This window comes from Rhizobium sp. Root1203, assembly GCF_001424945.1.
GTDB lineage: Bacteria > Pseudomonadota > Alphaproteobacteria > Rhizobiales > Rhizobiaceae > Rhizobium.
This window is the reverse complement of record NZ_LMCW01000001.1, coordinates 558,155-613,484: the sequence shown is the minus strand read 5'-3', so window position 1 is coordinate 613,484 and position 55,330 is coordinate 558,155. Positions and strand designations below refer to the sequence as shown.

At 62.7% G+C, this 55,330-nt stretch carries 56 protein-coding genes (2 of these 56 cut by a window edge); 27 read left to right on the top strand and 29 right to left on the bottom strand.

Features of this window, described 5'->3' with window-relative positions:
• Positions 1-20, bottom strand: the 5' portion of a protein-coding gene (locus ASC97_RS03015) for a ribbon-helix-helix domain-containing protein (RefSeq protein ID WP_057466845.1). The gene continues 238 nt to the left of window position 1, outside the view; 20 of the gene's 258 nt are visible here — the first part of the coding sequence; it begins with the start codon at positions 18-20; the stop codon falls past the left edge of the window.
• A gap of 94 nt (positions 21-114) precedes the next feature.
• Here ASC97_RS03015 and ASC97_RS03010 point away from each other — a divergent pair, with 94 nt between their 5' ends.
• From ASC97_RS03010 to ASC97_RS03000, 3 genes are all read left to right on the top strand, one after another.
• Entirely contained in the window at positions 115-1,620 is a 1,506-nt protein-coding gene (locus ASC97_RS03010; protein ID WP_057466844.1) for a protein adenylyltransferase SelO, read from the top strand.
• A 427-nt stretch (positions 1,621-2,047) separates the two neighbouring features.
• Positions 2,048-4,384: a glucose/quinate/shikimate family membrane-bound PQQ-dependent dehydrogenase gene (locus ASC97_RS03005; RefSeq protein WP_057466843.1), complete on the top strand. Its 2,337-nt coding sequence runs from the start codon at positions 2,048-2,050 to the stop codon at positions 4,382-4,384.
• Between the two features lie 130 nt (positions 4,385-4,514).
• Positions 4,515-4,967: a hypothetical protein gene (locus ASC97_RS03000; RefSeq protein ID WP_057466842.1), complete on the top strand. Its 453-nt coding sequence runs from the start codon at positions 4,515-4,517 to the stop codon at positions 4,965-4,967.
• Between the two features lie 229 nt (positions 4,968-5,196).
• On the opposite strand, the gene ASC97_RS02995 is transcribed toward ASC97_RS03000, so the two are convergent.
• The 4 genes from ASC97_RS02995 to dmeR form a co-directional block, all read right to left on the bottom strand.
• Complete coding sequence (locus tag ASC97_RS02995) at positions 5,197-5,412, bottom strand: hypothetical protein (RefSeq protein WP_057466841.1); 216 nt, start codon at positions 5,410-5,412, stop codon at positions 5,197-5,199.
• 63 nt (positions 5,413-5,475) lie between these two features.
• Complete coding sequence (bla, locus tag ASC97_RS02990) at positions 5,476-6,363, bottom strand: class A beta-lactamase (protein ID WP_057466840.1); 888 nt, start codon at positions 6,361-6,363, stop codon at positions 5,476-5,478.
• A gap of 67 nt (positions 6,364-6,430) precedes the next feature.
• Positions 6,431-7,417: a CDF family Co(II)/Ni(II) efflux transporter DmeF gene (gene dmeF, locus ASC97_RS02985; protein ID WP_057466839.1), complete on the bottom strand. Its 987-nt coding sequence runs from the start codon at positions 7,415-7,417 to the stop codon at positions 6,431-6,433.
• 24 nt (positions 7,418-7,441) lie between these two features.
• The gene (gene dmeR / locus ASC97_RS02980) at positions 7,442-7,714 is read right to left on the bottom strand and encodes a Ni(II)/Co(II)-sensing transcriptional repressor DmeR (RefSeq protein WP_057466838.1); all 273 of its coding nucleotides are present in this window, start codon (positions 7,712-7,714) and stop codon (positions 7,442-7,444) included.
• 273 nt (positions 7,715-7,987) lie between these two features.
• On the opposite strand from dmeR, the gene ASC97_RS02975 reads away from it, so the two are divergent.
• On the top strand, positions 7,988-8,482 hold the full coding sequence (locus ASC97_RS02975; RefSeq protein ID WP_057466837.1) for a GNAT family N-acetyltransferase: 495 nt from the start codon (positions 7,988-7,990) through the stop codon (positions 8,480-8,482).
• Positions 8,483-8,522: 40 nt separating this feature from the next.
• On the top strand, positions 8,523-9,101 hold the full coding sequence (locus ASC97_RS02970) for a type 1 glutamine amidotransferase family protein (protein ID WP_057466836.1): 579 nt from the start codon (positions 8,523-8,525) through the stop codon (positions 9,099-9,101).
• A gap of 10 nt (positions 9,102-9,111) precedes the next feature.
• On the opposite strand, the gene ASC97_RS02965 is transcribed toward ASC97_RS02970, so the two are convergent.
• From ASC97_RS02965 to ASC97_RS02950, 4 genes are all read right to left on the bottom strand, one after another.
• Positions 9,112-10,077, bottom strand: a complete 966-nt coding sequence (locus ASC97_RS02965; protein ID WP_057466999.1) for a hypothetical protein — start codon at positions 10,075-10,077, stop codon at positions 9,112-9,114.
• A gap of 125 nt (positions 10,078-10,202) precedes the next feature.
• Positions 10,203-11,117: a c-type cytochrome gene (locus tag ASC97_RS02960; protein WP_057466835.1), complete on the bottom strand. Its 915-nt coding sequence runs from the start codon at positions 11,115-11,117 to the stop codon at positions 10,203-10,205.
• A 96-nt stretch (positions 11,118-11,213) separates the two neighbouring features.
• The gene (locus ASC97_RS02955; RefSeq protein ID WP_057466834.1) at positions 11,214-11,666 is read right to left on the bottom strand and encodes a c-type cytochrome; all 453 of its coding nucleotides are present in this window, start codon (positions 11,664-11,666) and stop codon (positions 11,214-11,216) included.
• A 149-nt stretch (positions 11,667-11,815) separates the two neighbouring features.
• Positions 11,816-12,454, bottom strand: a complete 639-nt coding sequence (locus ASC97_RS02950) for a LysE family translocator (RefSeq protein ID WP_057466833.1) — start codon at positions 12,452-12,454, stop codon at positions 11,816-11,818.
• Between the two features lie 128 nt (positions 12,455-12,582).
• On the opposite strand from ASC97_RS02950, the gene ASC97_RS02945 reads away from it, so the two are divergent.
• Positions 12,583-13,287, top strand: a complete 705-nt coding sequence (locus ASC97_RS02945; protein WP_057466832.1) for a helix-turn-helix transcriptional regulator — start codon at positions 12,583-12,585, stop codon at positions 13,285-13,287.
• A 91-nt stretch (positions 13,288-13,378) separates the two neighbouring features.
• Here the strand turns inward: ASC97_RS02945 and ASC97_RS02940 are convergent, their stop codons facing one another.
• Positions 13,379-13,828, bottom strand: a complete 450-nt coding sequence (locus tag ASC97_RS02940; protein WP_057466831.1) for a winged helix-turn-helix transcriptional regulator — start codon at positions 13,826-13,828, stop codon at positions 13,379-13,381.
• A 90-nt stretch (positions 13,829-13,918) separates the two neighbouring features.
• Here ASC97_RS02940 and ASC97_RS02935 point away from each other — a divergent pair, with 90 nt between their 5' ends.
• Positions 13,919-14,734: an oxidoreductase gene (locus ASC97_RS02935; RefSeq protein WP_057466830.1), complete on the top strand. Its 816-nt coding sequence runs from the start codon at positions 13,919-13,921 to the stop codon at positions 14,732-14,734.
• A 58-nt stretch (positions 14,735-14,792) separates the two neighbouring features.
• Positions 14,793-15,794, top strand: coding sequence for an NADP-dependent oxidoreductase (locus ASC97_RS02930; RefSeq protein ID WP_057466829.1), 1,002 nt, complete (start codon positions 14,793-14,795; stop codon positions 15,792-15,794).
• 54 nt (positions 15,795-15,848) lie between these two features.
• On the opposite strand, the gene ASC97_RS02925 is transcribed toward ASC97_RS02930, so the two are convergent.
• Together ASC97_RS02925 and ASC97_RS02920 are read right to left on the bottom strand one after the other, a co-directional pair.
• Positions 15,849-16,703: a metallophosphoesterase gene (locus ASC97_RS02925; protein ID WP_057466828.1), complete on the bottom strand. Its 855-nt coding sequence runs from the start codon at positions 16,701-16,703 to the stop codon at positions 15,849-15,851.
• Positions 16,704-16,957: 254 nt separating this feature from the next.
• A complete protein-coding gene (locus ASC97_RS02920; RefSeq protein WP_057466827.1) occupies positions 16,958-17,560 on the bottom strand; it encodes a superoxide dismutase in 603 nt (200 codons plus the stop codon).
• A gap of 197 nt (positions 17,561-17,757) precedes the next feature.
• On the opposite strand from ASC97_RS02920, the gene ASC97_RS02915 reads away from it, so the two are divergent.
• Positions 17,758-18,102: a hypothetical protein gene (locus ASC97_RS02915; RefSeq protein ID WP_244481385.1), complete on the top strand. Its 345-nt coding sequence runs from the start codon at positions 17,758-17,760 to the stop codon at positions 18,100-18,102.
• A 263-nt stretch (positions 18,103-18,365) separates the two neighbouring features.
• Positions 18,366-19,871 (top strand): hypothetical protein, encoded by a 1,506-nt coding sequence (locus tag ASC97_RS02910; protein WP_057466826.1) that lies wholly within the window; start codon positions 18,366-18,368, stop codon positions 19,869-19,871.
• Positions 19,872-19,921: 50 nt separating this feature from the next.
• Here ASC97_RS02910 and ASC97_RS02905 read toward each other — a convergent pair whose 3' ends face one another.
• Positions 19,922-20,266 carry a nuclear transport factor 2 family protein gene (locus ASC97_RS02905; RefSeq protein WP_057466825.1) on the bottom strand — a complete coding sequence of 115 codons (345 nt, stop codon included), beginning with the start codon at positions 20,264-20,266 and terminating at the stop codon, positions 19,922-19,924.
• A 160-nt stretch (positions 20,267-20,426) separates the two neighbouring features.
• Between ASC97_RS02905 and ASC97_RS02900 the strand changes: the two genes are divergently transcribed.
• The 3 genes from ASC97_RS02900 (at position 20,427) to ASC97_RS02890 (ending at position 23,261) form a co-directional block, all read left to right on the top strand.
• Positions 20,427-21,266, top strand: a complete 840-nt coding sequence (locus ASC97_RS02900; protein WP_057466997.1) for a helix-turn-helix domain-containing protein — start codon at positions 20,427-20,429, stop codon at positions 21,264-21,266.
• An 88-nt stretch (positions 21,267-21,354) separates the two neighbouring features.
• Positions 21,355-22,032 (top strand): YbhB/YbcL family Raf kinase inhibitor-like protein, encoded by a 678-nt coding sequence (locus tag ASC97_RS02895; RefSeq protein WP_057466824.1) that lies wholly within the window; start codon positions 21,355-21,357, stop codon positions 22,030-22,032.
• The gene (locus tag ASC97_RS02890; protein ID WP_057466823.1) at positions 22,029-23,261 is read left to right on the top strand and encodes a multidrug efflux MFS transporter; all 1,233 of its coding nucleotides are present in this window, start codon (positions 22,029-22,031) and stop codon (positions 23,259-23,261) included. The genes ASC97_RS02895 and ASC97_RS02890 overlap by 4 nt, the downstream gene beginning before the upstream one ends.
• Positions 23,262-23,283: 22 nt before the next feature.
• Here ASC97_RS02890 and ASC97_RS02885 read toward each other — a convergent pair whose 3' ends face one another.
• Both ASC97_RS02885 and ASC97_RS02880 read right to left on the bottom strand, forming a co-directional pair.
• On the bottom strand, positions 23,284-25,380 hold the full coding sequence (locus ASC97_RS02885) for a catalase (RefSeq protein ID WP_057466822.1): 2,097 nt from the start codon (positions 25,378-25,380) through the stop codon (positions 23,284-23,286).
• A gap of 193 nt (positions 25,381-25,573) precedes the next feature.
• Entirely contained in the window at positions 25,574-26,461 is an 888-nt protein-coding gene (locus ASC97_RS02880; protein ID WP_057466821.1) for a branched-chain amino acid aminotransferase, read from the bottom strand.
• Between the two features lie 249 nt (positions 26,462-26,710).
• Here ASC97_RS02880 and ASC97_RS02875 point away from each other — a divergent pair, with 249 nt between their 5' ends.
• The 5 genes from ASC97_RS02875 to zwf all read left to right on the top strand — a co-directional run bounded on the left by ASC97_RS02875 (position 26,711) and on the right by zwf (position 32,785).
• Positions 26,711-27,751 (top strand): zinc-dependent alcohol dehydrogenase family protein, encoded by a 1,041-nt coding sequence (locus tag ASC97_RS02875; RefSeq protein ID WP_057466996.1) that lies wholly within the window; start codon positions 26,711-26,713, stop codon positions 27,749-27,751.
• Between the two features lie 220 nt (positions 27,752-27,971).
• On the top strand, positions 27,972-28,439 hold the full coding sequence (locus ASC97_RS02870; RefSeq protein WP_057466820.1) for a cupin domain-containing protein: 468 nt from the start codon (positions 27,972-27,974) through the stop codon (positions 28,437-28,439).
• 380 nt (positions 28,440-28,819) lie between these two features.
• Positions 28,820-30,379: a TerC family protein gene (locus ASC97_RS02865; protein WP_057466819.1), complete on the top strand. Its 1,560-nt coding sequence runs from the start codon at positions 28,820-28,822 to the stop codon at positions 30,377-30,379.
• Between the two features lie 15 nt (positions 30,380-30,394).
• The gene (tam, locus tag ASC97_RS02860) at positions 30,395-31,165 is read left to right on the top strand and encodes a trans-aconitate 2-methyltransferase (protein WP_057466818.1); all 771 of its coding nucleotides are present in this window, start codon (positions 30,395-30,397) and stop codon (positions 31,163-31,165) included.
• 96 nt (positions 31,166-31,261) lie between these two features.
• The gene (gene zwf, locus ASC97_RS02855; RefSeq protein ID WP_057466817.1) at positions 31,262-32,785 is read left to right on the top strand and encodes a glucose-6-phosphate dehydrogenase; all 1,524 of its coding nucleotides are present in this window, start codon (positions 31,262-31,264) and stop codon (positions 32,783-32,785) included.
• A gap of 306 nt (positions 32,786-33,091) precedes the next feature.
• Here the strand turns inward: zwf and ASC97_RS33745 are convergent, their stop codons facing one another.
• On the bottom strand, positions 33,092-33,352 hold the full coding sequence (locus ASC97_RS33745) for a hypothetical protein (RefSeq protein ID WP_156390304.1): 261 nt from the start codon (positions 33,350-33,352) through the stop codon (positions 33,092-33,094).
• A 111-nt stretch (positions 33,353-33,463) separates the two neighbouring features.
• Here ASC97_RS33745 and ASC97_RS02845 point away from each other — a divergent pair, with 111 nt between their 5' ends.
• Positions 33,464-33,925, top strand: coding sequence for a hypothetical protein (locus tag ASC97_RS02845; RefSeq protein ID WP_057466815.1), 462 nt, complete (start codon positions 33,464-33,466; stop codon positions 33,923-33,925).
• Positions 33,926-34,018: 93 nt separating this feature from the next.
• Here ASC97_RS02845 and ASC97_RS02840 read toward each other — a convergent pair whose 3' ends face one another.
• Positions 34,019-34,417 (bottom strand): hypothetical protein, encoded by a 399-nt coding sequence (locus ASC97_RS02840; protein WP_057466814.1) that lies wholly within the window; start codon positions 34,415-34,417, stop codon positions 34,019-34,021.
• Between the two features lie 230 nt (positions 34,418-34,647).
• Here ASC97_RS02840 and ASC97_RS02835 point away from each other — a divergent pair, with 230 nt between their 5' ends.
• The 3 genes from ASC97_RS02835 to ASC97_RS02825 all read left to right on the top strand — a co-directional run bounded on the left by ASC97_RS02835 (position 34,648) and on the right by ASC97_RS02825 (position 38,445).
• Positions 34,648-36,210 carry a helicase HerA-like C-terminal domain-containing protein gene (locus ASC97_RS02835; RefSeq protein WP_057466813.1) on the top strand — a complete coding sequence of 521 codons (1,563 nt, stop codon included), beginning with the start codon at positions 34,648-34,650 and terminating at the stop codon, positions 36,208-36,210.
• Positions 36,211-36,238: 28 nt separating this feature from the next.
• The gene (locus tag ASC97_RS02830; RefSeq protein ID WP_057466812.1) at positions 36,239-36,625 is read left to right on the top strand and encodes a DUF6984 family protein; all 387 of its coding nucleotides are present in this window, start codon (positions 36,239-36,241) and stop codon (positions 36,623-36,625) included.
• A 293-nt stretch (positions 36,626-36,918) separates the two neighbouring features.
• Positions 36,919-38,445 (top strand): ABC-F family ATP-binding cassette domain-containing protein, encoded by a 1,527-nt coding sequence (locus tag ASC97_RS02825; RefSeq protein WP_057466811.1) that lies wholly within the window; start codon positions 36,919-36,921, stop codon positions 38,443-38,445.
• 18 nt (positions 38,446-38,463) lie between these two features.
• Here ASC97_RS02825 and ASC97_RS02820 read toward each other — a convergent pair whose 3' ends face one another.
• On the bottom strand, positions 38,464-39,711 hold the full coding sequence (locus ASC97_RS02820) for an ABC transporter substrate-binding protein (protein ID WP_057466995.1): 1,248 nt from the start codon (positions 39,709-39,711) through the stop codon (positions 38,464-38,466).
• Positions 39,712-39,865: 154 nt separating this feature from the next.
• Positions 39,866-40,126: a hypothetical protein gene (locus tag ASC97_RS35015; protein WP_244481384.1), complete on the bottom strand. Its 261-nt coding sequence runs from the start codon at positions 40,124-40,126 to the stop codon at positions 39,866-39,868.
• 34 nt (positions 40,127-40,160) lie between these two features.
• Between ASC97_RS35015 and ASC97_RS02815 the strand changes: the two genes are divergently transcribed.
• Positions 40,161-40,916 (top strand): transglutaminase-like cysteine peptidase, encoded by a 756-nt coding sequence (locus ASC97_RS02815; RefSeq protein ID WP_244481383.1) that lies wholly within the window; start codon positions 40,161-40,163, stop codon positions 40,914-40,916.
• A gap of 45 nt (positions 40,917-40,961) precedes the next feature.
• Here the strand turns inward: ASC97_RS02815 and ASC97_RS02810 are convergent, their stop codons facing one another.
• Positions 40,962-41,228 carry a DUF2277 domain-containing protein gene (locus tag ASC97_RS02810; RefSeq protein ID WP_057466809.1) on the bottom strand — a complete coding sequence of 89 codons (267 nt, stop codon included), beginning with the start codon at positions 41,226-41,228 and terminating at the stop codon, positions 40,962-40,964.
• A 333-nt stretch (positions 41,229-41,561) separates the two neighbouring features.
• Here ASC97_RS02810 and ASC97_RS02805 point away from each other — a divergent pair, with 333 nt between their 5' ends.
• The gene (locus tag ASC97_RS02805) at positions 41,562-42,023 is read left to right on the top strand and encodes an alkyl sulfatase C-terminal domain-containing protein (RefSeq protein WP_057466808.1); all 462 of its coding nucleotides are present in this window, start codon (positions 41,562-41,564) and stop codon (positions 42,021-42,023) included.
• An 84-nt stretch (positions 42,024-42,107) separates the two neighbouring features.
• Here the strand turns inward: ASC97_RS02805 and ASC97_RS02800 are convergent, their stop codons facing one another.
• Positions 42,108-42,878 carry an SDR family NAD(P)-dependent oxidoreductase gene (locus ASC97_RS02800; protein ID WP_057466994.1) on the bottom strand — a complete coding sequence of 257 codons (771 nt, stop codon included), beginning with the start codon at positions 42,876-42,878 and terminating at the stop codon, positions 42,108-42,110.
• Positions 42,879-43,073: 195 nt separating this feature from the next.
• Between ASC97_RS02800 and ASC97_RS02795 the strand changes: the two genes are divergently transcribed.
• Positions 43,074-43,604 carry a dihydrofolate reductase family protein gene (locus ASC97_RS02795; protein WP_057466807.1) on the top strand — a complete coding sequence of 177 codons (531 nt, stop codon included), beginning with the start codon at positions 43,074-43,076 and terminating at the stop codon, positions 43,602-43,604.
• A gap of 12 nt (positions 43,605-43,616) precedes the next feature.
• On the opposite strand, the gene ASC97_RS02790 is transcribed toward ASC97_RS02795, so the two are convergent.
• From ASC97_RS02790 to ASC97_RS02775, 4 genes are all read right to left on the bottom strand, one after another.
• Positions 43,617-44,420, bottom strand: coding sequence for a hypothetical protein (locus ASC97_RS02790; protein ID WP_057466806.1), 804 nt, complete (start codon positions 44,418-44,420; stop codon positions 43,617-43,619).
• Positions 44,421-44,634: 214 nt separating this feature from the next.
• Complete coding sequence (locus tag ASC97_RS02785) at positions 44,635-45,681, bottom strand: DUF1254 domain-containing protein (protein ID WP_082529856.1); 1,047 nt, start codon at positions 45,679-45,681, stop codon at positions 44,635-44,637.
• Positions 45,682-45,890: 209 nt separating this feature from the next.
• A complete protein-coding gene (locus ASC97_RS02780) occupies positions 45,891-46,442 on the bottom strand; it encodes an alpha/beta fold hydrolase (RefSeq protein WP_057466805.1) in 552 nt (183 codons plus the stop codon).
• Positions 46,443-46,522: 80 nt separating this feature from the next.
• The gene (locus tag ASC97_RS02775; protein ID WP_057466804.1) at positions 46,523-47,929 is read right to left on the bottom strand and encodes a DUF1254 domain-containing protein; all 1,407 of its coding nucleotides are present in this window, start codon (positions 47,927-47,929) and stop codon (positions 46,523-46,525) included.
• A gap of 274 nt (positions 47,930-48,203) precedes the next feature.
• Between ASC97_RS02775 and ASC97_RS02770 the strand changes: the two genes are divergently transcribed.
• Positions 48,204-48,422 (top strand): hypothetical protein, encoded by a 219-nt coding sequence (locus tag ASC97_RS02770; protein WP_057466803.1) that lies wholly within the window; start codon positions 48,204-48,206, stop codon positions 48,420-48,422.
• Positions 48,423-48,616: 194 nt separating this feature from the next.
• Positions 48,617-50,053 carry a DUF1254 domain-containing protein gene (locus ASC97_RS02765; RefSeq protein ID WP_057466992.1) on the top strand — a complete coding sequence of 479 codons (1,437 nt, stop codon included), beginning with the start codon at positions 48,617-48,619 and terminating at the stop codon, positions 50,051-50,053.
• 85 nt (positions 50,054-50,138) lie between these two features.
• Here the strand turns inward: ASC97_RS02765 and ASC97_RS02760 are convergent, their stop codons facing one another.
• The 4 genes in view from ASC97_RS02760 to ASC97_RS02745 are tightly spaced (at most 19 nt apart) and all read right to left on the bottom strand, a layout consistent with a single transcriptional unit that may run on beyond the window.
• Entirely contained in the window at positions 50,139-50,798 is a 660-nt protein-coding gene (locus ASC97_RS02760) for a ribbon-helix-helix domain-containing protein (protein ID WP_057466802.1), read from the bottom strand.
• Between the two features lies 1 nt (position 50,799).
• A complete protein-coding gene (locus ASC97_RS02755) occupies positions 50,800-52,089 on the bottom strand; it encodes an HlyD family type I secretion periplasmic adaptor subunit (RefSeq protein WP_057466801.1) in 1,290 nt (429 codons plus the stop codon).
• Positions 52,086-54,248 carry a type I secretion system permease/ATPase gene (locus tag ASC97_RS02750; protein WP_057466800.1) on the bottom strand — a complete coding sequence of 721 codons (2,163 nt, stop codon included), beginning with the start codon at positions 54,246-54,248 and terminating at the stop codon, positions 52,086-52,088. The genes ASC97_RS02755 and ASC97_RS02750 overlap by 4 nt, the downstream gene beginning before the upstream one ends.
• A gap of 19 nt (positions 54,249-54,267) precedes the next feature.
• On the bottom strand, positions 54,268-55,330 hold the 3' portion of the coding sequence (locus ASC97_RS02745) for a TolC family outer membrane protein (protein ID WP_057466991.1). 299 nt of this gene lie beyond the right edge of the window; 1,063 of the gene's 1,362 nt are visible here — the last part of the coding sequence; the start codon falls outside the window, past its right edge; the stop codon is at positions 54,268-54,270.

Sequence of the window (55,330 nt, the reverse complement as noted above, 5' to 3'; positions counted from 1 at the left end):
GTGATGCTCAGCTTTTCCATCGGACGTCCTCGCTTTCGCAACAATGGGAGTAGGATAAAATCCTACCACGCCGGCCCGCTTGCAGCAATCGGCACCGGGCACTACCTATGGACCATGACCCAAGCCCTGCAGGATACCGCGCGCACCTCTGCGCATTTTGCCTTCGACAACAGCTATGCGCGGCTGCCGCAGCACTTTTTTGCACGGCAAACACCGTCGCAGGCGTCCGAGCCGTGGCTGATCAAGCTGAACGAGCCGCTTGCCGCCGAGCTCGGCCTCGATATCGAAGCGCTGAAACGCGACGGCGCAGCGATCTTTTCCGGCAACCTCGTTCCGGAAGGTGCCGATCCGCTGGCGATGGCCTATGCGGGGCATCAGTTCGGCGGCTTCGTGCCGCAGCTCGGCGACGGACGGGCGATCCTGCTCGGCGAGGTGATCGACCGAGACGGCCAGCGCCGCGACATCCAGCTCAAGGGCGCCGGACAGACGCCGTTTTCCCGCAATGGCGACGGTCGCGCGGCGCTCGGGCCGGTTCTTCGGGAGTATATCGTCAGCGAGGCCATGCATGCGCTCGGCGTGCCGGCGACACGGGCGCTGGCCGCCGTTTCCACGGGCCAGCCTGTCTATCGCGAGGACGTGCTGCCCGGTGCCGTGTTCACGCGCGTTGCCGCAAGCCATATCCGCGTCGGCACATTCCAGTTCTTTGCCGCGCGCGACGATGCCGACGGTGTCAAGGCGCTCGCGGACTATGTCATCGACCGGCACTATCCTGACCTGAAAGAGGCGGCGAACCCCTATCTCGGCCTGTTCGAGGCGGTCTGCGACAGGCAGGCGGCGCTGATCGCCAGATGGCTGCACGTCGGCTTCATCCATGGCGTCATGAACACCGACAACATGACGATATCGGGCGAGACGATCGATTTCGGCCCCTGCGCCTTCATGGACACATACGATCCGGCGACGGTCTTTTCCTCGATAGACCAGCGCGGCCGCTATGCCTACGCCAACCAGCCGGGCATCGGGCAATGGAACCTCGCGCGGCTCGGCGAAACACTGCTGCCGCTGTTGGGCGACGATGCCGAGACAGCGCTCGAGGCTGCCAATACGGTGCTCAAGGATTACGGCGAGCGCTTCCAGATCCACTGGCTGCGCGGCATGCGGGAGAAAATCGGGCTGTCGTCCGTCGAGGACGGCGATCTCGATCTCGTCCAGTCGCTGCTGGCGCTGATGCAGGCGCAGCAGGCCGACTTCACACTGACCTTCCGACGCCTCTCCCACCTTGCTGCCGACGGCAGCGCCGAACCGGCTTTTCTGGGTACTTTCCGGGAGCCGGCTGCGGCGAGCGAATGGCTTGTGCGCTGGCGCGAACGGCTGTCGCTCGAGATGCCGTCCGCGGCAGAACGCGCCGCCGCCATGCTGGCCGTCAATCCGGCTTTCATCCCGCGCAACCACCGGATCGAACAGGTCATCGCGGCGGCGGTCGAGGATGCCGATTTCTCGCTCTTCGAAGCCCTGCTGACCGTTCTTTCCAGACCCTACGAAGAACAGCCGGCCTTTGCCGCCTACATGGAACCACCGAAGCCCGAAGAGCGCGTGCTGCAGACATTCTGCGGCACCTGAGGCGCCAAATCCAAGTTCCCTCATCCTGTGCTCGTCACAGGAATCCAGTCGATGCGCGTCTGCGCGGCGGGGAAATCTGCCGAGACGGCGTGGTCTCACGCGTCATGGACATGGCGCTGCTGGATCCCTGTGACGAGCACAGGATGAGGGAGTTCGCGTGGGGGGTCTTCTCCGGACTTGCGGCGGAGCAGCGCGATCGCGCGGGCAGGCCGGCCTGCTACAAACCACGCGGACACCGACTAGGGCCGTCCCGCCCTGCGGCAAATGTGGCGGTTGAAAGGCAGGAAACCTGCTCTATGTGGTTGAGAATGCTGGCGACAGCAACTGTTTGCCGTGTTTCGCGAGCTTTCACAATTCCTTCCCGAGTCCTCGGGAGCCTGCACGCGATCAGGTGTCCGAGTGCAGTTTTCAGCGGGAGAAATCCATAATGGCTGTTGTCATTACCTCGGTCGTTTTCATGCTCATCGGATTGGCGCTATGCGGCGGCGGGCTTTGGCTCGTGATGCTCGGCGGCAGCTTCTTCTATCTGTTCGCGGGCGCGATGTTCCTGCTGACGGCCGTCCTGCTGCTATTGCGAAAAGCCTCGGCCCTATGGGTCTACGCCGTGCTGGTTGTCGCCGCGCTTGGCTGGGCGATCTGGGAGGTCGAGTTCGACTGGTGGCAACTCGGGCCACGCGGCGGGCTGATCATTCTCCTCGGCCTGTGGATGCTGACACCCTGGATCCGCCGGCCTCTCGGCTTCCGGAGCCCGACCGGCACCGCCTACGGTGCAAACCCGTGGCCGCTTGCCATCCCGGTCCTGATCGCGATCGCGGTCGCCGGCTACTCCATGACAACCACCCAGCACGACCAGACCGGCAGCCTGCCGACCGAAATCACCGGCACGCCCACGTTCGGGGGAACGGTGACCGACGGCGAATGGCATCAATACGGCCGTACGCCCTTCGGCCAGCGCTATTCGCCGCTCGAACAGATCAACGTCAGCAACGTCAAGGACCTGAAGGAGGCATGGCGCTACCAGACCGGCGATGTGAAGAGGCCTGACGACGTCGGCGAGACCACCTACCAGGTCACCCCGCTGAAGATCGGCGATACGCTCTACCTCTGCACGCCGCACAACTGGGCGATTGCGCTCGACGCCACGAGCGGCAAGGAAAAATGGAAATACGATGCCAACTCCGGCATGAATCCGGATCGGCAGCACCAGACCTGCCGAGGCGTGACCTATTACCACGACACGGCGGCGGCGGGCGGGGCGCCTTGCGTCGACCGCATCTACCTCCCCACATCGGATGCCCGCCTGATCGCTCTCGACGCTCTGGACGGGAAGGTCTGCACGAGCTTTGCCGACCAGGGCGTGCTGCAGCTCGAAAAGGGCATGAAATACAATCCGGCCGGCTACTACTATTCGACCTCGCCGCCGGTCGCGGTGGCCGGCAAGCTGATCGTCGGCGGCGCCGTCAACGACAACTACTCGACGCAGGAACAGTCCGGCGTGATCCGCGCCTTCGACATCAATACGGGCGAGCTGATCTGGAACTGGGATTCGGGCAATCCCGATATCACCACACCGCTCCCCGAGGGCCAGACCTATACGACGAACTCGCCGAACAGCTGGTCCGTCCTCAGCGTCGATGACGGGCTCGGCATGGTCTACGTGCCGCTCGGCAACCAGGTGCCCGACCAACTCGGGATGGGCCGCAGCGAAAATGTCGAGACGTTCTCGTCGTCGATCGTCGCGCTCGACATCAACACCGGGCAGCTGAAATGGGTGCAGCAGTTCGTGCATCACGACCTCTGGGACATGGACGTCCCGGCCCAGCCGGTGCTGTTCGACATGAAGAAGGCAGACGGCACGGTCGTTCCCGCACTCGTCGGCGCCACCAAGCAGGGCGACGTCTACGTGCTCGACCGCCGCACCGGCCAGGCAATCATTCCCTTCAAGGAAATCCCCGCCCCCGGCGGTGCAATCCCCGAGGATCATACGTCGCCGACCCAGCCGATCTCCGACCTGACCTTCTCCCCGCCGCCGCTGCAGGAAAAGGACATGTGGGGCGTGTCGCTGTTCGACCAGCTCGCCTGCCGCATCCAGTTCCATCGCTACAAATACGAGGGCCGCTATACCCCGCCGTCGCTCGGCGGCTCTATCATCTATCCCGGCAACTTCGGCACCTTCAACTGGGGCAGCGTCGCCGTCGATCCCGAGCGGCAGATCATGTTCGCCATGCCGACCTACCTGGCCTTTACCTCACGCCTCGTGCCGGCGGCCGACATCCCGCCGAAGGGGCAGGACGAGAAGGGCAGCGAACAGGGCCTGAACCGCAACGACGGTGCACCCTACGGCGTCTTCATGGGACCCTTCCTCGGGCCGCTGAACATTCCCTGCCAGGCACCGCCATGGGGCTATGTCGCCGGCGTCGATCTGCTCACCGGCAAGATCGCCTACAAGCTCAAGAACGGCACAGTGCGCGACATGACGCCCCTGCCCCTGCCTTTCAAGGTCGGCGTGCCCGGTATCGGCGGCCCGATGCTGACCAAAGGCGGCGTCGCATTCCTCGGTGCTGCGGTCGACAACTATCTGCGCGCCTACGATGTGACCAACGGCAACCAGCTCTGGCAGGCGCGACTGCCGGCCGGCGGCCAGGCGACGCCGATGACCTACACGACGAGCGACAAGAAGCAGTATGTGGTGATGGTCGCGGGAGGGCATGGCTCGATCGGCACCAAGCCGGGCGACTATGTGATCGCCTACGCCCTGCCCTGAACACCTTTGCGGAAACGACAGAATGGCCGCCGACGCGCGGCCATTCTGTCGACCTGTTTCACCGCCGGGCACAAGGTTGGCACAGGCTCGCGGCGCAATTCTCCCGCGCATTGTCCAGGGAGATATTTCCATGAAGATCGGTGACAGCATTTCCAGCGCATACGGACTCACCGGCGTGTTCGGCCAGTCCGGCCAGCGAAACAGGCAACAGGCTCTCGACGGTCAAAGCGGCGTCCGTCAAAGCGGCGCAGCACTTGAGCCCAGCACGACCCCGCCCTCCATCTCGGGTACCATGTGGGCCCTGCAAAGCAGCAGCCTGTCGGTCAACGGCGGCGACGACAGTGCCAAGGCACGGTACAATGCCATAGTCAGCGAGTTCACTGACCTTGCAAACATGACGCCTGCGGAGCGCATCCGCGCCCAGATACTGGAGCGGCTGGGCCTGACCGAAGACGACCTGAAGGGCATGGCCAAAGAAGAACGCCAGGCGATCGAAAAGCAGATCGCCGACGAGATCAAGAAGCAGCTGACCGGGGTCGACGACAAGGGCGCCGACGACGAAGCAGGCGTCATTACGGCCTGAACGACTTCAGAGATTGATTCATCTCGATGCGGCGGAGATTCACGTTTCCGCCGTATGCCGTTGAATGTGAACGTTTATATTCCAGTTTAGCGACCCTCATTTCTGTGCTTGTCACAGAAATCCAGCCACGGCGCGTCCGCGCCTTGAGAAAGGTCTCTTGCGTTCACAGACGAACACTGCATTCCCGCCACAAGGGCGAGAATGAGGGGCGAGAATGGTCCGCCGCTGTTCAATCCTCGTAGAGACTGTCGATAAACGCCCTCTCGGCAGCGTCACTCCAGGTTTGGCAGCCGCGCCCACGGAGTGCCCGGCCAAAAGCAAGGGCCCGCGGTACTGCCGATCCCGCGCTCTGCTCGAGTTCTGGCGGGCGATTTTCGATTGCCGCTTCGGGCTTGTCTCGCGCCGTCGGCTTTTTGCCGCCGTGGTCATTCCGGTAGAGCGGCATTTCACATCCCCTAGATGCCGTTGCAATAGTCGAGCGGGAACTCGTTCGCCAATGCTCCCCGCTTTACACCATTTCCGTGACGATCCGGCCGACTTCGGCGAAGATCGGGTTGATCTCGGAAACAGGCACCTGCGCTTCGGCGACATAGGTCGTGATCAGCACCGGACCGTGCCCGGGGGGCCAGGCGATGGCGATGTCGGCGGCCGTTCCGTTGTTGCCGGTACCGGTCTTGTCGCCGATTTTCCAGCTGTCCGGAAGACCGGCGCGCAGGCGCGCAGCGCCTGTGGTGTTTGCGACCATCCATTCGACCAGGGTATTCTGCGAGGGTTCCGAGAGCACCGAGCCGAGCGCAAGATTGCCGAGCGTGTCGAGCATGGCATCGGGCGTCGTCGTATCGCGCCGATCGTCTTTCTTCGCCTCGTTGAGATCGGTCTCCCAGCGGTCGAGCCGGGTGGAACCGTCGCCGAGCGTGCGCAGCCAGTTCGTCAGCTCCTTCGGGCCGCCGACGCTCTCCAGCAGCAGATTGCCGGCGGTGTTGTCGCTGAGCGTGATGGCAGCCTTGCAGAGCTCGCCGACGCTCATGCCTTCGCCGCCGACATGCTGTTCGGTTTCCGGCGAATAGGTCACCAGCTTGTCCTTGTCGTAGACGATGCGGCGCTCGAGGTTCTCCTGGCCCTTGTCGACGCGCGAGAGCACCATGCCTGCGGCCAGGACCTTGAATGTGCTGCACATGGGAAAGCTCTCGGTCTCGCGATAGCCGAACGAGACGTTGGTCTGGGTATCGATCGCCGAAACACCGATACGGCCGCCGATCCGCTTTTCCAGTTCGCCGATGCGACGGTCGATCTCGTCGTCGCTTTCGGCGGCGCGCGCGGCGCCCGACAGGAACAACGCAGGATAAAGCAATGCGGAACCAAGGAGCGTCCGACGACGGATCGAAAAGCGATGCATGAAAAGCCCTCTGCCAGAATCAACGGAGACAGAGCTAGAGGGAGATTGTGGCTCGCTTGCGTCGCATTCAGCCCGCGGCTTTGGTTACCTCGACCGTCACGTGCGAGAGGCGTGCCAGCGCCGAGAGCTTGCTCTTGTAGAACGACGGGCCGTGCGGTTCGCTGGTGGCAACGGCCACGATTGCCGCGTGGTGACCGGGGCCGACCTGCCAGACGTGCAGGTCGGTGATACGCGCGCGGTCGGTCTCGATCGCCGCGCGGATCTCGCCCGGAAGATCGCCGCTGTCGGGCACCGTGTCGAGGAGGACGGCGCCGGCCGACCTCATCAGGCTCCAGGACCATTGGGCGATGATGAGACCACCGACAATTCCCATCAGCGGATCGAGCCACAGCCAGCCGTAGAGGCTACCGAGTACCAGGGCCGCGATTGCCAGCACCGACGTCAGCGCGTCGGCGACGACGTGCACATAGGCCGCGCGCATGTTGTTGTCCGGGGCGTGATGGGCGTGGTGACCTGCGTGATTGTGAGACTGATCGTCACCTTGGCCGTGGCTGTGGTCATGCCCGTGCTCATGCCGATGTCGGTGGCCATGGCCATGGTGCTCGCTCTTCAGCAGCCATGCGCTCGCAAGGTTGACCAGCAGCCCGGCGACGGCGACGCCGATTGCCTGCGAAAAGCCGATCTGCACCGGGTGGGCAAGGCGCAGCACGCTCTCCCAGGCCATCAGCAGTGCAATCAACGCCAGGACGATGGCGCTTGCGAACCCGGCCAGATCGCCGAGCTTGCCGGTTCCGAAGGTGAAGCGCGGGTTGTGCGCCTGTCGGCGGGCATAGACGTAGGCGACTGCCGATATCAGCATGGCGCTCGCATGCGTCGACATGTGCCAGCCGTCGGCGACGAGCGCCATGGAGCCGTAGTAGGTGCCCGCCACGATTTCCGCCACCATCATCGCGCCGGTCAGCGCAATCACCAGCCATACACGACGCGCATGGCGATCGTGATCGGCCCCGAGGAACACGTGGTCGTGTTCCAGTCTTTCGGTCTGCGCGCTCATGGCACACTCCTTCTCAGCAACGCCTCAGCGGATGTAGGTTCGCAGCACTTCCGAGATTTCCTCGACAGCTTCGCTGCGAGCGTTCTCGTCGGCCGCGTGGAGGACGTGCTCATGCAGATGATCGTCCAGCACCTCGCCCGTCAGGCCGTTCAGCGCGCCCCGGATCGAGGCCAGCAGCTGCAGGACTTCGCCGCAGGGGCGCCCTGTATCCAGCGCCCGCTCGACCGCCTCCATCTGACCCTTCAGGCGATTGACCCGCGCGATCAGCTTCTTCTTATGGTGGGTGGTATGCGACATCGATCTCTCTCAATTAGTATAGGGGGGTATAGTATTTTTATATCAGGATGGAAAGTGGCCTTCCGGAAGGCCGGAGCAAGCCGCTTGACAAGTGTTCGATTTGCGACGAAGTATTCGCTCATGATCAAGCACGCGCCCATCACCAGCACGTATTTTTGGCTGTACCTCTAGAGGGCGGCTGGACAGATCATATTGTCAACAAGCCGCCGTCAGGCGGCTTTGTTGTATCGGCAGCGTCCTGACAGCGGAATACCAGATAAGGACGCCAAGACCGTGATTGAAATCGACGACACCGAAGTCTCATTGATCCGCCCGCCTGTCATCAACATCCGCGCCGCCAAGCCGCGCGACCTGCCGGAACTCAACGAGATGATTGCGCTGCTGGCCAGGCACCACGGCGACGCGGCAGCCTCCACGCCGGAGCAGCTGGAGCGCGACCTGTTCGGTTCCCTGCCCTGGATATCGGCACTTGTCGCCGAGACGGACGAAGGCCTGATCGGCTACGCCATCCTGGTACCGCTCTACAGGGCGCAGGACGGCGCGCGCGGCATGGACCTGCATCACCTTTTCGTCCGCGACGGCCATCGCGGCCACGGCGTCGGGCAGCATCTCGTCAGCCGGGCGCGCGATACCGCCCGCAACGCAGGCTGCGGCTACCTGTCGGTGAGCGCCGCCACGGGTAACGTCCAGGCGCACCGTTTCTACGAGAACATGGACTTCGTCCCTCGTCCGGTCACCGGCATGCGCTATATGCAGGCTTTGGCGTAAGAGCTCGCCTGACGTTCACATTTCGGCCAGGGAGAGAACAATGACGCGACTTGCTATCGTGCTCACGGAAGGATTCGCCGATTGGGAGGTGGCGCCGCTGACGGCATCGGCGCGCACCTATTTCAACTTCGACGTGGTGACGGCAACGCCGGAAGGCGCGGAGGTGCGTTCGATGGGCGGCCTGCGCGTTTCGCCGGATACGGCGCTGGAACACCTGCACGCGCACGCGTTCGACGCGCTCATCCTCTGCGGCGGCACCATCTGGGAAACGGAAAAGGCGCCGGATCTCGCGCCTGTCGTCGAAGACTTTCTTGCGCACGGCAAGATTGTCGGCGCAATCTGCGGCGCGACGCTGGCGCTTGCCAGGGCAGGAGCGCTGAACAAGGCGGCGCACACCAGCAATGCAGCCGATTTCATCGCCGGGGTGCCGGGCTATTCCGGCAAGGCGCACTACAAGGAAGGCCCCTATGCGGTGCGCGGCGGCAAGATCATTACCGCGGCCGGATCGGCACCGGTGACATTCGCTGCCGAGGTCTACCGGGCTCTGGGGCTCGGGGGCGACGAACTCGATCAATACGTGCTGATGTTCGGCGCGGAACACCAGCCGAAGGCCGCCTGATCGCGGCGTATCAGCCCAGCACCGGCTCCGCGTGGAAGCGACGACGGGACGGCTTGGAGACGCCGAAGCCGACTTCCATCATCAGGCGCGGCTTTTGCGTTGCGACGGTTCCCATGTGAAAGCCGAACGGGTCTTCGACAAATCCGGTGCCTGCCCTGCCGGTCAGCGTCAGGGGACTGTCCTTGCCATAGAATTCGTGAATCTCAGCGGCGGGATGGCCGACCAGCAGAGTCAGCTGATGCTTCATGCGCCGCTTGTTGTGGCTGCCCCTGACGTAGACATGCGGCCCGGTGCCGCTGTCGACATCGACCAGATAGAAGAAGAACTTCAGCATCCGCCAGTCGTCGAGATCAAAGTGATACTTGTCGAGCGATGCGAGGCTTCGGTCTGCCTCGCTCGCCCTGGTCGGAAAGCTCCACCAGGTGCGGGTGGTGATAAGGCGGGCCTGCGCACCCAGATATCTGCGCGCAATCTCCGACAGCAAGGGATCGCGCTGCACCGCCCGCACTGCCGGGCAGTCGAGCGCACGCTCGAAGTGATGCCCGCTCAAGATCGGCCGCCCGAGCCGCTCCTCGGTGGCGCGATGATCGGGAGCACGAAACTCGATCCCGCGGTCGAAGTTGCCGAAGCAGGGCGTGTCGCTGGCAAATGCGGCGATCTCCTCGGTGACCGGTGCCGGAAGGGCGAGAGAGGCAAACAGCCCTTCCCGCTTCAGTGCCTCGACGGCTGTCTCGACATCGACATCCGCAAAAATCGTCGGCAAACCTTCGATCGCACCGTTGCTTGGGCGTGCTGCGAGCCAGTGGGCCCGCCGTCCGGGCAGGGTCCGGGCCAGCAGGAACATCGGCAGCCAAGCGGGGTTTTCTCGGATATCCGCCATGTAGGTCGGTATGCGGACAGCCATGCGGCGGAGCTTTCCGCCCTTGCGGGCAACGGTTTCGATGTCGTTGGCTGGCGTCACTGGTGCGCTTTGCATGCACTGGCCTTTCGGAAGACGTTGTTCGGTCGTCATTCGGAAACGACCCGCAAAGGCCGTCAGGGCATTCAGTTCATTTTAGAACAATTGAATGTTGCAATGCGGCGATTTTGAGTTCGCTGGCCTCAGCGGCTCGGCACTGCCTTGAGATAGGCAGCGATCGCTTCCAGGTCAGGCTTGGGAAGGTGGGCGATATTCCGCTGGACCTCGGTCATCGAACCGCCGGCGGAATCGAAATCGGGCGTGAAGCCGGTTTCCAGATAGGTGGCAATGTCGCCTTCGCTCCATGTGCCCATCGATTTCGACCCCGGCGTTATGTTGGGTATCCGACCCTGGCCTTCCGGATTGGGCGCGCCGGCGAGCCACATATCGGCGGTGAAGCCGCCGAGCGCGCCGCGCGGCGTGTGACACTCGCCGCAATGGCCGGGTCCCTCGACCAGATACTGCCCGCGCTTCAGCTTGTCGTCGGCGTTGGCAAGCGCGACGCGCGGCTGGTCGTTGAAATAGAGAAACTTCCAGCCGCCGAGCGCAAGCCTGATATTGAACGGAAACGGCAACTCGTGCGGCGGCGCGACGTTGCCGCTCTTCGGCAGCGTCTTGAGATAGCCGAAGAGATCGTTGACGTCCTTGTCGGTCAGCCGGGCGTAGGAACCGTAGGGAAACGAGGGATAGAGGTGTCGGCCGTCCGGTGTCACGCCGCGTTTCATCGCGTTGCCGAACTGCGCAAGGGTCCATCCGCCGATGCCGGCCTTCTCGTCCGGCGAAATGTTGGGGACGTGGAATGTGCCGAAGGGGCTCTTCAGCGCGAGACCACCGGAAAGCGTGAGCCTGGCATCCGCCTGCGCGCCCGGCGCTGCGTGACAGCTGACGCAGCCGCCCGCCCAGAAGACCATCTCGCCGTTCCTGACGTCGGGGGTACCGAGGTTCGCCCAATGGCTTTCCGGAAGGGGATTGGGAGCGATTATGAAGTAGAATGCGGCTCCGCCGATCGCAACGACACCGATGACGCAGAGTAGAAACCGGATAAACCTGCGAACCATGCGCCGCTCTCCCATTGCCGACCCAATGCTCAACATAAAGCGATCCGCCGGGCCGGCAAGGCCGCGGCGGATCGCAGGCAAGAGCAAGGAGGACCGCTATTCCTTCTTTATGCGGTAGATCTGATGACAGCCGCCGCAGTTTGCGCCGAGCACCTTCAAACCGGCGCCGACTGCAGCCGCGTCGGCTGGAAGCTGTGCGACAAGCGTATCGGCATCGGTGCCGAGCTTTGCCGCGCGCGCCTTGAAGTCATCCATGTTTTCCCAGATTTTCGGGCTCGCCTCGGGGTCCTTGGCATTGGTGTCCGTGCCCGCCTTGAACTGATCGGGAAAGACCTTGGCGGTTTCCGAGATCGTCGTCAGCGCTGCCTTGACGGCGTCGGCATCGTACGGCTTTTCGCCCTTGGCGATGGCAGCGAGGACCCCGGCCGAGCCGCCGACCTTCTTCATCAATGCGACGCGTGCATCGTGGGTTCCCTCCGCGGCCGCAAAGACCGACGTCACCCCCATGCCGGCGACGAGAACTGCCGCGGCGATTACTTTCAGTCTCATGTCTCCACTCCTCTTCGATTACCGAGATATTCGAAGCCCGGCGCTTCGTTCCAACGCCGGCATGATTGCAAATTTATCTCAGCCACGCAGTAACAAGTGGGTGATATCGCACGCATTTCAGGAATCCGACGAAGCCTGTGCCGTCGTCCTCATACCGGCGTACGCCAGCCGTGCCAGGCGGTGAGAAGCGAAACCGCGATCAGCAGGCCGCCCGCGACCCGTCCGACGAGGATCGTCGCCTGCGGATTGGAGATCAGCATCGTCCTGCTCCGGGCGGCGCTGAAGGCCACCGTTCCATAGATCGCGGCCTGCGTCGCCATCGTCATCAGCCCCATGACGATGCCCTGCACCCAGATCGGACCGTAGATCGGCTTCAGGAACTGCGGATAGACCGCGAGCATGAAGAGATAGGCCTTGGGGTTGATGAGGCAGGTGACCGCCCCCTGCCGAAAAGCCCGCCAACGGGAGCTGCCGCCATCGGCATCGACCGCGTGCACGGTGATGGAGCTGCGGACCAGCGTATAGCCGATCCAGGCCATATAGGCGGCGCCCGCGAAGAGCAGCGGGTTGAAGAGCGCCGGCAGCAGGCTCGCCAGGATGCCGACGCCGATCGCACCGTAGAGCGAATGCACCGCGCCGCCTGCCATGATGCCTGCCGTCGCCGCCATGCCGCTGCGCCGGCCGCCGGTCAGAGCGTTGGCGAGTACGAAGAGCATATCCATGCCCGGCACGATGATGATGCCGAAGAGAAGAGTGAAGTAGAGCCAGAGGTTTTCGCTATAGGTCATGTCAGTTTACCGCCATCCGGAACAAGGCCCGATTCGCAGACCTTGTTGATTTTCAATTCGATAGGCGGCTCTATACGAAACTCCAACTGACAGGGTATTGTCAGTAGCGTTGACGACGAGGGCAGAAAATGCGCAAGGCCTCACGGCTTTTCGAAATCATCCAGATCCTGCGGCTGGCCGGCAGGCCGATGACGGCGGCTGCCATGGCCGAGACGCTTGAGGTGACCGTGCGCTCGATCTACCGCGATATCGCGGCACTTCAGGCGATGCGGGTGCCGATCGAGGGTGGGCGCGGTATCGGCTATATCATGCGGCCGGGCTTCGACCTGCCGCCGCTGATGTTCTCCATCGAGGAGATGGAGGCGATCGTATTGGCGCTGGCGCTTCTGGACCGCACCGGCGACGACGAGTTGAAGCAGGCGGCCAGGCGGGTCAACCAGAAGATAGCCGGCGCCGTGCCTGCTCCTTTGCGCCAGGCGATGGAGGGCAAGGCGCTCTATGCCTGGGGCTCTGCCGCCCGATCTCCCTCAGGGTTCGATCTGGGCCTTGTCCGCCGCGCGATCCGCGACGAGCAGAAACTCATGCTCGACTATCGCGACGAGCTTGGCCGCAGTACCGAACGTACGGTGCGGCCGATCGCACTGATCTACTACTCGCAAACGGCAAACATCGTCGCCTGGTGCGAGTTGCGCCAGGCGATCCGCAACTTCCGCAGCGACCGCGTCGAGCATTGCTCGGCCGCCGAAGACCATTTCAAGGGCGAAGGCGACCGCTTGCGCGACCTCTGGACGTCCGGCTGGACCGAGCGAGCAGACAGCCGACAGTCCCGTTAGAGCTGGGGTCAGACGAATTACTGCGACATCAGCATTTGGCGGCAACAGTCATGAGGTATCGCTCGAGCCGCGAGAGTCGTGAGGCGCTATTTCATATACCGTGGGGGCCTCGCTCGGGTGCTGCGATGCGAATGGGACGTGTTCCGACTGGAGCGCCTGTCTCGCGGTCGATGGTGACGGGGTCGATCTCCGTTCCGGTCTCGGCATCGAAGAAACGGGTCACCTCGCCCCCGCCGCGGTGCTTGCGTCCCCACGCGCCGATCGCAAACAGCACCGGCAGAAAGTCGCGGCCGGCTTCCGTCAGCACATATTCGTCCCGCGGAGGACGGTCGGAGTAGCGGCGTTTCTCCAGCAGTCCTTCCTCGGTGAGTGATGAAAGCCGCGCCGTCAGCATCGTCGGCGCAATACCAAGGCTCTTGCGGAAATCATCGAAGCGGGTCAACCCCGCATGGGCGTCCCGCATGATCAGCATGCTCCATGCGTCCCCGACAAGCGCGAGGCTCCGGGCGATAAGGCAGGGTTGGTCCGATAGATTTTTCATGTAGCTATCTTTTTAGTAGTGACTTGATATTGATTTGATAGTAACTCATTGCCCATCGTTGTTCCATGACAAAAATGAAAGCGGAAGTCGATGAGCAAAACAGAACCTGGCGTTGCCCTGGTCACGGGCGCGTCCTCCGGTATCGGACTGGTAACGGCACAAGCGCTGAAGCGCGATGGCTACCGTGTCTTCGGCACCAGCAGAAAGCCGATGCCCGACACCGCGGATGGGATCACGATGCTGGTCTGCGACGTGATCGATGATGCATCCGTGCAGGGCGTCGTCGATGAGGTTCTGCGCCGCGCAGGTCGGATCGATCTTCTCGTCAACAATGCCGGGATCGGACTGCTTGGTGGCGCTGAGGAATCCACGGCGGCACAGGCAAAGGCCGTATTCGACGTGAACGTGTTCGGCATCATACGCATGACAAATGCGGTCCTGCCCGTGATGAGACGCCAGCGTCGAGGCCGGATCGTCAACCTCAGTTCCATACTCGGGCTGATCCCCGCCCCCTTTAATGCGCTCTACGCATCGACCAAGCACGCCATCGAAGGCTACTCGGAGTCTCTCGACCATGAAGTGCGAACGCAGGGCATCCGCATCGTGGTTGTCGAGCCCGGCGTAACCCGCACCTCCTTCGAAGAGAACATCACGCGTCCGGACCGTCCGCTTGCCATCTACGATGCGGTTCGCGCGGACGCGGAGAAGCTGATGCGCGAGATCGTCGCAAAGGGCGACGCCCCCGAGGTGGTCGCAAGAGAAGTCCTCAGGGCCGCCAAAGCGGCATCGCCCAAACGACGCTACACCGCCGGAAAGACCGCAGGACAGGTCCGCTTCATGCGCCGGTTCCTGCCCGAGTCCTTCGTCGACAAGAACCTTCGGAAGTTCAACAGACTTCCCGATTGAGCTTGCATCGCCGTATTGCCGGCGCTGCCGGCTGACCACAGAAATGAAAGTTAGTCTGATGAAATCATTCCTGATCGATCGCTATGCGAAAGGCGGCGCTCTGCGGTTAAGCGAAAGCCCCGAGCCGGAGCTGCGTGTCAACGACGTCATGGTCGAGATTCGAGCCGCTGGCGTGAACCTCCTGGACAACAAGATCAGGGATGGAGAGTTCAAGCTCATCCTGCCATATCGCCTTCCGCTGGTGCTGGGCAACGATGTAGCGGGCGTCGTGGTCCGGGTCGGGGCCAATGTCCGGCAATTCAAGCCCGGTGACGAGGTCTATGCACGTCCGGCCCAGGATCGCATCGGGACATTTGCCGAGTACATCGCCGTCGACGCGACCGATGTAGCGATGAAGCCGACCAATCTGACCATGGAAGAGGCAGCGTCAATGCCGCTAGTCGCCCTGACGGCTTGGCAGGTGCTTGTCGACAAGGCCAAGTTACGGCGGGGACAGAAGGTCCTGATCCATGCCGGCTCGGGCGGCGTGGGCACGATAGCGATCCAACTTGCCAAGCATCTCGGGGCATATGTCGCAACGACCACGAGCACAGCAAATGTTGCTCTTGTGAAAAGTCTCGGCGCTGACGTGGTGGTCGACTACAAGAAGGATGACTTCGAGAAAGTGCTGAAGGGCTATGACGTTGTGCTGAACAGCCTCGGGAAGGACACGCTGGAAAAATCCCTTGCGGTGCTGAAGCCGGGCGGGAAGCTGATTTCGATTTCCGGTCCACCCGATCCGGATTTCGCGAGGCAGAATGGCTCCGGCTGGCTGCTTCGACAGGTCATGCGCCTGCTAAGCTCCGGCATCAGGAGAAAATCGAAACGCCGAAGCATAAGCTATTCTTTCCTCTTCATGACCGCGAATGGCGGGCAGCTCGAAGAGATTACCTCTTTGATCGAGGCAGGTGTCATACGCCCTGTGATCGACCGGGTCTTCCCGTTCGAAAGGACCAACGAAGCATTGGACTATGTCGAAACGGGTCGTGCGAAGGGCAAAGTCGTGGTCAGTGTCAGATGATGCCAGGGGGATGATCGTGGCAAAGGGCATTGCGACTCTGGGAAAGCTCGCAGTCTAGGATCGCAGCTTCAGCGTCCGGTCTTCCTCACGACCGAAGCCGCGGATCTCGATGCGGTCCTGCCACACGTCGACGATGGCGAAGGTGTTTTCGGTCTCCGTGTCCACCATGCCCTTGAAATTGACGAAGTGAAGGCCGTCGATCTCGCCGTAGTTGCCGACGTGGTTGTGGCCGCTGAAATAGGCGGCGACATGATCGTGTGCGGTCAACAGGGCGACGATGCGCTCGCGGTCCCAGGCGTCGTGTTGGTTCGGAGGGTAGACCGGATAGTGGTTCATGACGATCACGCGCTCGCCGGCGGCGCTTGCCGCCTGGATCTGATCTCCGAGCCAGGCGAACTGCTCGTCGCTGAGGGCGGCGTTCCATGCATGAGCGTTGATTGCGCTCTTGGCACGCAGCTCCGCCAGCTGCATCTCTGCCAGCGCCCGATGCGGGTGCCCTTCCGCCGGCGCGAAGGTGCTGACCTCGTTGCCGTTGAGGACGATGAAGCGCCAGCCGTGGCGGGCAAAGGCATAGTAGGGCGACGGCAGGCCGACGCGTGCTGCGACATCGGCGAGATGTTGAGGCGCGACCGAGAAATCGTGGTTGCCGAGCAGGAAAAAGCTCTCGTGCTGCAAACGCCCGTAAACCGGCAGGATATCGTCGAAGCTCGCGAAATCCCGGTCGATGATGTCGCCGAGCGTCATGACGAAGCTCAGATCCTCACCGTTGAAAACCTCGATCGCGTCGGCGAGTTTTGCGAGGCTGTTGGCGTAGTGGCGGTTCATGCCGGGATGCGGCTCGATATCGGCGTATTGCGGATCCGCGACGATGCCGAAGCGGAAAGCGGGGGTGGCGGAAGTCTGTGTCATGTCGGTGGCTTATGAGCGGCGGGTGACAGGGATGTGACAGGACGCGGGTTGGCCGCAGGTTGGCATGTTCATGGAAGCGGGCTTTGTGCGCGGGGCCCCCTCATCCGGCCCTTCGGGCCACCTGCTCCCCCGGGGGAGAAGGTGGATCGGACGAGGCGGCCGGCGCAGGCGTGACCATCAAAGAAATGGCCTCAAAACGAAACCGCCCGGCGTTTTAAGGCGCCGGGCGTTCAATCACGTGTCGCTGCGACAGCTTACTTGGTCGCGGCTTCGTAGCGCTCCAGGACGTAGTCCCAGTTGATCAGGCTGTCGACGAAGGCTTCGAGGTACTTCGGACGAGCGTTGCGGTAGTCGATGTAATAGGAGTGTTCCCAGACGTCGACGCCGAGGATCGGGGTTGCACCGTGAACGAGCGGGTTCTCGCCGTTCGGGGTCTTGGAGATTTCGAGCTTGCCGTTCTTGACGGAGACCCATGCCCAGCCGGAGCCGAACTGCGTCGTGCCGGCGGCAACGAAATCAGCCTTGAACTTGTCGTAACCGCCGAGATCGGAGGTGACAGCCGCTTCCAGCTTGCCGGGCAGCTTGTTGCCGCCGCCGCCCTTCTTCATCCACTTCCAGAAGTGGACGTGGTTGTAGTGCTGGGCCGCGTTGTTGAAGAGGCCGGCATTGGTGCCGAACGACTTCTTGACGACGTCTTCCAGGGAGAGATCAGCAAGACCGGCTTCGGCCGCGAGCTTGTTGCCATTGTCGACATAGGCCTTGTGGTGCTTGTCGTGATGGAACTCCAGGGTTTCCTTCGACATGAAAGGCTGCAGCGCTTCGTAGTCGTAGGGAAGTTCGGGCAATTCGAAAGCCATTGTGGTCTCCTCTTGGCAATAGTTTGCGTAATCGGCAGGTGAGGCGGAACATAGGAGCGCAAGCGGGGTGAGGCAACCGGAGAAATGTCAAAAAAGATGGACGACGAGGAATATTTGCCTCCGCTAAGGGCTTGGCATGCAAGGGCCAAATCAACCATGATGACCTCTGCCGATGACAGGAATACGGGGGCTCGTCCATGCGAACGCATCAGATCCGGTATTACATCCTTGCCGCAACCTTCGGTGCAGCTGCCTTCACTGCAGCGACCGGCGCGCACGCCTCGTCTGGCGACGCATGGGCCGAGTTCGCGAGCGAGGTCCAGGGGAAATGCGAAACGGCCGCACGGGCAGCGATCGAATTCCCCCACGCCGTCGTCGATCCGTTCGGAAGCGAGCACTTCGGGGTGGCGCTGGTGACCGGAAAGCCGAAAGGTGCAAACGGCTTCGTCAGCTATTTCTGCGTCTACGACAAGCAGACGAAGAAGGTCGAACTCGGCAGCGAGCTCGAGACGGAGAACATGAGGCTGCTTCCCGACGAATAGAAGGGCCGACGAATAGAAGGGCCGACGAATAGCCGCGGTTTGGGCTGTTGCTCAAAGCCCACACGCCCGCTCCAAACGATGTCGGCCGGCAAATCCCTGTTGATTGTCACGTGCCGTATTTTGACAGCTTCGTATAGCCATTTCTAAATACAACCGGAGCATGGGAGTTAAGGAATCAGCCCAGTCTTTTTTTGGACTGGCTTTATTGGCTGTATTTCATATTTCGCCGGCGTCTTTGGCAAAGTACTTTTGGGGCACACGTCATGGTCATGAGCTTTTTTCGTCGCAGTGAAGATGGCAGGGCACTGCCAACGGCCGGCTACCGGCCGGCATCGATAGCCGATCAGCGTCCGAACCCTGGCGAGGCGCTGCGCTACACGATCCCGGACGTCGCCGATTTTTCCGCCTTCGGGTCGGCGCTTGAAGAGAACCAGCGCACATCGGAAGACCTGATGCAGAGCCTCACCTCGCTGCAAGGCCGGGTCTCTGCGCTGCTCGGCACCCACAGCCAGTCTCTCAACGAAACCGGCGCCCTGCGGGCCGAATGCGCGCGGATCAGCTCGCTTCTGGATTACGAGAGCAGCGTCCGCCAGAAGGCCGACCAGGACAACGCGCGGCTCAGCGCCGAAAACAAGGATTTCCGCAGCGACGTCACGCAGCTGCGCACCGAGTCCGAGGCACTGCGCGAAGAGCTGACCAAGCTGCAGGGCGTACATGAGGTTACCCGCGAAGAATTCACCATCGTCGAGACCCGTCTTTTCGACGCCGAGCGCGAGCTCAGCGACCGCGTCATCCAGTTCGACGAAGCCTCGACGCTTCTGAAGCGCGCCCAGCAGGAACTCGACCAGCGCAGCCGCGAGCTGAGCGTCACGCGTGAAAAGCTCGACGGCGAGACAACAGCGCACCACCTGCTGATCGAAACGTCGCGTCGCGAAAACGGTGTGCAGGCACGCGAGATGGCGCGACTCAACGAAGAGCGCAGCCATCTGAAAAGCAGCCTGATGGAGCAGGAGGCGCTGGTGCGCAACCTGCAGATGGCGGCTGCCGGGCTGAAGCAGGACCTGTCGCTGTTCGAAGAGCGTCACAAGCGCCTCGAGATCGAGTTCGAAACGCTGCAGGCGTCCTCGGCCCTGGAAATTGCCCACCTGACCACCAAGCACGAGGCGATCGGCTCGAAGGCTGAACTCGTGGAAAAGCTGCTCATCACGGCAAACGGCCGCAACAGGATGACCGACGAGGAACTTCAGGCGGCGCGCGCCGAACTGAAGCGCGTCAAGTCCGAGCTGGCGACGACGCTGTCGCGCACCGAACGCCTCGCCGAGGACCTGCAGCGCGCCCGCGCCTCCAGTGCCGAAAACGAGAACGCGCGCCGGGAACTCGCCACGCAGAACAACGATCTGACGCTGAAGCTGCGTGAGACCGACAGCCTGCGCGTCCGGCGCGACCGCGATGCCGACGCCTTGCGTCGCGACATGGATACCCGCATGGACTCCGACCGCCACGAGATCGGCCAGCTGCGCACGAGCCTGGAGATCGCCAAGTCGGAGATTCGCCAACTGCGTGCCGAGCGGGCGATCCTGACGGGCCAGCTCGAAGTGGCCCGCAGCGAGCGTACGGGTGGCGTCGCCTCTTCGCCGGCGCTCGATGACATCAGGATGCCGACGGCGACCTACACGCCGATGATCGATATCTCCGAGCGTTCGCTGCGGCCCAATGGTGCCGGCTCCGCAGAGACCGCAGAGTCCGCTTACATCGCTCCTGCCGAATAGCGTCGTTTGCCAGCCCTCGCCGCACCCCGCGCGAGGGCGTCGATGCCATCTTAGGCAGACCGTCCGAAATAGACATCGACAGAGGCGATCCTGTCGCCCCTGAAGCGCAGCATTTCCATGTTCCGGAACGCGCTGCCGTCGGGTTTTTCGGCGCGGTAGCAAACGGCGGCTTCATCGCCTTCGACCGCGATATACTCGATTGCGATATCGCGAAACGGCGGCGGCGAAGGCCAGCAAAGGTCGAAATAAGCGCCACGGGAGATATGATCGTCGCGCGGGCTTGAGAAGACGAAGTCGTCGCTCAGCATTGCCCCGGCGAGGTCCTTGCGTCCCTCGAGATAGGCCGCATAGAGTGCGCGAACGGTTCGCTCCCGCGACAGGCGGTCGGTGTCCATGGCAACATCCTTTCGGCGTCGTGGCGGCCATAATCCGATTGCATTTTGCAATCGGATTTATAACACGCGACCCATCGGGCGACAACCGCATCGGCTTGGCGCTTGGAAAATGGGCAGCGATGGTTCAGGATCGGCGACATCATCGAATGCGGGTCAGATCATGACGGACGTTCAACATATACTGGAGCGGCTGCAGAAGCTTGCCGCAAGGGACAACCGGCCGCCGGCGCTGCCGGAGGGCGCACAGCGCTCATCCGCGCTGTTTTCCTTCGTCACCCGCGAGCGCGAGCGCATTGCCGGCTGCGCCTTTCCGCGCGCCTCCATCGTCGCGATCGTCGAGGGCTCCAAAGACGTCGTGAGCATGGGACGGCAGTCGCGGTTCGCCGCGGGCACCGCGCTCGTTCTGCCGGGCGGATGGCGTGGCGACGTGGTCAACGACCCGGATCCGGCAAGCGGCGTCTACCGCGCGATCTTCATCGACTTTCCCGATGAACTCGTGGCGCGCGCGGCTCGCGCCCTTCCGCCGCAACGCCCGGCCGCACAGGTCGACCTTCCGCTCGACGCGGCTCTCAGCAGTGCTATCCACCACGCCGGCGAAGGGATCGTTGCGGGCAATCTGCCGGTGGCGCTGATCGAACATCGGGTGATGGAAGTGCTGATGGTTCTCGGCATGCGTGGCGCCCTTCCCGTCAAGGCACAGACAACAGGCGATGCGGTGCGTGCGCTCGTGCGCTGGCAACCGGACAGGGCCTGGACGGCCGACACTGTCGCTTCGGAACTCGGAACCAGCAACGCGACGTTGAGACGGCGACTTTCCGAAGAGGCAACGTCGCTGCGTGCCCTGCTGGCGGAAGTCCGCGTCGGCCTTGCGAAGGCGATGCTCGCCGAGGACGGGCTTTCGCTCCGCGAGGCGGCGCTTGCGGCGGGCTACCGCTCGCCGCGGCGCTTTGCAGAGCGAATGCGTTGCGAAACGAGTGGCAAGCAAACCGCCGATGTTTGAGCGAAATTGTTCGATATTTGAGCGTTTCTGTACGCGGTGCAGTCAGCCTTGTTGCTAGAGCTTTTCCGTCAAACGAAAGGACAGGCTCATGCATATCAGGACCATCTTCACCGCAATCTCCCTTCTGGCCTTCGGTGCGGCGGATAGTCGGGCCGCGGACATCTCGGTGACGTTCGGGAAAAGCAACGAAGGCTCGCTTCCGACGGCGAACGCCTCCTGCGTCGCGGCCGACGGCAAGGCGGCGGCGGGCAAGAACAGGAGCCCGGCCCTCTCCTGGTCGAAAGGTCCCGCCGGCACGCGCTCCTATGCGCTTGCCATGACCGACCCCGACGTACCGGCCGATCTCTCGCTTCTGAACAGGGACGACACCGAGATTGCGCGCGATCTGCCGCGCATGGAGTTCACGCACTGGATTCTGGCCGACATCCCCGCCTCGGTGACACGGCTTGCCGAGGGCGCCGACGGTGACGGCATGCCGCAGGGCGGATTGCCGTTGGAAAGGACCGAGCACGGCCGGCGTGGCCAAAATGGCTTCGCAGCCTTCTTGAAGGATGGGCCGCACGGGGGCTATATGGGCGCGTGCCCGCCCTGGAACGATCTGCGCATCCATCGCTATCGCGTGACGGTCTATGCACTCGACACCGACCGACTCACTCTTCCCGACGCCTTCACGCGCGCCGATTTCCTTGCCGCGGCGAAGGACCATATCGTTTCGTCCGGCGCGGCGGAACTGACCTACACGATCAATGCGAAGGCCACGAAATGACCGATACGAAATGGGATGCAGCCGCCGCCGAAGCCGGCTCCATCCACTGGAAGCGCAATCTGGTCGTTTCGCTGATCGGCTCGTTCACCACGATCGTCGCGATGACACTGCTGCTGCCGTTCCTGCCGCTCTATGTCGAGGAGCTGGGGGTCAGCGACCACGCCGCTATCGTACAGTGGTCGGGCATCGCCTACGGCGCGACCTTCCTTGCCGCGGCTTTCGTCGCGCCGCTCTGGGGGCGGCTCGGCGACATCTACGGGCGCAAGCTGATGCTGGTGCGCGCGAGCCTCGGCATGACGGTGGCGATTTCGCTGATGGGCATGGCAGGCAACGTCTGGCAGCTGGTCGCCCTGCGCCTCTTCGTCGGATTGGCCGGCGGCTACTCCTCCGGCTCCATGGTGCTGGTCGCCACCCAGACGCCCAAGGATCGTTCCGCCTGGGCGCTCGGCACGCTCGCATCGGGCATCATGGCCGGCAACCTCGTCGGACCGCTGATCGGTGGCGCACTGCCGCCGCTGATCGGCATCCGCGGGACCTTCCTGGCCGCGGGAGCGCTGATCTTCCTGGCGTTTCTGGCGACGGCCTTCCTGATCAGGGAAGAGAAATCCCCCGCCCGCAAACAGGCGGCCAAAGCAAGCGGCGGCTGGGCCTCGATCCCGGACAAGCGGCCTGTCATCGCCATGCTGGCGACCGGCCTTCTCCTGATGCTCGCCAACATGTCGATCGAGCCGATCATCACCGTCTATGTCGCGCAACTGGTCGAGGATCAGGGCAAGGTCACCATGATCGCAGGCGTCGTCATGTCCGCAGCGGCGCTGGGTGCCATCCTGTCCGCCTCGCGGCTCGGCAAGCTGGCCGACCGGATCGGCCACTGGCCCGTGATTTCGGGCGCGCTGGCGGTGGCCGGCCTGCTGCTGATCCCGCAGGCCTTCGTGACCAGTTCCTGGCAGCTGATCGTCCTGCGTTTCCTGATGGGCGTGGCGCTCGGCGGGCTCCTGCCCTGCATCTCGGCCGTCATCCGCCACAGCGTGCCGGACAGCGCAGCGGGCAGCATCCTCGGCTTTTCGGTCTCGTCGCAATATGTCGGCCAGGTGGCCGGACCCGTCCTCGGCGGCTTCGTCGGCGGCCATATCGGCATGCGCGCGGTCTTTCTCGGAACCTGCGTGCTGCTGGTCGCGGGAGCGGCCTATTCGTGGCTGGTGCGACCGCGGGAGGACGAAAGCCGCTGACGCGGCTTTCGCGTTCATCCGATCAGGCAAGCGTCCGAAGCTTCGGTTCCCGGTCCCAGTAGCGCCTGGCGGCAGCGTCCACAAAGCCCTTGTCCAACGCCACCACGCCGGCATCCGGCTCGACGCCCGCCTTCTGCAACAGAGGCGCGGATTCGGCTGTATGGCCGATCGCCTTCAGGTGCCCGTAGGCGTCCATGACCCACTGGACGGCCGCCGCCTCCTTCAGCAGCATCTCGGTGCCCTCCTTCGACAGCAGGACGGCGGCTGCATCGAAGAGCTGCGAGGGAGAGCCTGCGAGCTGACCGTCGGCCTTCACCACCGTGCCGTCGGAGAGCTTCGCCTTGCCGACCCTGGGCGCGACGACGAAGGGGGTCGCCTTGGCGTTCCGGATCGCCTTCACCAGCGCCTCCAACGCCTTGGCGTCCGTACCGTCGGCGATCAGAATGCCGATCCTGCGGCCTTCTATGGTCGCTTTCATGTTCTGCTGGATCGAAAGGGCCGGCGACGGGTCCATGTCGATGGGTTCCCGCGCCGCCGGGTTCTTCTTCGGCAAATCGATGCCGAGACCATTGGCGACGCGCGTGGCGAGGTCCCGATCGACGTTCAGCAGGTTGCCGACCATGCGCGGGGGCACCTCCTCGAGGGCGACCTTGGATAGCTCGAAGACGAAGGAGGAGGCGATATGGGCCTGTTCCGACGGCGTCTGCGATTTCCAGAATAGCCGTGCCTGGCTGTAGTGGTCGGCAAAGAGTTCGCCCCGGATACGAAGCTTGTCGCCCTGCTCCTGGCTGAGGGATGCAGCCTCATCCGTGTGGAAGCCGGTGACGGGACATTCGCGCGGCCCGCCAGGTTCGCCGTGAGCGGCAAGGCTGTTCGGCTCGTAGTTCGCCCTGCCCTTGGGCACCGCCATCTGCATCTGCCCGTCGCGCTGGAAATTCATGACAGGACATTTCGGCGCATTGATCGGCAGCTGGTGGAAGTTCGCGGTGCCGAGCCGCGATTTCTGGGTGTCGAGATAGCTGAACAGCCGCCCCTGCAGCAGCGGATCGTTGCTGAAATCGATGCCGGGCACGATGTTTGCCGGACAATAGGCGACCTGCTCGGTCTCGGCGAAGAAATTGTCCGGATTGCGGTCGAGCACGAGGCGGCCGACGATCCTCAGCGGCAGGACTTCCTCCGGGATGAGCTTGGTCGAATCCAGCACGTCGTAGGGCTGGCTGTTGGCGAAGTCTTCGTCGAAGAGCTGCAGGCCGAGCTCCCATTCGGGGAAGCTGCCGGAGGCGATCGCTTCATAGAGGTCGCGCCGGTGGAAATCGTTGTCGGCCGCCTGAAGCTTCAGCGCCTCGTCCCAGATCGTCGATTGCATGCCGAGCTTCGGACGCCAGTGGAATTTGACGAAGGTCGATTTGCCGGCATCGTTGACGAAGCGAAAGGTGTGGATGCCGAAGCCCTGTACCGTTCTGAACGAGCGGGGGATGGTGCGGTCGGACATCGCCCACATCAGCATATGGGTGGACTCCGGCATCAGCGATGCCCAATCCCAGAACGTGTCGTGAGCGCTGCCTGCCTGCGGATAGGCGCGGTCGGCCTCCATCTTGACTGAGTGGACCAGATCCGGAAACTTGATCGCATCCTGGATGAAGAAGACGGGGATGTTATTGCCGACCAGGTCCCAGTTGCCTTCCTTGGTATAGAACTTGACCGCGAAGCCGCGCACGTCACGCGGCGTATCGACAGAGCCGGCACCGCCTGCGACTGTCGAGAAGCGGACGAAGACCGGCGTTTTCTCGCCCTTGCGCCGGAAGAGGTCGGCCCTGGTGATATCGGACAGAGATTCCGTTGCCTCGAAGTAGCCGTGCGCGGCGGAACCGCGCGCGTGGACGATGCGCTCGGGGATGCGTTCGTGATCGAAATGGAAGATCTTTTCCCGCAGGACGAAATCCTCAAGCAGCGTCGGGCCGCGCGTGCCCGACTTGAGACTGTTCTGATTGTCGGAAATGCGGATGCCCTGATTTGTCGTCAGGTGATCGAGACCGTCATGCGGCCCCTTGGCGGGGATGTGCTGGTGGGTCTCGCCGCCGTTGCCGCGATCGGTGTCGAAAGGTGATTTGTCGGACATGTGCTGGCTCCCTCTGCGTGCGTATGCACAGGAGCTAAACAACGGCGCGGGACAAATGTTCCGGCCCGTTGCGACAACTGCCGGATGCGCGGACCGGCACGCAAATCCGTGCCGGCTCGATGCTCGAACGACAGCGGTTTCCGCCGCTTGGATCGCTCCGCTTGTCAGTTGACGCGGCTTGCGCCGTCGTCCGTCACTCGCCGCTTTCGCTGCGGCCGAAAGCCCAGTTCATGTAGAGATCGAGCGCCTTGCGGGTGACGGGTCCTTGCTGGAAATCGCGCCCGTCGAGGCGATTGACGCCCACCACCTTGGAATAGTTGCCGGTAGTGAAGATCTCGTCGGCGTTCATGAAGTCCTCGACGGAGAGCGTGACTTCGCGCACCTCAAAGCCCGCCTTGCGCAGCAGGCCCATGACGCGGGCGCGGGTAATGCCGGCGAGGAAGGTGCGGTTGGCGATCGGCGTCGAGACGATGCCGTCCTTGACCATGAAGACATTTGAGGATGCCGTCTCGGCGACGTTGCCGTTCATGTCGCACATCAGCGCGTTGTCGAAGCCGCGGCTTCTGGCCTCGGAGATCGCGCGGCCGCTGTTCGGATAGAGCGAGCCGGCCTTGGCGTCCGTCATCGCCGTTTCAGGCGTCGGGCGGCGATAGGGCGAAAGGGTCAGCGAGTTCGGGGCGTTGTTGCCGAGCGGTGCTTCGAACAGGCAGAGTGCGAAGCGGGTGGAGTCGCCATCGACGCTGACGACGCTGCCCGGCGAACCGTGCTCGCCCCAGTACATCGGCTTGATGTAGATCGGCGTCTTGCCGTCGAACCTCCTGATCCCCTCCCAGGCAAGCGCCTCGATCTCCTCGGGCGTGTGCACCGGCTTCAGGCCCATGTTGACCGCCGAGCGATTGATGCGCTGGCAATGCAGGTCGAGATCGGGGGCGATGCCGTCGAACCAGCGGGCGCCGTCGAAGACGGTCGAGGCCAGCCACATGGCGTGCGAGGTCGGCCCGATCAGCGGCGGATTGCCGGTAAGCCACTCTCCCTCGACGTAGGTCCAGGTGGATGAACGGGGCGAAGTATCGACTGCCATGAGACTCTCCTTGAAAAGTTCGTAGAGCAAAATCCCCCGCCGAAGACCGGGTCAAGCGGAAATCCATGCCGAAAAACGCTACGCAACAAAAGTGCCTGACATTGGGCGCTCTCGGCAAGATTCATGCGCCTGATGGCGACGCGATCGATGAGTGCATCAACGAAAATCATCGATGCCGCAGTTGGAACCAAAGCCGGTCACATGCGATCATGGACGCCGGAAGAAGCAGATCAAGCCGGAGTACCCGCGATGAAAGCCATGTTCTACGACGCCTTCGAAAAGGCTCCCGAGATTCGCAACGTGCCCGATCCGACCCCTGGCGAGGACAGCGTCGTCATCGCCGTCGGCGCGACCGGGCTCTGCCGCAGCGACTGGCACGGCTGGATGGGCCACGATCCCGACATTCGCCTGCCGCACGTGCCAGGCCATGAGCTCGCCGGCAAGGTGGTCGCCAAAGGCAAGGGCGTGGTGCGCTTCAAGATCGGCGACAGGGTGACCGTGCCCTTCGTCTCCGGCTGCGGCCATTGCGGAGAATGCCGTTCCGGCAACCAGCAGGTCTGCCCCAACCAGTTCCAGCCGGGCTTCACGCATTGGGGTTCGTTTGCCGAATACGTGGCGATCGACTATGCCGACACCAATCTGGTGCACCTTCCCGACAGCATCGACGATGCGACCGCGGCGAGCCTCGGCTGCCGGTTTGCCACCTCGTTTCGGGCCGTTGCCGACCAGGCGCGCACCGGCCCCGGCGAATGGATCGCCGTGCACGGCTGCGGCGGCGTCGGCCTTTCGGCGATCATGATCGCCACCGCGCTGGGCGCCAATGCCATCGGCATCGACGTCTCCGACGAGAAGCTTGCCTTTGCCCGCGAGTGCGGCGCCGTGGCGACGATCAACGCGACGACGGTGGCCGATGTGCCGGAGGCCGTGCGCGACATCACCAAGGGCGGGGCGCATGTCTCGATCGATGCGCTCGGCCACCCCGTGACGTGCTTCAACTCGATCAGGAACCTGCGCCGGCGCGGGCGACATGTGCAGGTCGGCCTGATGCTCGGCGAACATGCGACGCCGCAGATTCCGATGTCGCAGGTGATCGGCCATGAACTGGAGATCTACGGCAGCCACGGCATGCAGGCCTGGCGCTACGACGCGATGCTCTCCATGCTTGCTGCCGGGAAAATCGCGCCGCAGAAGCTGATCGCCCGCAGGATCAGCCTCGAGGAAGGCATCCCGGCGCTGATGACGCTCGACAGGGCGGAGACGACGGGGATCAGCGTGATCACGCGATTCTGATCGCCGCCGACAATCGGCGGGAAGGCGACCGGCGCGGCCGCCGGGGACCTTCCCTGCTGCCTGAAACCAAGCCTGGACAGCGCTTTCCGCTTGAACGGCAGTGCCGGAAAACCCATATGCCGCGAGGTCGGTTTCGGCAGTGACCGATGACCGCAGGCGGGTTGCCAAGAGCTTGAGAAAGGTCTAACCGGCTCGCCGCCAAGAAAAAGAAAAGCGAGACATCATGTCCAACTCATTTGTAAACACGCATGCCCAGTCAGGCGCGCAGGCCCTCTTCGTCACCGACGAGAAAGTCGAGCGGCGGGCTCGCCTGGAAGGAACCTGGCTCAACATCTTCGACGTCACGGTGCCTTCAGGCTGTCGGACGCCGCTGCACAGGCACGCCAGCCCCGAGATTTTCCGCATCATCGAAGGCCGGCTGACAATCCGCCGCATGACGGATCAGGGCCTTGAAGAATTCGAGGCGACCGCGGGCGACATCGTGAGAATCGATGGCGACCAGGCGCACGGCTATTCCAATCCGGGACCGGAGACCGCGGTCTTCTCGGCGATCATCGACAGCGAGATGGCCGAATTCTTCGAAGCCACCGGCTCCCGCGACCCCTCCAGGACCGCTCTCTCCGGGGAGACGATGAAACGCGTGACGGTCGTTGCCAACACCGACGACAACACCATTCTCGCAGCCTGAACCGCCAATCGGCCGTCCGGTCTGCCCGGGCGGCCACCATGCAAGATCCTGCGCCTCACCCCCACACAGACGAATTCTCGCGCTCCCTCTTGCGTTCGCAGCCATTCACCTTCAAAATTACAGTATGCCTGACAGCGACCCTTCCAGTACCAACTCCGCCCATTCCGAACGGGATCTTCCCGATGACGATGGCGGCGACCACTGTAGACGGCGCGATTTTCATCGTGCCGGCCCAAGGCTGACAACTGCCGCTCATGACGCGGCCCCGTCCCCATTCATTGCGGTAGTCCGTCGTCGGTCGCTTGCGCCCGACGCTTTCCGCGTTTCACGTTTTCATCTGAAAAGGAGCGGCCCGTCCGACGCGGCTGCATGAACCATTGATGTTCTTTGACTGGATGTCCGACCCTTCCGCCTGGGTCGGCCTTGCGACCCTTATCGTGCTCGAGATCGTTCTCGGCATCGACAACCTCGTTTTCATCGCCATTCTGGCAGACAAGCTGCCGCCGCATCAGCGCGACCGGGCGCGGCTGATCGGGCTCGCCCTCGCGCTTTTCATCCGGCTTGGACTGCTCGCCTCCATCGCATGGGTCGTGACGCTGACGACGCCTTTGTTTTCGGCCTTCGGCTTCGGCTTTTCCGGCCGTGACATCATCCTCCTCGTCGGCGGCCTCTTTCTGTTGTTCAAGGGAACGATGGAGTTGCACGAGCGGCTTGAGGGCCATGTGGAAACGTCGGAGAAGAAGCTCGTCCATGCCGTTTTCTGGCAGGTGATCGTCCAGATCGTCGTGCTCGATGCGATCTTCTCGCTCGACAGCGTGATCACCGCCGTCGGCATGGTGCAGCATCTGCCCGTCATGATGATCGCCGTCGTCGTTGCCATCGGCGTCATGCTGCTGCTTTCCAAGCCGCTGACGGCCTTCGTCAACAAGCATCCGACCGTCGTCATCCTCTGCCTCGGGTTCCTGATGATGATCGGCTTCTCGCTCATCATAGAAGGCTTCGGCGTTCATCTGCCGAAGGGTTATCTCTACGCCGCGATCGGCTTCTCCGTGATCATCGAATCGCTGAACCAGCTGGCGCGACACAACCGGGAACGCCTGATCACGCCGACCAATATCCGCGAGCGCACCGCGGACGCCGTTCTCGGCCTTCTCGGCGGCAAGCGGCCGCAGGTGACACTCGGCCCGACGGCGGACCTGATTGCCGAACAGACCGCCGAGGAAGACGTCTTCTCGACCGAGGAAAAGGACATGATCCAGGGCGTCCTGACGCTTGCCGGCCGGTCGGCGAAGTCGATCATGACGCCGCGCACCGACATCGACTGGCTCGACCTCGATGCGCCACAGGCGGAACTGCAGCGGCGCATCGTGGATCTCGGCCATTCGCGCTTCCCCGTGGCGCGCGGCAGCCTCGACAACTTCATCGGCGTTGCCAACGCACGCGACCTGTTGCGCGATATCATCGTCGATGGCGAGATCAACGCCGAGCGTTCCATCCGCCGGCCCTTCGTCGTCCATGAAAGCATCAGCGCCTTGAAACTGATGGAACAGCTGCGCCATTCCAGCGAGGCTGTCGCCATCGTTCTCGACGAATACGGCGACCTCGAGGGCATGGTGACGCCGACCGATCTTCTGGAGGCCATCGCCGGCGAATTCCCGGACGAGGACGAGGAGAAGCTGACCATCGAGCGCGGCGACGACGGTTCGCTGACCGTCGACGGCTGGATGGAAATCCGCCACGCCTCGAAGCTGCTGGATGCCGATCTTGTCGACGGGACGGACCGTTATTCCACGCTAGCGGGCTTCATCCTGTGGCGGCTCGGCCATCTGCCGCACGAAGGCGAGAACATCAGCGTCGGCGACTTTTCTTTCGAGGTCGTGAAGCTCGATGGCCGCAACATCGACAAAGTCCGCGTCAAGCGTATCGCCGAAGCCGCATAACCATGGAGAGTTCCGATGGCATGGTCTGCCAGCCAGTATGTGAAATTCGAGGATGAGCGCACCCGCCCGGCGCGCGATCTCCTGGCGCAGGTTCCGCTGGAGAGTTTGCATCGCGCCATCGATCTCGGGTGCGGTCCGGGAAATTCGACGGAACTGATCGTCGAGCGGTTCGGGGCGGAGGGCGTCTCGGGACTGGACAGCGACACGAACATGCTCGAAGCGGCCCGCAGGCGCCTGCCCGGCATCGCCTTCGTCGAGGCCGACCTTGCGAGGTGGCAGCCCGATGTGCCGGTCGATCTGCTATTTGCCAATGCCGTCTTCCAGTGGCTGCCGAACCATATCGATATATTCGACCGGTTGATGGACGGCCTGGCGCCCGGCGGTGTGCTTGCCGTGCAGATGCCCGACAACCTCACCGAGCCGACGCATCTGCTGATGGAGGAGACGGCTCACGCCGGGCCGTGGAAGGCAGCGTTCGAGGCAAGGAGCGTGCGGCGAAACCCTCTGCCGCCGCCGTCCACATACTACAGCCGGCTGATCGCCAAGGCGGCTCGCGTCGACATATGGCACACGGCGTACAATCATCCGATGGCGGATGCGGCTGCGATCGTCGAGTGGGTGAAAGGTACGGGCCTTCGCCCCTATCTCGACCATGCCGGCGAAGCGCATCGCGAGGCATTCCTTTCGGACTACCTCGCACGGGTGAAGAAAGCCTATCCCGTCATGGCGGACGGGAGAGTGCTGCTGCGCTTCCCGCGGCTGTTCATGGTGGCGGTGAAGAACTGAGCGAAACGTCGCGCTATCTCCTTTCCCCTTGCCAGCCAGACGCCCCGCTTTACATTGACCGCTTGACATCGACGGCGGCCCAAGGAGCAGATCATCATGGCAGCAGCCCCCACCCCGCCGGTCACGCTGGTCATCTTCGGCGCCACCGGCGACCTGACGCGCCGTCTCCTCGTGCCGGCCATCATCAACCTCACCCAGAGCGGACTGGTCGGTGACGACCTGCATATTCTCGGGGTCGGGATCGAACCGGGCGACGATGCGATGCTGGTCGCGCGGCTGGACAGCTTTCTCTCCGAACTCGACGACGGCGGCGCCCATCGAAAGAGCGAGGGCTGGCAGAGGCTGCGCGAGCGCATTTCGTACATTGCCGGCGATTTCACCAAGGACGACATCTTCATCCAGATCAAGACGCGGCTGGCGACGGCGTCGAGCGGCAACGCGGCCTTCTATCTTGCCGTGCCGCCGCAATTCTTCGGAACCCTGGTGGAGAAGCTGGCCGAGCACGGCCTGACCACCGAAGGCGACGGCTCGTTCCGCCGCATCGCGATCGAGAAGCCGTTCGGAACCGACCTCGCCTCGGCCCGAGCATTGAATGCACGGATCCTGAGCAGGGTCGCCGAAAGCCAGGTCTATCGGCTCGACCACTTCCTCGGCAAGGAAACGGTGCAGAATATCCTGACGGCGCGCTTCGCCAACATGATGATCGAGGCGCTGTGGAACAACAACTATATCGATCACGTGCAGATCACCGCCGCCGAGGTCGTCGATGTCGGCAGCCGCGGCAAATTCTACGACGCCACCGGCGCGCTCCGCGACATGGTCCCGAACCACCTGTTCCAGCTGCTGGCGATGATCGCCATGGAAGCGCCGAACGGATTTGGCGCGGAAGCCATTCGCACGGAGAAAAGCAAGGCGCTGAGCGCGCTTCGCATCTCAACGCCGGACGAAGCCACAACCCACGCCGTGCGCGGCGCGTATACGGCCGGCGCGGTCGACGGCAACAGCGTCACCGCCTTCCGGGAAACGAAAGACGTCTCGCCCGACAGCAAGACCGAGACTTTCGTGGCCCTCAAGCTCTACGTCGACACCTGGCGGTGGGCAGGCGTGCCCTTCTATCTCAGGACCGGCAAGGCGATGACCGCACGCGATACCGAAATCGTGGTGACCTTTCGGCAGGTCCCCTTCGCGCAGTTTCGCGAGACTGGCATAAAGCGCAGCCTGCCGCCGAACAAAATGGTGATCCAGGTGCAGCCGGACGAAGGCCTCAGCATCGAATTGTCGATCAAGTCGCCAGGGCTTTCGGTCGACACCGTGCCGGTCTCGCTCGACTTCCGATATGCCGACAAGTTCGACATCGGCAAGATGACGGGCTACGAGTCCCTGCTTTACGACCTTTTTATCGGAGACCAGACGCTGTTTCAGCGCGCGGACGGTATCGAGGCGGGATGGGCCGCCGTTCAGCCGTTCCTCGATGCCTGGGCAAAGAGCGGCGAAGTGCCCGAGCCCTATGCTCCGGCAAGCATGGGTCCCGCCTGTGCCGACGACCTGATCCGCCGGGACGGCCGGCAGTGGCATGAGCTCGGCGTCTCGATACACAACCAAGCCAAAGGCATCAAATAAAATACACTCTGAAGTGTGTATTTCTTTCTCCTGGCTACTGCAACCCTCTGCATTTAAGAAGAATTTCGATAATTCTTCTGCGGTGAATACTCAAAGAGTGGACATGGTGCGCACGATCCCTACAAAATAAGTAGGAGTTGACTGCCGGCGTGGGCAAACGCAAGGTTTTCACGCTGACCGCGTTGCTTTTCCAGTGCGACAAAGAAGGCGGGGCTCGTCAAACCCCGGCGAGCCCTTCTTAGGTTTCCATTGATTTGCGGTTGAAATGGCTCAAATAATCGAATTATTAATGCTCGATTAACATATTTACTTGCGCTCCTCAGCCGCCTTGCTAAATCTACCCTCTAAATCTGGGGTATTGAGATGACTGATATTCAATCTTCCAAGAATCGCTCCAATTCCGATCAGCGAATGGAGACCTGCAGATCCGAATTTGAACCCATGCTCTTCGAACTTATCCGCAATGGCGAAAAGAGGGGATGGAAGGCGGCTGAGATTGCCATGGCTCTGGCCGATGCGGCCGACGACGTCATCTTGAAGCTCGCGCGCGAAACAAAAAGCAAGCATTGACGCGCTTCCCGACCGGTACCCCCGTCCAGTGGCGAAAACAGCTTCTGGCAAGCACAGACATCACGTATTAGATTCAGCCAAGGCTTGCGGTGATTCCCGTGGCCCATCATGGCTGCGCTAAAATGGGGTTTGCTATTGCAGTGGGTTGCCGCCGCTCTTCTGGCCTGCGGATGCGTCAGTCTGGCAGAGTTTGCCGACTGGCCGGCGGCTGGCGATTTTGTCGCGAAAACCAGCTGCAGCCAAAGCACCGCGCCGAGCCGCTGCGGGCGCACGCGCGCAAGCTGGAGCGAGACCTACGCAAAGGCCATCGGCGGTGACTACCAGAGCGAGCGGGCTGTTGCCCTGTGCCTCAGCACAGGCTGCGACGACGCCATCATCGAGAACCGCATCCTCGGCTGCGCCTGGCGCCACGTCATCGCCGGGTCAAGGCATCCGCAACCTGCCGAAGACGACACGGCAGCCATCGGGCATTTTTGCGGTTCGGATTTTGTCGACGACACGGACAGGCAAACTGCCCGCGACCAATCGGCAGTCTGGCTCGGCCTGCTCGGCAGCGACCAGCGCCCATAATCAAGCACTCATAGACAAGCGCCGATATGCAAGCGCCCGGGCGGCGACCGACGGACCACATCCGCCGGTCGCCCTGGTTCAATTCGGATCGCCTCAGACGAACTGGCTGAGACCGGGGACCGACGCCACGACTTCGTCGACCACATCCTTGCCGGCGTGCTGCTCGGCGATTGCAATGGTTTCCTTGGCAAGAGTGGTGATCTCGCCCATGCCGAGGCCCTCGGACATCAGCTGCTGGCCGAGCGCCATGACGCCACCGCCGGCGCCGAGCGCTCCCATGATGCTGCCGAGGAGGCCGCCACCACCGCTTTGGCCTTCGCCATTGTACTGGGCGACGAGTTCGGAAGCGCCCGGAATGGCTTCAATCATCTTGGCGACCGGGCCGTCGGCTGCTTCGCGCTGCAGGAAGCCGAGCATCATGCCGACCGCCTTCTCCGCCACGTCGGCCGGGATGCCTACGCGCGCGGCAATCTGATCCACCATTTCATTCATCGTCAGCCTCCTGTTTATTTGACGTTCACGTCAACGTTAATCGACTTTGTCAGGCAACTCAAGCCGCCCGCCGCTATAGCAGGCCATATCCCAGTTTTCCTTTTGGTGCAGACAGTTGTCCCCACCGAACTCCCTGCTTATAACAGGCAATCTATATTACAATGACCATGCGGAAACCGCGCTCCGCATTTTGACGCAAGGGCGCCAACCGTCTTAGGAGAAGTTCCGAAATGCTCGAGGAAGGCCAGATTTTCGTAGGCGTCAGCCGCAAGCCGGATGACAGCATCAACAAGCCGGAATATCTCGATCTCAAGTTCGGAAACCGCCACGGACTGGTGACCGGCGCCACCGGCACCGGCAAGACCGTGACGCTTCAGGTGCTGGCGGAGGGCTTTTCCCGCGCCGGCGTTCCGGTCTTCTGCGCCGACATCAAGGGCGACCTTTCCGGCATAGCCGCCAAGGGCGAGCCGAAAGACTTTCTCACCAAGCGCGCCGAGCAGATCGGCTTCGACGACTACGAGTTCGATCAGTTCCCGGTGATCTTCTGGGACCTTTTCGGCGAGAAGGGCCATCGCGTGCGCACCACCATCGCCGAGATGGGCCCCCTGCTTCTGTCGCGACTGATGGACGCGTCGGAGCCGCAGGAAGGCGTGATCAACATTGCGTTCAAGATCGCCGACAAGGGCGGGCTGCCATTGCTCGACCTCAAGGATTTCTCGTCGCTGCTGAACTACATGGCGGAGAACGCCAGCGAGCTGTCCAACCAGTACGGCCTGATCTCGAAGGCATCCGTCGGATCGATCCAGCGCGGGCTGCTGGTCCTCGAACAGCAGGGAGCCGAGCACTTCTTCGGCGAACCGGCGCTCAAGATCACCGACATCATGCGCACCAACAACCGCGGCTACGGCCAGATCTCCGTGCTTGCCGCCGACAAACTGATGATGAACCCGCGGCTCTATGCGACGTTTCTCCTGTGGCTGCTGTCCGAACTTTTCGAGGAGCTGCCTGAAGTGGGCGATCCGGAGAAGCCGAACCTCGTCTTCTTTTTCGACGAAGCACACCTTTTGTTCAACGATGCGCCGAAAGTGCTGACCGAGCGGGTGGAACAGGTCGTTCGCCTCATCCGCTCGAAGGGCGTCGGCGTCTATTTCGTGACGCAGAACCCGCTCGATGTACCCGAGACCGTGCTTGCGCAGCTCGGCAACCGCGTGCAGCACGCGCTGCGTGCCTATTCGCCGCGCGAGCAGAAGGCGGTAAAGACGGCAGCCGACACCTTCCGCCCCAATCCGGCCTTCGATTGCGCCACCGTGATCACCACGCTCGGCACGGGCGAAGCGCTGGTTTCCACGCTGGAGGCGAAGGGCTCGCCCTCGATCGTCGAGCGCACGCTGATCCGCCCTCCGTCGGGCCGCGTCGGGCCGCTTACCGATGCGGAACGCCAGCAGGTCATGGACAAGAGCCCGGTTATCGGGGTCTATGACGAGGATCTCGACCGCGAATCCGCTTTCGAGATCCTTGCCGCCAGGGCGAAAAAAGCCTCCGATTCCGACGCGGCAAAGCAGGCGCAGCAGAACCAGCCGACCGAAGGCGGCGCTTCCGGCCGCTGGACGCTGCCGGGCTTCGGCGACGACGACAATGACGACAAGCCGGCCGCCCAGCAGGGCCGTTCCCGCTCGGCCGGTTACCAGCGGGAAACGGTGGTCGAGGCGGCCATGAAGAGCGTTGCCCGCACAGTTGCCACGCAAGTCGGCCGGGCTCTGGTCCGCGGCATCCTCGGAAGCCTGAAACGGTAGGCCGGTCAACCATGTCGGAAGCAGCTTCGTGACGGTGACGTGGAGAGAGCTGACCGCCGCTGAAAAGCGGATCATCGAGCGACTGGTGCGCCACGCCTCCCGAGGCAATGTGGCGCCGGCCTGGGATATCGAGACCTACCGCGCCGCGGCGATCGACGACTTCGGCTCTCTGCGGCTGCGGCCGCGCGACAAGGCCGATCCGGGGGCCGGCGCCCTCGCCCGGCCCATCGCATCGGCCTATTTCGACGACAAGGACACGCCCGATCCCTACGGCCCCCTCGTCGACATCATTCTGTTCGAGGCGGCGGGGCTTCTCTGCGAACTCCAGATCTACCGCAGCGACGGCGGCACCATCCTGCGCACTATCGAGGCGGACGATATCTTCCTGGTCACCTCCTACGAACAGCACAGTTGAAAATTCTCTCTGCCGATGCTAATTCATGGCCACTTGGAAAGGAGGGCTGCGCGTGAAGACATATTTCCGGTTCAACCGCCAGCGTGGCCCCGTCAACGCCCTGCAGATGCGTTTGCAGGGCTGACCAGAGACCGTTTCTCGCAAATCTCTTCCTGGTCTGCCCCTCGTGGCAATGCAGATCCGAGCCGTCGCTCGACTGCGTTTCTCAGAATCCACCGAGCTTGAGCATACGCACGCGATGAAGGCCGCTGGCCCTCGCTGCCGTGCTCGCTCGCAAGACCAGGGCAGGTTTCATGACACTCATCAATATCCGCAATCTCGGCGTCACCCTTGGCACGACGCTGTTTTCGAAGCTCAACCTGGCTGTGGGCAGCGGCGACCGCATCGGCCTCGTTGCCGCAAACGGCCGCGGCAAGTCGACGTTGCTGCGCTGCCTTGCCGGCACGCTGGAAGCCACCGAGGGCGACGTAACGCGCGCGCGCGGCTTGACGATCGGCCACGTCGAGCAGGACATGCCGCCTGCCCTCCTGCCGCTGCCATTCCACCAGGCCGTCCAGCAGGCATTGGCCGGCGACCAGCAGACGAACGAAAGCTGGCGCGTCGACGTGGCGCTGGAATCGCTGGAGGTTCCCGAGGACCTCAGGGAGCGGCCCGTCGGCCAGCTCAGCGGCGGCTGGCAGCGGCTGGCGATGCTCGCCCGGGTCTGGGTAACCGAGCCGGACGTGCTGTTGCTCGATGAGCCGACCAACCACCTCGATCTCGGCAAGATCACGCGGCTCGAAGAATGGCTGAATGCGCTGCCGCGCGACATGCCCGTCATCATCTCCAGCCACGACCGCGCCTTTCTGGATGCAACGACGAACCGGACGCTGTTCCTGCGCCCGGACCATTCCCCCGTCTTCACCCTGCCCTACAGTCCGGCGCGCGCCGCACTCGCTGAGGCGGACGCCTCCGAAGAGCGACGCTACCAGCGCGATATGAAGACCGCGCAGCAGCTTCGCCAGCAGGCGGCCAAGCTCAACAACATCGGCATCAACTCCGGCAGCGACCTCCTGGTGGTGAAAACCAAGCAACTGAAGCAGCGGGCCGACAGGCTGGAGGACGCGGCAAAGCCGGCACATCTCGAACGCTCGTCCGGTGCCATCCGGCTCGCCAACCGCGGAACGCACGCGAAGGTCCTGTTGGCGCTGGAAGACGCCGTCGTGGCGATACCCGACGGCACACCTCTCTTCCGGACCGGAAAGCAGTTCATCTGCCAGGGCGACCGGATCGTCCTTCTTGGTGCAAACGGAGCCGGCAAGAGCCGCCTCGTTGCGATGCTGCGCGCGGCCGTGCTGGGGAGCAATCCCGCACAGGCTGACATCAAGGCGACGCCATCGCTGGTGCTCGGCTACGGAGACCAGGCGCTTGCCGATCTTTCGGACAGCGAAACGCCGATGCGGATGATCATCCGGCGCTTCGACGTCGGCGATCAGCGTGCGCGGGCGCTTCTTGCCGGTGCCGGCATGACGATCGAGATGCAGGCGAAGCCGATCGGCCGGCTTTCGGGCGGACAGAAGGCCCGCCTCGGCATGCTGGCGCTCAGGCTTGCCAACCCGAACTTCTACCTGCTCGACGAGCCGACCAACCATCTTGATATCGAGGGCCAGGAAGCGCTGGAAGCCGAACTGATGACGCAGCAGGCGAGCTGCCTGCTCGTCTCGCACGACCGGCGTTTCATCCGCACCGTCGGCAATCGCTTCTGGCAGATCGAACGGAAGCGGCTGATCGAGGTGGAGAGCCCCGAGGAGTTTTTCGCCTCGGCGGCAGCTGTTCCCTGATATCGGAGGTCGCCCGGATCAGAACGACGCCGGAGCGGCGGCGAGCACGTTGAGCTTGCCGCCGCTGATCGCATAAAGGCTCAGCCGACGCTCGACGAGACCGGTGGGCGTCAGCCGGAAGAGGCCCGTGACGCCGCGGAAACCGACCTTGCTGGTGAGGTTCTGCGCATTGAGACCTTCCGGTCCCTTGGTGCGGATGATGCCCGAGGCGATGGCGACGGCGTCGTAGGCATAGGCCGCATCGGTCGACAGCGGGCGCTTGTAATGCCGCTGATAGCGATCGGCGATCAGCGAGGCGCCCTCGGGCTCGACCATTGCGATCAGCGTGCCTTTGGCAGTCGGTTCGGCATAGGCTTGCGGCGGCCAGGCGCTGGTGCCGATGAAATTGAGATTGCCCTGTCCGCCCGCCTTGATGGCACCTTCGACGGTGGTGGCGATCGCCGTGCGGCCGAGAATGAGGACGGTATCGGCGGCCTGCAGGAGCGGCCGGCTTTTCTGGACGGCGTCGGCGGCAGCTGCATCGGTCAGATCGTAACGGGCGATGCCGACGAAGGTACCGCCGGCGGCACGAATGGCGTTGGCAATCTGCATCTCGCCGGCCTGGGGCAAATCCTTCTGGGCATAGACCATCACCTTCTTGTGGCCGCTGGCAAACGACGCGCGCACGCCCTCGAGCGCGCTGTCGACCTCATCGGACACGAGATTGTAGACATTGCCCGCTGTCGCCGGCACGGGTGCACCGAGATTGATCAGGGGCGGCCGCTGGTCGGACGGCATCGCAGCGATGGCAGCGGCAACCGCCGGCTGAACGTAGCTGACGAGCAGTGCGGAATTTCTCGCCTTGGCTGCGGCGACCGCCGCGGGCACGCCGGCGGCGCCACCCGTCACGTCGACGACCTTCACGAATGCCTGGTTGCCGCCGAGCTCTCCAACGCTCAGCGCGGAACCGTCGCGTATATCGCGGGACGCGCCCTCATAGAGACCACTCGGCCCCTTCTGCAGCAGCAGCGTAATTTCGGCGCCGCTTTCCCCGAACGTTTCCTCGACCTCGGTGGACGGCGGCTTGACGTCGTTGGTCTTCACATTCTTGGCGATGCCGTCGACATCGGACTGGCACGCGGCCAGGATGCCGCACGAGACGACGACCAGCGATGCGAGGAGCCTTCTGACGGAGGTCACCCCAATGCGGGCATTCAGGAGCGATGCCTGCTGCGCCCGCCGTAAACCATGCGAGTTCCGCGCCTGCCCCGTCCGATCCGCTGTCACGATGTTCCCCAACCCTGTCGATGCCGCCTGGAACGGCCATTTTTCTGGCCTCATATCTGCACAGGCGGCAGCCGAAAGCAAACCCTTCACCCAAACTTGGTTGATGGAAACACTAAAATTTTCTGCTTTTTTGAACGTATAATTTCGTCCAAAGTTATCTACGCTTAAATACCTCATATTTATAGCTATTTCGTACATTTCTTCCGAACAGGGAGAACTTACGCCCCATGAAAACAACAATAAAATCAAAAGTAATTTCGTTTATTACATTTGCAGCGGCAATTTCAACTTTCTCGTTTGGCGCAGCCTCTGCATCAAATCTATACAATACGCAATCTTCCAGCCAACTATACTTAGCTTCATTTTCGACGAGCATCGGTCTCGAACTGGCACAGAGCGCGAGCATCGGCGGCATTGCCGATCTGCTCGGCGCCGCGGGACGCGGCCTCGTGCGCGCAGTCGGCTCGATGGACCTTGCGGCCCTGGCGCAACCACTGGAGCCTGCACCAGCCGGATGGACGCGCGAGACCCCGGCATCCCAGGCGGTCCGTCGCTCCGTTGCGGCGGCTCCATCGGACGGCGCGGTGTTCGGATCGGTCGCCATCCCGTTCAAGCGCCTTGCCGCGCTCAAGAGACTTGCCCCTTCGCTGTCCGATATGAACGACGGCACCGCGATCGCCTGCCGCGCCGGGCAATGCTCCGATGCGGCCGTGGCCATCAAGGCAGCCTTTGCCAGGTCGTCGCAGGCCTCGATCCGCGACAAGATGAATTCGGTCAACACCACCGTCAACCACACGATCCGTTACCGCCGGGACATCGACACCTACAAGGTCGCCGACTACTGGGCGACGCCGGCCGAGACGCTTGCCCGCCAGCAGGGCGATTGCGAAGATTTCGCGATCCTGAAGATGGCAGCCCTGCATGCCGAGGGCATCGACCTCGGGGATATGGCAGTGGTCGTGCTGTTCGACCAGAAGCGGCACTTCTACCACGCGATCCTGTCCGTTTCCGTCAACGGCAACCGCTTCATTCTCGACAACATGCGCGACGAGGTACTGCCGGACACGCGACTGCCCGACTATATGCCGCTCTACTCCATTGCCGGCGGCAAGGGCTACATCCACGGTTCACGCGTCGGCGCCAGCCAGATGGCCTCTGCCATGCCGATCGAAAAGGTCGCCCCCGGCGAGGGCGTCGCCTTCTGAGACGAAGGCACCCCTCGGACGATGCCTGCACGTGGCAGGTCGTTCCTACGCAAAACGCATCGCGGTTCTCGCACGCGCCTTTGCAGCGACTTCCTCGCGATCGCGAGCTGGCTGGGACGTCTCCAGCGATTGAAGCAGCTCGCGAGCGCATGCCGCGATCGAGCCGACCGCGCGCTCGAACGCGGCCTCGTTGCGTTTCGACGGCCTTGTCGTCCCGCTCAGCTTGCGCACGAACTGAAGGGCGGCATCATGAATCTCCTCGTCCGTCGCCGGGGGATCAAAATTGAACAGGGGTTTGATATTTCGGCACATGACTTGCTCCCGGTCATCTTTTCGCTGCTAAGCGCAGGGTGGGTCGTATAAAAGGTAGTCGCCCGGGCGTTGATTGCAACCGTGCCAAGCCGCGCACCGGGCAGGCATCCTCACATCGGCTGCTTCAGGTAAGGCGGACAACGTCGTTGCATTTCCTGCATGCGCCAGGAAAGGACTTCGACAGCATCCACCCATCGCTGCAGCGTCAGGCTCTCCTCAACATGGAGTATGGCCCCTGTTCGAAGTTATTCCGGGAATCTACCAGGTTCGTGGCTTCGACCTTGCAAGCATATCGTTCATCAAGGGTAATACCGGCTGGACGGCGTCATCGCCGTGAAGGCGGCAAAGGCGGGCAGTCCCGACTTCATTCGCGGCACCGGCACGGAGCAGTTCCTCAATTATCCGGCCATCCAGATGGACAGCCGCAAGGCCGAGGGAATGCGCTTCAAGATCAACCTGTCGACGCCCGACAACGGCGAGAAGTTCGTCGTCGAAATGAGCAATGCGACGCTGACGACGATCGCCGGCTATCAGGCAGACGACGCCGATCTGACGATCACCATCGACCGCCGAGAGCTGGAGGACATAATGATCGGTGCGGCAAAGCTGTCAGACAAGGTCTCTGCCGGAAAGGCAAAGCTGGCCGGCAATGCGCAGGTGCTTTCGCAGCTAGCGTCGACGATGGTCGAGTTTGACAACTGGTTCGAGGTCTTGCCAGGGACGAAGAAGCAGGCAGCGGCGTTGCCGAAGCCGGAGCTCCTGCAAGATGACGCGACCTACTACGAGGGACCTTAGACGAGGCCCCGTGAGGGCAAGGCCACAACAAAAGGGGTAATTCCGATAAGTCCCCTTCAGGCCAAAGGCAGGAGCGCACCGGCCTCAGGCGACGGACCATCCACCGTCCACCAGCAGGTTCGCGCCGGTGATCAGGCTCGCGGCCGGCGATGCAAGGAAGACCACGGCACCCACCACATCATCGGTTTCACCGATCCGGCCGAGCGGAATGTGACCGAGCGTCGCCTTGCGATTGTCGGCATCCGACAGAAAAGGTGCTGTACCATCGGTCGCTATGAACGTCGGCGATACGGTGTTTACGGTGACATCGTAGCGTGCCCATTCGGCCGCAAGGCAGCGCGTGAGGTGATTGATCGCCGCCTTGCTCATGCAATAGATCGCCTCACCGCGCAGCGCCACGGTACCGGCCTGTGAGCTGATGCTGACGATCCGGCCTCCCTTGCGTTCGATCATGTGACGGCCTACGGCCTGCGTCATCAGAAACGTGCCCTTGATGTTGACATCGAGTATCTCGTCAAGGTCCTTCTCCTCGACGAGTTCCGCGAGATTGCCCGGAGCCACGCCGACGTTGTTGACGAGGACGTCGATCCGACCGAACGTCGCAAGCGCGGCGTCGACGGCTTGCGCGATATGGGCCTTGTTGGGAAGGTCCAGTTCAACAGGGAGAACCTTTCGGCCCATTCCCTCGAGTTCGGCAACCAGGCCCGCCGACGCAGCGACATCGCGGACGCCGAGGACGATATCGGAGCCTGCGGCGGCACAGGCAAGCGCGCAGGCTCGACCAATGCCCCGGCTCGCTCCCGTCACCAAAGTCACCTTGCCCTCAAGGCTGAAGTCCGGCGCATTCTTCTGCATCACGATGCCTCCCTCGATGAAGCTCATTTATGGCAGCGTCGGGGCGCGGATGCCAGATGTTCCGCGCATGCCGGGAGCGCTGCGCGTTCGCACACAGAAGAACCGGTTGCAATATAAAACCAGTCCAGCTATCCTGGAGCCAATTGCATGACGCAGTCTGACCTGCGGTGGCGCGTCGCCTGGGAGGAGAAAAGCATGGCCAAGCTTGTCTTCGGAATGATGCAGTCCCTGGATGGCTACGTCGACCATATGAAGTTTGCGCCGGGCCCGGCGCTCTTCCGTCACTTCATCGAGCAAGTGCGCAGCCTGACCGGCAGCGTGTACGGTCGCCGCATCTACGAGATCATGCGCTATTGGGACGAGGATCGTCCTGAATGGGGTGGGGAAGAACGCGACTTCGCCGCGGCGTGGCGAAGCCAACCCAAGTGGGTCGTGTCGCGCACGTTGAAGTCCGTCGGCCCCAACGCCACGCTCGTCGAGGACGAGCTTGAGGCGGTGGTGCGCGGGCTGAAGGCTCGCCTCGGCGGCGAGATCGACGTTGCCGGACCAGACCTCGCACGAAGCCTGACCGATCTTGGACTCATCGATGAGTATCGACTCTACCTTTGCCCCGTCGTGGTGGGTCACGGTACGCCCTTCTTCGCCGGCCCCCGCCCGCCGCTCCGCCTGGCGGCCAGCGACCTGATGGCCGAGGACGTGATCAGGTTGACGTACGTTCCTGCCTGATCTCAAAGTTCCCTATTTCGGGAACAGGAAGGTCACCACGGCGCGAAGGCCCCAGCCGTCCGGGCCGTTTTCCGGCGATTGCGCCCAGTAGCGCGCGCCTACGCCGAAGCTCACGGGCTGTTCGCCGAACTTCACGATCTTCGAGACCTGGAAGTTGATCGGGACCGACCACTCCTCGTTTTCCCAGTCGTACGTGCTTTCGGTGTTCAACGAGAACGTCCAGGCCTCCGGCGTCGTGTAGGAAATGAAGGGCTGCAGGAACGTCGAACTGACGTCGGCGCGGGCGCTCTGCCCGGCGAACGACCATACGTGGTTTGCCAGTATGCCGAAGGTCCACGGGCCCTCCTGCTTGAGCGCTACGCCGGTGGGACCGGCGCCCCATTTTCCGCTTCCGAGCAGCTCGTCGGTTGCAGTGGGAAGCAGGAACACCGGTCCAACGCCCCAGACGATGCCATCGGTTGGCTTGGCGGGCGACAGGAAGAAACTCTGCAGCGTATCGCCGAGGCCGAACTGCTCCCCTGACGAACCGGCGATATCGTCCTGCCAGGTCACAGGCAGGATCGTGCGGGAAATCAGGTTCCAGTCTTCGTTGAGCGAAAACGGAATCACCGGCTGGATATTCAGCGTCGCGTGATCGCCATCCTGGGGTCCGTACCCCTGGTCATAGTTGAACTGGAATGGGACGCTGACCAGCGAGGCAATCGGGTTCGAGAGCTTCTTCGCGAGCTCCTCGCTGGACTGGGCATGTGCCGAAGCGGCAATCGCTACCAGGAGGGCCGTGTATGTCAAGAGTACAGAACCTGATGCCACAGCCATGCTCCACCTGCGCGTCGTTTCAACAGAAACGGAGCCATGCAGGCCCCCCTAGGTTGCGTTCGGGCACGATGAGAGAGTCCTAATGTCGGCGCAAGTGCATGGCGGCAACACATGCCGCAAAAGAGCCTGGGTGCAAGGCGGAGGACTGGCATCCCGCCGGCAGCGGAGACGATTCACCGCGGCTCCGCCATTGCGAGGCCCTCGCGGCAGCCGTTCAGTCGGCGACAACCGGGTCGGGAAATGTCCATTTCCCCTTCAGGATTTCGTTGCGGGGACGGTAAAGTCTTGCGGTGTAGTTCCATCCCGGCATGATCGGCAGGCAGTTGACGACCTTGCCGTCGCACCCACCGAACTGGATGTCGGTCGAGCCGTCCGCGCCTTTCCTGGCTGTGATGTTGTTGAGCGAGTACGCGTCGAGGTCGTTCTTCTGGAAATAGCCTTGCGCATTGTAGAGGCTGACGGACCAGAAGCCGTCCACCGGAACGTCACCGAGGTGGAGCTTGTAGATCGTCTTGCCGTCGTTCTTCGACGGCGTGAAGTTCAGGTAAATCGCATCCTTGCGGGGATTGCCGCCCCATGTGGTCGCCGCCGATACCAAATGCTGGATCGGATCGACCTGTTCCCTGGTGCCGAACGCGTGGCTCGTATCGATCATCGTGGTTCCCAGCTCGATGAGAGACTTGCGTATCCTGCTCTGGCTCTCCTGATCCCACTTGGGCATTTCGAACACGCCGACTGATTTCTGCTTTACCTTCAAGGCGTCCTGAAGGGCATGGGCGGCGTCCAGGTCCTTGGGCAACGCTGGATCGACCAGCGTACGCACGCCAACCAGTACATAGCGCGTGCCGATGTCTTCCCTCGTTAAGGTGTGAGGGCCGGGCTTGTAGGCTGCCGGTGGCGAATACATGTCCTCGCTGACCGCCTGCAGGGACATGAAACGCTTGCCGGCGTCCGGAAGCGTGATCGTCACCGGTCCGGCGTCGAGATCGAACACCGCCGCCGAATACAGCGTATCGCGGTTCTGTCGGATGATTGTCTGCGAGTCGACCGGAGAGAGTTCGCGGTGATGCTCGAACTTGCCGAAGCCACCTTCCTTCAATGCAACGGCGCTGAGGTAGAGGTCGCTCTCGGCGCGGACGAAGTTCTCCACGGTCACCGGTACGCTGTCACCCGGGGTGGCCGATGTCTGCGCAACTGCTGCGCCGGACGAGAGGAGAAGTGCTGCGGAGAATGCCGTTCGAAATCTGCGCGTCGAGGTCATAGCCGGCTCCCTGTTCCAGGCGGTGGATGCTAAGACGCAATCCAATGACGATGGAAGTACGCAACGGTAAACGCGGGCGTAAACGGGTGTCCATTGGGGCCGCGGGTGGGAGAGCGAGGTTTGCGGTCGAGCCAGAAGAAGACATGTGTCGAGGAACCGATCGCTAGAACGCGATGTCCGATTTCCCAGGTACGAGCGGTGCCGCCCGCCTAACCGACCGAACGGATGTCGCGCGCGACGTCGCTCATATCGTCGTTGAGCTGGTGATCCCTGCGTTCCAACGTGCGGACCACGGCGTGCGGAAGCGCTTTCGCATAGAGACGAACATGGGCACTCGGCACCTCGGCATCGTCGGCACCATGATAGAGAAAGAGGGGAATACCGGCCGGAAGACGCCCGGAGACGTCCTGGAAATCGCCCATGTCCTCGCTCGGCCATCCGCCTTCGCCGATGAAGGGCGCGGCGATGACGTACAGCCCGCCGAAGCGACGGTGCGGCGGCTGCTCGGCCAGCATCTGGATCAGAAAGGCGCCCCCGAGGGAGTGGCCAACGAGAATTGCTCCGTCTTCGAGGGACCTGAACTCTCTCACCAGCGCAGCCTTCCAGGCCGGGTAGCCAGGATCGTCCTCGCCGGGCATTCGGGGGTAGCGGACGGTATAGCCGTCGCCGAGTTCGCGCTCGAGGCTCGCCACGAGCTTGCTGTCCCAGCGATCGTGGGTTCCTTCGCCGGCTCCTTGAACGAAGAGGATCTGCCTAGCCATCGCACCAGTTTATTCGGCAGCTCAGCCGGACACAAGACCGGCTGGCCCACCCGCATGCGGGGCAACGCGGTCTTCGATCACTATTTGCGCACGCGCTCTGCGTCCGGCAGCACCCAGGTCTTGTCGAAGAGCGCTTTCGTCGGCGCATAGAGCCGGAACATGAGTTCGAAGTCCCGTTTCGGGTCGGTCGGGATCCAATTGGCATCCTTTCCCTTCGGCGCCTCCGGCCCAAGGAAGAGATCGACCGAACCATCGGCATTCTTCGCAAGTTCCTGTATCTGGGACGAACGGCTGGCGCGGGGCATGTTGCGGATCAGCGCATGCGTTCCGCGATCGTATGCCGTCAGCGACCAGTATTGCTCGACCGGCACGTTAGCCGGGACATTGAGGCGATAGGTCTTCGACCCGTCAAAGGACTTCCCGTCCTTGTCCTTGATCGAGATAAGGTAGAACTGGCCGGCTCCGAGACGCTTGATCCCCACGTAGACGTAGCTGTAGGTCAGGCCCCTGATATCGACGGGGTAGGCGTCAGGCTCGTCGAAAGAGGCGACCGCAGCCTTGACCAGATCCGGGTTGGCCGGAAAATTCCAGCGTCCCTTTTCATAAAAAGGTATCAAGTCCGTATCGTATTTGGCTTCGAGCCATTGCTGCGCTTCGTGGATTCCAGCCTCGAGCTGCTTGGTGGTTTTTGCATCCGGCTTGTAGGACTTGCCCTTCTCGATGCCCAGCGTCTTGAGCTGGTCGATCATGACCCTGTCGCGCGGCAGCCACGGCTCAGCCTGAACGATGCGGTCGAGATTTTTGAAGAAGCTGGCGTCGTAGCGGATGGTCGAATCGAACAGAACGTCCCTGGCGTCCGTAAAGACGGTCTCCGGAGGGTTGGCGGCCTGAGACAGCGGATAGACCTTCAATCGCTTGGCATAGGCGACCGACCTTGAAATATCGGCGTCGCTGTGGCTTGCGAGATTGGAACGGAGCAGCGCGTATCCGCCATAGGTGTTCGACTTCAGAGGGATATAGCCGTCGGGAATCCGATCGGTGTAGCCGGGCGGCAGGATGAGATATTTTCCACCCTTGCCCTGGTCGGCTCCCGATGGCCCCGCATCTTCAAGCGGCATCTGCCACGCGTCGACGATGTTGCCGTTGATAGATCCGCCTTCGGCCGGCGGAACTTCTATGACAACAGGTCCGACATCCCTCGTGTCGGTAAAGGTCATCAGATAGATGGCGTCCGGATTGGGCGTGAGCGTCTGATTGTGCCAATCGAGGGGGCGCGACCAAAAGACGATCTGGTTGACCTTGCCCTTCGTCTTGGTCAGCATCTCCTGCAGCATAAGGTCATAATTGACGGCTGGAATGCCCCAGATCGCAGCCTCCACGGCGCGGCGTTCGATCGTACGCTCCGCCAGTTCGCGTGGGGAGAATGCAGCGGCGGCTGACGCAACCGCGGCGGTGGCTGCCATCGCGGCGAACAATAGTCTCAGCATAGGTGCTCCTGCCAGCGGTTCAGGGTGACAACATCCTATGAAATGCAGCGTGCACGGAAGTACGTTACGGTAAACGCGGACGTAAAAATCATCGATTTGGAGACGTTGTTCCGCCTCTCCTGGGCAACGCGCGATTGCGTCGCGAGCCGGGGGCAATGGCAGGCTCCGGCCGAGGTTTGGATTGAGACGCAGGCGCCGGTTGGTGTATTGAACCGATTGCCGCGGCACGGATTGGCGCGTGGCTGCAGCGCAACGCCGGGGAGTGCGACCATTCATGGCCAACGACAAGCCAGACATCATCGCCATTCTCAAGGCAATTGCCGAGAGCCCGAAGCGTGACAACAGCGCGTATCACCGCGCCATCGCCGAAGCCCGCCAGGCCTTCGAGAATGCGGAGACCGCGCTGGGCGGGCCGGTTCGGCTGAAGACCAGGACCAAACAGAAACGCAGCGGCGAATATGTCGTGAAGTGGACCTTCAAGCGCCAGAAGTGACGCGAACGAGGTCGCGTTCCAGGCAGCACTTCGTGAACGGGAGCCGCTCCGTGCGACCATATCCTTTTGCTGTAGTCCTACGCCCACCTCTAGTCCTAGCAGGCAATATTAGGGCATGTTAAAAAATCTGCGGGGGCATGATGTTGGCAACTGGCCAGATCCGCTCGGGAGAAACACGCCCCGTGGAGGTCACGATGAAAGTCACGCGCCGCACCGTGTCAATCGGCGGTCTCGGTCTGCTTGCAGCCGGCTCGCTTTCGCCTGCACTCGCCATCGACGATCCGCTGCTCGACCCGTTCGAGGGCAAGAGCGACTTCTGGCTGGCGGTCGAGGCCTACATCTACGGCTATCCGCTGGTGACGATGGAGATGACGCGGCGGGTGATCACCAACGTCGCCAAGGTCAAGGGTACCAAGGGGCCGATGGGCCAGATCATCAAGGTCCGGGAGTACCCCGATTCGTCCTTTACGGACGTGACGGCACCCAATGCCGATACGCTCTACACGACCGCGTTCATCGACGTCGGCAAGGAACCCTGGGTCTTCTCGTTCCCTGACATGAAAGACCGGTACTTCCTGTTCCCGATGCTCGACGGATGGACGAACGTCTTCGAGGTGCCCGGGAAAAGGACCACGGGCGGCGGCGCGCAGGCCTACGCGATCACGGGTCCCGGATGGCGGGGTAAACTGCCAGAGGGCGTTACCGAGTACAAGTCGCCGACGAGTATCGTCTGGATACTCGGACGCATCTACTGCACCGGCACGCCGGAGGACTACAAGGCGGTTCACGCAGCGCAGGACCAATGCAAGCTCGTGCCGCTCAGCGCCTACGGCAAGGACTGGACGCCGCCGCCCGGAAAGGTCGATCCCAAGATCGACATGAAGACGGCGGTCCGCGAGCAGGTCAACAAAATGAACGCGGTCGAATATTTCACGCTGCTGTGCAAGCTGTTGAAGACCAACCCGCCCGCGACAGCCGATGCAGAGATGGTCGCAAGGATGGCCGAGATCGGCATCGTACCCGGCGAGGACTTCGACAAGAGCAAGCTCGATGCGTATTTCCTCAGGCGTATTCCGGACATCGCCTTCGGACGCATCATGCTGCACTTCAAGTTCAGCAATGGCGACGTCAAGGATATCAACGGCTGGGGCTACACGACCAAGACAGGCGTCTACGGGACCAATTACCTGCAGCGGGCTCTCATCGCCGCCATCGGGCTCGGGGCCAACCGCCCGGAGGATGCCATCTATCCCACGTCGACGAAGTCCAAGGACGGGCTTTTCTCGCGTGCCTATGCCGGGTCGGACAATTATGTCCTGACCTTTCCGAAAGGAAAGATGCCGCCGGTGAAGGGGTTCTGGTCGATCACGATGTACAACGAAAAGTACTTCTTCGTCGCCAATCCGATCGACCGCTATTCCATCAGCGCGCGGCAGGACCTGAAGGCGAACGCGGACGGATCGATCGACATCTACATCCAGAACAAATCCCCCGGCGCCGACAAGGAATCCAACTGGCTTCCCGCACCGAAAGGCAAGTTTATCCTGATGATGAGGCTCTACTGGCCCGACGACAATCCGCCGTCCATTCTCGACGGTTCCTGGGTCATCCCGCAGGTGAAAAAGGTCTGATACCTGGTGTTGTCAGGCAAGAATATCCCGAAAACCCGGGCGCGACCGGTATCGCGAGATCGCGATCAGTATCGCGAGATCGCGATCAGTATCGCGAGATATAGCCGATCAGCATCGACTTTTCGTGCGTCGGCGCCAGGGCCAGATTGATCTGGCCCTTCATCGTCTGCGTGCCGACGGCGATGGTGAAGCCGGTGTTCAGCGTCTTGCCCTTGTTGCGGCGCAGCGTCGCGATCGCCTCCTCGATCTGGGTATCCACCGAGAAGCGCAGCCCCTTGGTCAGCTGTGCGGTATCGCTCAGCGGCAGGCGCTGGCGCAGCATCGACAGGAAGGGATCGTTGAAGAACTGTACCTTCTTTTCCTGCGTGAGCAGGATCGCCGGCGATGGCGACGCCTGGATGATGGCGTTGATGTTGGCCATGGAGGAGATGTCCTCAACCGTATCCAGCCGGCGCAGCGCCCATTTCAGACTGAGCACGCGCAGGAGCGAGGCGAGGTTACCGGATTCCGGCATCTGGGATGCGGTGTATTGCACGAGATCGGCGGTCGTCATCCTGCCTGACGTCGACATGCGGCCGAGGCCATCCCAGTAGATCCGCTCGAGGCGAATGCCGCGGCGCTCGCCGTTGCGGCCGACGACAGCCCGGAAACGCGGCTCGATCTCTTCCGCGTCGAAGGCCGGCAAAGGCTCTTCGGCCGGCTCGAGATCGGAAACTGCGTTGCTGCCGGGCTTGACGATCAGCATTCTACCGCTCCGTCAGCGCTTCGGTGCGCGCCTTGTTGATCGGCTTCATGAGATAGCTGAGCACGGTCTTGCTGCCGGTCATGATTTCGACCGAGGCGACCATACCGGGGATGATGGGATAGGCCTTGCCGTTGCGCTCGAGCTCGGAGCGATCGGTCTTCACCTGGACGAGATAGTAGGTTTCGCCCTTCTCCTTCTCGACAAGGCTGTCGGCGGAGATGTTCTCGACGACGCCTTCCAGCCCGCCGAAGATCGAGAAGTCGTAGGCCGTGACCTTGACGATTGCGGGCTGGCCACGGCGGACGAAGGCGACGTCGCGCGGTGAAATCTTGGCTTCGACCAGCAATATGTCCGCCGTCGGCACGATGCCCGCAATGACGCGGCCCGGATCCACATAGGCGCCGATCGTGTTGACTTCCAGCGTGTTGACGATGCCGTCCACCGGCGAGCGGATATCGGTGCGCTTGACGCGGTCGGAGGCTCCGCGGACGGTCTCGTCGACCACCGACAGCTCGGCCAGCGCCTGCGCCTTCTCGGTCAACGCCTGCTGGCGGAGCTCCAGCGCCAGATCGCCGAGCTGAAGCTTGGCTTCCTGAACGGCGGCCTCGAGGCGATCGAGACTTTCCTCGTAGACCTTGAGCTGCCCCTGCTGATCGGTGAGATCGCGCTCGACCTTCAGCACTTCGGTCTGTGCGACCAGCTTCTTCTGCGCCAGCGGATGGATCAGGTCATACTGGCGCTGCGCGCCGTCGATGTTCTGCTGCAGCCGGTCGATGTTGGCATGCGCCTCGCTGCGTTCGTTCTCGCGCTGCCGGACGCGCTCCTGCAGCACGCCGAGCTTGTTCTGGTAGCTGGCGCGGTCGGCGGCGAACAGTTGCGCTTCGTTGGCGCACACCTCCTTGGCCACCGAAAGGATATCCTCCGGGCAGATGAACGGCACGTCGTACCTGCCGTCTTCCTCGAGCTTCAGGCGCGCGACCTTGGCGCCCAGGGCCCGCGCCTTCGCGACGGATTCGCCGAGCGACGAGGTCGTGGTAGTGTTGTCGAGCTGCACCAGAAGCTGGCCCTTGCGGACCACCTGGCCGAGGACGACGGCGATCTGCTGCACGACGCCGGGCTCGGAGGACTGGATGATCTGCGTCTTCGAGACGGGAATGACCTTGCCTTCGCCGCGCGCGATCTCGTTGATGTTGGCAATGGCGGCCCAGGCGACGAAGCTGGCGATGACCAGCGCCACCAGCGCCAGGATGCCACGCGCGAGAAGCGGCGGATTGTCGTGGCGATTGGTCATGACGCCTGCCCCGCCGGCTTGCGCTGCATCGCTTCGATGACGGCCTGTTTCGGCCCGTCCGCGATGATCCGGCCCTTGTCGATGACGATCAGGCGGTCGACCAGTTCGAGCATGCTGTAGCGGTGGGTGGCGATCAGCAGCGTCGTCTCGCGGCTGAAGGCCTTGGAAAGGCGGGCGATGAGGTGCCGCTCGGTCGCCAGATCCATGGCGCCCGACGGCTCGTCGAGGAACACGACCTTGGGCTTGGTCAGCAGCAGTCGCGCAATCGTCAGCGCCTGCTTCTGACCGCTGGACAGATTGGTGCCGCGTTCGCCCACCGGCATGTCGAAACCACGCGGATGATTGCCGACGAACTCGTCGACGCCGGTCATGCGGGCGACTTCCAGCAACTCTTCGTCGCTGGCATCGGCGCGGCCCATCAGCAGGTTTTCCTTGACGGTGCCCGAGAACAGATCGGATGACTGGCCCGCCACGGCGACGGCGGAGCGCACCTCGGCCATGTGATACTGGCGGATATCGACGCCATCGATCAGCACGCGGCCGCCCGACGGCGCAAACAGACCGTCAAGCAGGCGTCCGAGCGTGGTCTTGCCGGAGCCGATGCGGCCGATGATGCCGATCCGCTCGCCGGGAGCGACTGTAAAGGACAGCTTGTTGATCACGGGATAATCCGAGCCCGGATACTGGAACGACACATCCTGGAAACTGAAGGCGCCGCGGGCGATCTCGCGGTTGACGAAACCGACGGTCGACGGCCTGTCGTCCGGCTGCTCCATGATCTTGTCGAGGATGCGGAGCGACATCGTGGCCTGGCGAAAGCGGGCCAGCGTCATGGCGATCTGGCCGAGGGGGGCACCGGCGCGGCTCGCCAGCATCACGGTCGCGACGATTGCGCCCATGGCGATGCGGCCCTCGGAGAATTCGTAGGTGCCGGCAATGACGATCAGCACGCTCACCATCTGCTGCACGAACATCGTCAGGTTGATGGCGTTGGTGGAGACGTGCTTGATTTCCTCGCTGGTGCGGCTCGAGTACTTCGAGAGCTCCTGCCAGCGGCGCAGCATGGTCGCCTCGGCACGCAGGCTCTTCAGCGTTTCGATCGTCGAAATCGTCTCGACCAGCAGCGACTGGCGGCGCGAGGCCTCGTTGGCTGCGGTTGCCATGCGCTTGCCGATCGCTGCCTGGGCATAGAGACCGATTATCACGGACAAAAGGAAGGCGACGGCGGGAATGACCACCAGCCAGCCCGATATCAGATAGATGACGGCCAGGAAGATGAAGACGAACAGGCTGTCGATCAGCACGCCGATGGTGTTCGAGGTGAAGAATTCGCGTACGAACTCATATTGCGTGACGCGGTTGGCGTATTCGCCCGTCGACATCGGGCGCGAGGCCAGCGTCGAGTTCAGCACCTTGTCGAACAGCAGCTGCGACAGACGCAGGTCGGCCTTGCGGCCGGCGTAGTCGATCAGCGACGACCGTGCGGTCTTGAGGAGGAAATCGAAGACATAGGCAAGCGAAATACCGGCTGCCAACACCCAGAGCGTCGGGATCGCCTTGTTGGGCAGCACCCGATCGTAGACGTTCATCGTGAAGAGAGGCGAGCCGAGCGCGATCAGATTGATGAACAGCGCGGCGATCATGACGCGGACGTAGGTGCGCCAGTACGGTGCGAGCGTCGTGGCCAGCCAGTGGCGCTTCTCGATCTCGACGGCATTGCCGACCAGCGCCTCTTCCGAGGCATTCTGGTAGTAGAGCGTGAAGGCGAAGGCCATCTGCGGCCTGAGCGCGACGAACTCCTCGCGCGTCAGCCGGATGGGATTTCCGGCAACCGGGACGATTTCCGTCACGTAGGAGCCGTCCTCGCCGACTTCCAGCACCGGAAGCACGGCGCCGTCAGCGAAGGCGACGATCGCAGGGCAATCGAAATTCCCCAGGCGACAATCGCGCTCACGATGCGTGATGACCTGCAGGCCGATCCGCTCCGCCATCCGCTCGACGTCGTCGGAATCCAGCGATTCAGTCACCTCGTCCGGAAGTCCGGAGAAGAGAACGGTATCTGAGCTCGGCCGGCCATAGAACGCAGCCACTGACTTGAACGCGGCTTTGAATGTCTGGAGCGGCGTGCCGCTGGTCGTTTCTAGTGCTACGTTCAGCATGGTTCCATGGCCATCTCGACTATTGCTGTCGAATTGGCGCTAGGAGATCCAACGGCATGCCGGGGGTCTGATGAGAATTCAGCTCGACATATCCGGGATTCGGAACGCTCGCGGGGACAGCAAAATCTTGCCGCGCATACCCCTTGGCCTGCTCGACCGGCTTCAGCTTCATCGTCTGAAGGAGATTGCCGGAAGCGGCCAGGATCTTGTACTCGGCAAACAGGGAGGCGACACGCGCCGTGTCCGCGAGAACCTTGGTGTTGAACTTGGTGTTCTGCGCATCGAGAACGTCCAGCAACGAACGCTGTCCGACCTTGAACTGCTCGCGATAGGAGCCGACGAGCTGGTTGTTGATCTCGGCCTGCTTGCCAAGGATGCCGGAAAGGTCGCTGCGGCTGGCGCGCTCGTTCCAGGCGGACCGTACGGACTCCTGAACCTCGCGCTGGACCTGGGCAAGCGCATAGCGCTGCTCGCCGGCACGACGGATCTGTTCCTGCTCGCGGGCAACGTCGATGCCGCCGCGATAGAGATTCCAGCGGGCGACGACACGCACCTGGTAATCGTTGGTATTGCCTTCGTCGCCGTCGATATCGTCGCCGACACGCGCGGTGCCTTCGAGATTGACCTTCGGCAGATAGTTGGCGCGCGCGCCGCGGACGCCGGCGTCGGCGGCATCGATATCGGCATTGGCGGAGTAGATGCGCGGGCTGTTCTTGCCGGCGATGAAGACGGCATCGTTGAGCGTCTTCGGCAGGTACTTGGCCAGCGAAGGCGGGGTCGTCGGATTGACGATCGGCTCGCCGACAGCCTTGAGGAAGCGGATCTTGGTGGCTTCAAGCTCTTCCAGCGCCTCGCGCTGGCGTGCCTTGGCGGCCTGCAGACGTTCGTTGCCCTGGAGGCGATCGGCGTCGGTCAGGGCGCCGCCCTTGATGCTTTCGTTGATGTCGCCCACCATCGCATTGTGGAAGGCGACGTTGTCCTTCGCGGCCGCGACGATCTGGTTCTGGAGCATGTATTCGAGATAGTCCTGCGTCACCTCGAGGGCGAGCGCTTCGGAGCGTTCGAGAACCCGAAAGGAGGCG

Excerpts from the sequence above, each read along its gene's own strand:
- ASC97_RS02935 (WP_057466830.1), top strand. The coding sequence starts at position 13,919 with ATGAGCAAAACAGAACCTGGCGTTGCCCTGGTCACGGGCGCGTCCTCC.
- ASC97_RS02840 (WP_057466814.1), bottom strand. The coding sequence starts at position 34,417 with ATGAATGAAATGGTGGATCAGATTGCCGCGCGCGTAGGCATCCCGGCC.
- ASC97_RS02995 (WP_057466841.1), bottom strand. The coding sequence starts at position 5,412 with ATGCCGCTCTACCGGAATGACCACGGCGGCAAAAAGCCGACGGCGCGA.
- tam (WP_057466818.1), top strand. The coding sequence starts at position 30,395 with ATGGCATGGTCTGCCAGCCAGTATGTGAAATTCGAGGATGAGCGCACC.
- ASC97_RS02965 (WP_057466999.1), bottom strand. The coding sequence starts at position 10,077 with ATGCAAAGCGCACCAGTGACGCCAGCCAACGACATCGAAACCGTTGCC.
- ASC97_RS02910 (WP_057466826.1), top strand. The coding sequence starts at position 18,366 with ATGGTCATGAGCTTTTTTCGTCGCAGTGAAGATGGCAGGGCACTGCCA.
- ASC97_RS02790 (WP_057466806.1), bottom strand. The coding sequence starts at position 44,420 with ATGGCTGTGGCATCAGGTTCTGTACTCTTGACATACACGGCCCTCCTG.
- ASC97_RS03005 (WP_057466843.1), top strand. The coding sequence starts at position 2,048 with ATGGCTGTTGTCATTACCTCGGTCGTTTTCATGCTCATCGGATTGGCG.
- ASC97_RS02885 (WP_057466822.1), bottom strand. The coding sequence starts at position 25,380 with ATGTCCGACAAATCACCTTTCGACACCGATCGCGGCAACGGCGGCGAG.
- ASC97_RS02955 (WP_057466834.1), bottom strand. The coding sequence starts at position 11,666 with ATGAGACTGAAAGTAATCGCCGCGGCAGTTCTCGTCGCCGGCATGGGG.
- ASC97_RS02895 (WP_057466824.1), top strand. The coding sequence starts at position 21,355 with ATGCATATCAGGACCATCTTCACCGCAATCTCCCTTCTGGCCTTCGGT.
- ASC97_RS03000 (WP_057466842.1), top strand. The coding sequence starts at position 4,515 with ATGAAGATCGGTGACAGCATTTCCAGCGCATACGGACTCACCGGCGTG.
- ASC97_RS02930 (WP_057466829.1), top strand. The coding sequence starts at position 14,793 with ATGAAATCATTCCTGATCGATCGCTATGCGAAAGGCGGCGCTCTGCGG.
- ASC97_RS02785 (WP_082529856.1), bottom strand. The coding sequence starts at position 45,681 with ATGACCTCGACGCGCAGATTTCGAACGGCATTCTCCGCAGCACTTCTC.
- ASC97_RS02915 (WP_244481385.1), top strand. The coding sequence starts at position 17,758 with ATGCGAACGCATCAGATCCGGTATTACATCCTTGCCGCAACCTTCGGT.
- ASC97_RS02800 (WP_057466994.1), bottom strand. The coding sequence starts at position 42,878 with ATGCAGAAGAATGCGCCGGACTTCAGCCTTGAGGGCAAGGTGACTTTG.
- ASC97_RS02960 (WP_057466835.1), bottom strand. The coding sequence starts at position 11,117 with ATGGTTCGCAGGTTTATCCGGTTTCTACTCTGCGTCATCGGTGTCGTT.
- ASC97_RS02770 (WP_057466803.1), top strand. The coding sequence starts at position 48,204 with ATGGCCAACGACAAGCCAGACATCATCGCCATTCTCAAGGCAATTGCC.
- ASC97_RS02940 (WP_057466831.1), bottom strand. The coding sequence starts at position 13,828 with ATGAAAAATCTATCGGACCAACCCTGCCTTATCGCCCGGAGCCTCGCG.
- ASC97_RS02880 (WP_057466821.1), bottom strand. The coding sequence starts at position 26,461 with ATGGCAGTCGATACTTCGCCCCGTTCATCCACCTGGACCTACGTCGAG.
- ASC97_RS02950 (WP_057466833.1), bottom strand. The coding sequence starts at position 12,454 with ATGACCTATAGCGAAAACCTCTGGCTCTACTTCACTCTTCTCTTCGGC.
- ASC97_RS02900 (WP_057466997.1), top strand. The coding sequence starts at position 20,427 with ATGACGGACGTTCAACATATACTGGAGCGGCTGCAGAAGCTTGCCGCA.
- ASC97_RS02835 (WP_057466813.1), top strand. The coding sequence starts at position 34,648 with ATGCTCGAGGAAGGCCAGATTTTCGTAGGCGTCAGCCGCAAGCCGGAT.
- ASC97_RS02920 (WP_057466827.1), bottom strand. The coding sequence starts at position 17,560 with ATGGCTTTCGAATTGCCCGAACTTCCCTACGACTACGAAGCGCTGCAG.
- ASC97_RS02825 (WP_057466811.1), top strand. The coding sequence starts at position 36,919 with ATGACACTCATCAATATCCGCAATCTCGGCGTCACCCTTGGCACGACG.
- ASC97_RS33745 (WP_156390304.1), bottom strand. The coding sequence starts at position 33,352 with ATGCTTGCTTTTTGTTTCGCGCGCGAGCTTCAAGATGACGTCGTCGGC.
- ASC97_RS02925 (WP_057466828.1), bottom strand. The coding sequence starts at position 16,703 with ATGACACAGACTTCCGCCACCCCCGCTTTCCGCTTCGGCATCGTCGCG.
- ASC97_RS02810 (WP_057466809.1), bottom strand. The coding sequence starts at position 41,228 with ATGTGCCGAAATATCAAACCCCTGTTCAATTTTGATCCCCCGGCGACG.
- ASC97_RS02905 (WP_057466825.1), bottom strand. The coding sequence starts at position 20,266 with ATGGACACCGACCGCCTGTCGCGGGAGCGAACCGTTCGCGCACTCTAT.
- ASC97_RS02780 (WP_057466805.1), bottom strand. The coding sequence starts at position 46,442 with ATGGCTAGGCAGATCCTCTTCGTTCAAGGAGCCGGCGAAGGAACCCAC.
- ASC97_RS02970 (WP_057466836.1), top strand. The coding sequence starts at position 8,523 with ATGACGCGACTTGCTATCGTGCTCACGGAAGGATTCGCCGATTGGGAG.
- ASC97_RS35015 (WP_244481384.1), bottom strand. The coding sequence starts at position 40,126 with ATGCCGCCGATGCTCGCGCTCTGTGCCAGTTCGAGACCGATGCTCGTC.
- ASC97_RS02755 (WP_057466801.1), bottom strand. The coding sequence starts at position 52,089 with ATGACCAATCGCCACGACAATCCGCCGCTTCTCGCGCGTGGCATCCTG.
- ASC97_RS02760 (WP_057466802.1), bottom strand. The coding sequence starts at position 50,798 with ATGCTGATCGTCAAGCCCGGCAGCAACGCAGTTTCCGATCTCGAGCCG.
- ASC97_RS02795 (WP_057466807.1), top strand. The coding sequence starts at position 43,074 with ATGGCCAAGCTTGTCTTCGGAATGATGCAGTCCCTGGATGGCTACGTC.
- ASC97_RS02775 (WP_057466804.1), bottom strand. The coding sequence starts at position 47,929 with ATGCTGAGACTATTGTTCGCCGCGATGGCAGCCACCGCCGCGGTTGCG.
- dmeR (WP_057466838.1), bottom strand. The coding sequence starts at position 7,714 with ATGTCGCATACCACCCACCATAAGAAGAAGCTGATCGCGCGGGTCAAT.
- ASC97_RS02875 (WP_057466996.1), top strand. The coding sequence starts at position 26,711 with ATGAAAGCCATGTTCTACGACGCCTTCGAAAAGGCTCCCGAGATTCGC.
- dmeF (WP_057466839.1), bottom strand. The coding sequence starts at position 7,417 with ATGAGCGCGCAGACCGAAAGACTGGAACACGACCACGTGTTCCTCGGG.
- ASC97_RS02865 (WP_057466819.1), top strand. The coding sequence starts at position 28,820 with ATGTTCTTTGACTGGATGTCCGACCCTTCCGCCTGGGTCGGCCTTGCG.
- ASC97_RS02765 (WP_057466992.1), top strand. The coding sequence starts at position 48,617 with ATGAAAGTCACGCGCCGCACCGTGTCAATCGGCGGTCTCGGTCTGCTT.
- ASC97_RS02890 (WP_057466823.1), top strand. The coding sequence starts at position 22,029 with ATGACCGATACGAAATGGGATGCAGCCGCCGCCGAAGCCGGCTCCATC.
- zwf (WP_057466817.1), top strand. The coding sequence starts at position 31,262 with ATGGCAGCAGCCCCCACCCCGCCGGTCACGCTGGTCATCTTCGGCGCC.
- bla (WP_057466840.1), bottom strand. The coding sequence starts at position 6,363 with ATGCATCGCTTTTCGATCCGTCGTCGGACGCTCCTTGGTTCCGCATTG.
- ASC97_RS03010 (WP_057466844.1), top strand. The coding sequence starts at position 115 with ATGACCCAAGCCCTGCAGGATACCGCGCGCACCTCTGCGCATTTTGCC.
- ASC97_RS02845 (WP_057466815.1), top strand. The coding sequence starts at position 33,464 with ATGGCTGCGCTAAAATGGGGTTTGCTATTGCAGTGGGTTGCCGCCGCT.
- ASC97_RS02750 (WP_057466800.1), bottom strand. The coding sequence starts at position 54,248 with ATGCTGAACGTAGCACTAGAAACGACCAGCGGCACGCCGCTCCAGACA.
- ASC97_RS02945 (WP_057466832.1), top strand. The coding sequence starts at position 12,583 with ATGCGCAAGGCCTCACGGCTTTTCGAAATCATCCAGATCCTGCGGCTG.